Source organism: Paenibacillus sp. 1_12 (assembly GCF_900114475.1).
In the GTDB taxonomy this organism is placed as follows: Bacteria; Bacillota; Bacilli; order Paenibacillales; family NBRC-103111; genus Paenibacillus_S.
Window position 1 is genome coordinate 1 of sequence record NZ_FOTE01000032.1, and the last position, 44094, is coordinate 44094.

At 38.0% G+C, this 44094-nt stretch carries 40 protein-coding genes and 1 pseudogene; 4 read left to right on the forward strand and 37 right to left on the reverse strand.

Features of this window, described 5'->3' with window-relative positions; genetic code table 11:
* The 3 genes from BM210_RS31825 to BM210_RS31835 form a co-directional block, all read right to left on the reverse strand.
* Positions 1 to 236, reverse strand: a 236-nt coding sequence (locus BM210_RS31825; protein ID WP_091176712.1) for a hypothetical protein, incomplete at its 3' end; no start/stop codon positions are given.
* 110 nt (positions 237 to 346) lie between these two features.
* On the reverse strand, positions 347 to 613 hold the full coding sequence (locus BM210_RS31830; RefSeq protein ID WP_091176713.1) for a hypothetical protein: 267 nt from the start codon (positions 611 to 613) through the stop codon (positions 347 to 349).
* Positions 614 to 653: 40 nt separating this feature from the next.
* Positions 654 to 1025 carry a hypothetical protein gene (locus BM210_RS31835; protein WP_091176714.1) on the reverse strand — a complete coding sequence of 124 codons (372 nt, stop codon included), beginning with the start codon at positions 1023 to 1025 and terminating at the stop codon, positions 654 to 656.
* Between the two features lie 353 nt (positions 1026 to 1378).
* On the opposite strand from BM210_RS31835, the gene BM210_RS31840 reads away from it, so the two are divergent.
* Positions 1379 to 3544 (forward strand): hypothetical protein, encoded by a 2166-nt coding sequence (locus BM210_RS31840; RefSeq protein ID WP_091176715.1) that lies wholly within the window; start codon positions 1379 to 1381, stop codon positions 3542 to 3544.
* A gap of 86 nt (positions 3545 to 3630) precedes the next feature.
* Here the strand turns inward: BM210_RS31840 and BM210_RS34490 are convergent, their stop codons facing one another.
* The 19 genes and pseudogenes from BM210_RS34490 to BM210_RS31930 form a co-directional block, all read right to left on the reverse strand.
* Entirely contained in the window at positions 3631 to 4071 is a 441-nt protein-coding gene (locus tag BM210_RS34490) for a hypothetical protein (protein WP_256224184.1), read from the reverse strand.
* A 105-nt stretch (positions 4072 to 4176) separates the two neighbouring features.
* A pseudogene (locus tag BM210_RS36425) lies at positions 4177 to 4332 on the reverse strand (YkgJ family cysteine cluster protein); the annotation flags it as partial.
* Between the two features lies 1 nt (position 4333).
* Entirely contained in the window at positions 4334 to 5368 is a 1035-nt protein-coding gene (locus tag BM210_RS31850) for a hypothetical protein (RefSeq protein ID WP_091176716.1), read from the reverse strand.
* A gap of 21 nt (positions 5369 to 5389) precedes the next feature.
* Positions 5390 to 6994 (reverse strand): hypothetical protein, encoded by a 1605-nt coding sequence (locus BM210_RS31855; RefSeq protein ID WP_091176717.1) that lies wholly within the window; start codon positions 6992 to 6994, stop codon positions 5390 to 5392.
* Between the two features lie 532 nt (positions 6995 to 7526).
* Positions 7527 to 8021, reverse strand: a complete 495-nt coding sequence (locus tag BM210_RS31860; RefSeq protein ID WP_091176718.1) for a hypothetical protein — start codon at positions 8019 to 8021, stop codon at positions 7527 to 7529.
* Between the two features lie 17 nt (positions 8022 to 8038).
* Positions 8039 to 8359, reverse strand: coding sequence for a hypothetical protein (locus BM210_RS31865; RefSeq protein ID WP_091176719.1), 321 nt, complete (start codon positions 8357 to 8359; stop codon positions 8039 to 8041).
* Between the two features lie 24 nt (positions 8360 to 8383).
* Positions 8384 to 8716, reverse strand: a complete 333-nt coding sequence (locus BM210_RS31870) for a hypothetical protein (RefSeq protein ID WP_143101135.1) — start codon at positions 8714 to 8716, stop codon at positions 8384 to 8386.
* Between the two features lie 41 nt (positions 8717 to 8757).
* Positions 8758 to 9072, reverse strand: coding sequence for an EAL domain-containing protein (locus BM210_RS31875; RefSeq protein ID WP_091176721.1), 315 nt, complete (start codon positions 9070 to 9072; stop codon positions 8758 to 8760).
* A gap of 15 nt (positions 9073 to 9087) precedes the next feature.
* Positions 9088 to 9417 (reverse strand): hypothetical protein, encoded by a 330-nt coding sequence (locus tag BM210_RS31880; protein ID WP_091176722.1) that lies wholly within the window; start codon positions 9415 to 9417, stop codon positions 9088 to 9090.
* Positions 9404 to 9997: a recombinase family protein gene (locus tag BM210_RS31885; RefSeq protein WP_091176723.1), complete on the reverse strand. Its 594-nt coding sequence runs from the start codon at positions 9995 to 9997 to the stop codon at positions 9404 to 9406. Before BM210_RS31885 ends, BM210_RS31880 begins: the two co-directional genes overlap by 14 nt.
* A 1095-nt stretch (positions 9998 to 11092) precedes the next feature.
* Positions 11093 to 12508, reverse strand: a complete 1416-nt coding sequence (locus tag BM210_RS31890; protein ID WP_091176724.1) for an HIRAN domain-containing protein — start codon at positions 12506 to 12508, stop codon at positions 11093 to 11095.
* A 46-nt stretch (positions 12509 to 12554) separates the two neighbouring features.
* A complete protein-coding gene (locus BM210_RS31895) occupies positions 12555 to 13061 on the reverse strand; it encodes a helix-turn-helix domain-containing protein (protein ID WP_091176725.1) in 507 nt (168 codons plus the stop codon).
* A complete protein-coding gene (locus BM210_RS31900) occupies positions 13058 to 13558 on the reverse strand; it encodes a helix-turn-helix domain-containing protein (RefSeq protein WP_177238123.1) in 501 nt (166 codons plus the stop codon). The genes BM210_RS31895 and BM210_RS31900 overlap by 4 nt, the downstream gene beginning before the upstream one ends.
* Before the next feature lie 248 nt (positions 13559 to 13806).
* The gene (locus BM210_RS31905) at positions 13807 to 15411 is read right to left on the reverse strand and encodes a DUF2326 domain-containing protein (RefSeq protein WP_091176727.1); all 1605 of its coding nucleotides are present in this window, start codon (positions 15409 to 15411) and stop codon (positions 13807 to 13809) included.
* Positions 15395 to 15628: an ABC-three component system middle component 7 gene (locus BM210_RS36430; RefSeq protein ID WP_091176728.1), complete on the reverse strand. Its 234-nt coding sequence runs from the start codon at positions 15626 to 15628 to the stop codon at positions 15395 to 15397. Before BM210_RS36430 ends, BM210_RS31905 begins: the two co-directional genes overlap by 17 nt.
* On the reverse strand, positions 15625 to 16398 hold the full coding sequence (locus BM210_RS31915; protein ID WP_091176729.1) for an ABC-three component system protein: 774 nt from the start codon (positions 16396 to 16398) through the stop codon (positions 15625 to 15627). Before BM210_RS31915 ends, BM210_RS36430 begins: the two co-directional genes overlap by 4 nt.
* A 377-nt stretch (positions 16399 to 16775) precedes the next feature.
* Complete coding sequence (locus BM210_RS31920; protein WP_218185006.1) at positions 16776 to 17465, reverse strand: DUF1643 domain-containing protein; 690 nt, start codon at positions 17463 to 17465, stop codon at positions 16776 to 16778.
* A gap of 63 nt (positions 17466 to 17528) precedes the next feature.
* Positions 17529 to 18515 (reverse strand): hypothetical protein, encoded by a 987-nt coding sequence (locus BM210_RS31925; RefSeq protein WP_091176731.1) that lies wholly within the window; start codon positions 18513 to 18515, stop codon positions 17529 to 17531.
* A gap of 19 nt (positions 18516 to 18534) precedes the next feature.
* Entirely contained in the window at positions 18535 to 19419 is an 885-nt protein-coding gene (locus BM210_RS31930; protein ID WP_091176732.1) for a hypothetical protein, read from the reverse strand.
* A gap of 380 nt (positions 19420 to 19799) precedes the next feature.
* On the opposite strand from BM210_RS31930, the gene BM210_RS31935 reads away from it, so the two are divergent.
* Together BM210_RS31935 and BM210_RS31940 are read left to right on the forward strand one after the other, a co-directional pair.
* Positions 19800 to 20882, forward strand: a complete 1083-nt coding sequence (locus BM210_RS31935) for a serine/threonine-protein kinase (protein WP_177238127.1) — start codon at positions 19800 to 19802, stop codon at positions 20880 to 20882.
* 114 nt (positions 20883 to 20996) lie between these two features.
* Positions 20997 to 21533, forward strand: coding sequence for a hypothetical protein (locus BM210_RS31940; protein ID WP_091176734.1), 537 nt, complete (start codon positions 20997 to 20999; stop codon positions 21531 to 21533).
* A 94-nt stretch (positions 21534 to 21627) separates the two neighbouring features.
* Here BM210_RS31940 and BM210_RS31945 read toward each other — a convergent pair whose 3' ends face one another.
* The 15 genes from BM210_RS31945 to BM210_RS32020 form a co-directional block, all read right to left on the reverse strand.
* Complete coding sequence (locus BM210_RS31945; RefSeq protein ID WP_091176735.1) at positions 21628 to 22443, reverse strand: YkgJ family cysteine cluster protein; 816 nt, start codon at positions 22441 to 22443, stop codon at positions 21628 to 21630.
* Positions 22444 to 22749: 306 nt separating this feature from the next.
* Positions 22750 to 23790 (reverse strand): hypothetical protein, encoded by a 1041-nt coding sequence (locus BM210_RS31950; protein WP_091176736.1) that lies wholly within the window; start codon positions 23788 to 23790, stop codon positions 22750 to 22752.
* 50 nt (positions 23791 to 23840) lie between these two features.
* Entirely contained in the window at positions 23841 to 26396 is a 2556-nt protein-coding gene (locus tag BM210_RS31955) for an ATP-dependent helicase (protein WP_091176737.1), read from the reverse strand.
* 155 nt (positions 26397 to 26551) lie between these two features.
* Positions 26552 to 28021, reverse strand: a complete 1470-nt coding sequence (locus tag BM210_RS31960) for a protein kinase family protein (protein ID WP_091176738.1) — start codon at positions 28019 to 28021, stop codon at positions 26552 to 26554.
* 237 nt (positions 28022 to 28258) lie between these two features.
* Complete coding sequence (locus BM210_RS31965; protein WP_091176739.1) at positions 28259 to 29344, reverse strand: phospholipase D-like domain-containing protein; 1086 nt, start codon at positions 29342 to 29344, stop codon at positions 28259 to 28261.
* Positions 29345 to 29449: 105 nt separating this feature from the next.
* Positions 29450 to 30367: a hypothetical protein gene (locus BM210_RS31970; RefSeq protein WP_091176740.1), complete on the reverse strand. Its 918-nt coding sequence runs from the start codon at positions 30365 to 30367 to the stop codon at positions 29450 to 29452.
* Between the two features lie 274 nt (positions 30368 to 30641).
* Complete coding sequence (locus tag BM210_RS35180; protein ID WP_177238128.1) at positions 30642 to 34634, reverse strand: InlB B-repeat-containing protein; 3993 nt, start codon at positions 34632 to 34634, stop codon at positions 30642 to 30644.
* A gap of 440 nt (positions 34635 to 35074) precedes the next feature.
* Positions 35075 to 36469, reverse strand: coding sequence for a stalk domain-containing protein (locus BM210_RS31980; RefSeq protein ID WP_177238129.1), 1395 nt, complete (start codon positions 36467 to 36469; stop codon positions 35075 to 35077).
* Positions 36470 to 36639: 170 nt separating this feature from the next.
* Positions 36640 to 37431, reverse strand: a complete 792-nt coding sequence (locus BM210_RS31985; protein ID WP_091176742.1) for a gamma-glutamylcyclotransferase family protein — start codon at positions 37429 to 37431, stop codon at positions 36640 to 36642.
* Positions 37432 to 37574: 143 nt separating this feature from the next.
* Entirely contained in the window at positions 37575 to 38552 is a 978-nt protein-coding gene (locus tag BM210_RS31990; protein WP_256224186.1) for an amidoligase family protein, read from the reverse strand.
* 945 nt (positions 38553 to 39497) lie between these two features.
* Positions 39498 to 40346, reverse strand: coding sequence for a hypothetical protein (locus BM210_RS32000; RefSeq protein WP_091176744.1), 849 nt, complete (start codon positions 40344 to 40346; stop codon positions 39498 to 39500).
* Positions 40347 to 40385: 39 nt separating this feature from the next.
* Complete coding sequence (locus BM210_RS32005; RefSeq protein ID WP_091176745.1) at positions 40386 to 40688, reverse strand: hypothetical protein; 303 nt, start codon at positions 40686 to 40688, stop codon at positions 40386 to 40388.
* A 406-nt stretch (positions 40689 to 41094) separates the two neighbouring features.
* Entirely contained in the window at positions 41095 to 41631 is a 537-nt protein-coding gene (locus tag BM210_RS32010; RefSeq protein ID WP_091176746.1) for a hypothetical protein, read from the reverse strand.
* A gap of 1046 nt (positions 41632 to 42677) precedes the next feature.
* The gene (locus BM210_RS32015) at positions 42678 to 43370 is read right to left on the reverse strand and encodes a hypothetical protein (protein WP_091176747.1); all 693 of its coding nucleotides are present in this window, start codon (positions 43368 to 43370) and stop codon (positions 42678 to 42680) included.
* 4 nt (positions 43371 to 43374) lie between these two features.
* Complete coding sequence (locus tag BM210_RS32020; RefSeq protein WP_091176748.1) at positions 43375 to 43695, reverse strand: hypothetical protein; 321 nt, start codon at positions 43693 to 43695, stop codon at positions 43375 to 43377.
* A 131-nt stretch (positions 43696 to 43826) separates the two neighbouring features.
* Here BM210_RS32020 and BM210_RS32025 point away from each other — a divergent pair.
* A partial coding sequence (locus BM210_RS32025; RefSeq protein ID WP_143101136.1) for a transposase occupies positions 43827 to 44094 on the forward strand: 268 nt, incomplete at its 3' end.

Below are 44094 nucleotides of genomic sequence, written 5' to 3' on the forward strand. Positions count from 1 at the left end.
TTTTCATTCTCATGTTCCAACTGCTTGAAATCTTCAGCTGTAGGGATAAAAGCAGCCTGTCTTTTGCTGGCTCCATCCAGTTGATCTACATCTTTACGGTTCAACTCTCTTGCCCACCGCAACACCATCTTGGGATCCAATTCGTGCTGTCGGGCTATAGCTGTAAAGTTCCCGATTTCTTTCCCTTTTCGAACGATATCCATCTTGAAATTAAGATCATATTGTACTCGTTTCATAACGTTCCCCTCCGTCTATTCATATTGTATTTGATTAAGGGGTGTACTGTCCAAAGCTTCTAGGGGGCTAAAAAGAAACCATGAGTGACCGATCTTCAATACTTACAAGATCAATCAGTTACCGCAATACTTTCCGGCTCATGCAAGATACGATGGAGCGTTTCGAGCTGCTTTTCATCTAAATCATCTACTTGCTTCCCCTCCATACCCATTGCCCACCATAAAGTGCCGTTAATTGCACAACTCCCGCAGGTTCTCGGAGATACGATTTTGAACTGACCCATTTTAGGAGGGTAATCCCATCCTTGATCATGACCCTGCTCTGGAGTTAGAACCTCTTCTTTACCACATACCTCGCAAATATGACGCAATAGCATATTTATACCCCTCTCAATATTGGAATGTGTTACTGACACTTCAAGTCCAGTCTTGATACTGACTCTTTATTACCTCTTTCACCGATTGCAACAATTCTCTATCTTCTTTTGAATTTCTAAACACAGACCGGATCAACATGGTCAATACAGCTTCATTTGAAAGTTCCTCTTCGTAATTCTTAGTTTCAACTTTCTCAGAACTTCCTCGAAATAGTGATTTGTGACGTACTAAATCAGATAAAGCACCATTCGCCAAATAACTGCTGTAAACCTTTAGTGCTCGATTTGGAGTATTAAGAATTGCTGCGCTCTCCAGGGTAATTTGTATCTCGCTTACACCTGAGCTATTATCGACGTTACATTCTGTTGGTTGATATATTGGGTATAAGTCCAGCGTTAAAGTTGTCTCCATTGTGTTTTAATCTCCTAAAGTAAGAAATCTTCTATGATCGAGTGGTCGAGTAGGAGGGATAAGAAGATAGATTAAGTTGCTCGTTATGTCAGGCTGAGATGGTCTATTTGAAATCGTTTTTCTGTTTTGTGTTTAATTAACGTTTTTTATCGTACTTCTTACTTTACTTAAATATTTATTCTCGTAAAATAACTGTCAAAATAGATTTCCACTGCCGCGGGCAAACTTTTCACTGTTGTCATAGAATTGACACACTTCTACATGATTCTGGAAATATGATATAATAGACTTAATTTTCAGATTTTGAAATGTAGAAAGCACTAATTGTTAATCTATTATCGAGGGGGGTTAATATGTCGGATAAGCATGCAGATAAATTACTTCATGTACAGAATGGAGTAATCCGTCATCTATTATATTCAAAGGTAGCAGAGAAAGAGTTGATTAATCGTTATCGTGTTGTTGTCAAGCGGGAAATCAAAAGAGAATTAAATGTTGCTATGGAGCGACTAGATAAACAGAAGTTAGTGGAGATTGTTAATATCTCGCCAGAAATCACTGAAGCTGACATCGAAGCTTGCTATGAAGATAATAGATATAGCCGTCGACCTAATTTTAGGCTATTCATGCTACGACCATATGACCCCAAAATGAACTCATCTCAGTTTATTACCGAAAATAAGAGCGATGCTGCCGTTACCAAAATGAACGAACTACTCCAGCAGATCACTTACCCCAATGACAGCATATCGGGGCTATTAGCCATTGACCAGACCGTTGTTAATCCTGAGACATTAGAAATCGCCTTAAAATACCAAGAGAGATATAACTATATCAATCCCGATACCGAACAGTCCGATTTTATTTACGAATTGAAGTTCGGCTTCTTATGGATCAACTTTGACCAACGGTTTGTTAGTATAAGTATACCTACTGAATCATTAGTGGGAATTGTATCAAAAACTATAGAACGAGCCTTCGACTGCTTCGTACCATCTGTGAACATTACTAAGAAAATTGTTGATAGCGTATTCAGCAAAGAAGCCATGAAGCGCACGACACTCAGTAATCCAGACCCTTCCTCCGGCAAACCAGATAAAGTGACACTGGCAGATAGCCATTTAGGAGATAAAGTTGGACAGCTTACCGAGTATGAAGGGTATGATTCGCCAAGCTCAGTCTATCAGGAAGCAATAGATGAAGATGGTGACTTTTTTTCGACCCTTGGAGTGAATAATGATAAGGGGAAAATCTATCTTACGCGACAGCTAAAGGCTACTGAAATGAGACGTTGGGGCATCTGGCGCATCGGGCAAATTATGAACCATATTAACTCCATACAGGAGAATGGTGATATCGATGAGATGTTTAACTCCTTCGGTCTCGATGTAGATCCAGACTTAGTCTCCTTCACTACCTCAAATGATGAGAAGAAGGTCATCCTCGAGGTTATCAAAGGGATCATTACCTGCAAGACTAAGAAGATTGAAAGCTTTAAGCTTCTTGACTTAAATACCGATAAAATCGTTGGACTACTTAAGAAGCATGCATTGATACGATTCCATCCATACTGTGAAAGCTGTGATCACTATGCGGATATTACATGTAATCATTGTGGGAACACTGACCTTCTGGAGATCTCTGTTAGAAAAGGGCAAGCACCGAAAGTCATTTGTTCATTCTGTCATAATGATCTTCAACAGAACAATGTGCGCTGCCTAATGGATCACAAGGTTCGGATTGATTCTTGGTATGATGGAGTTCTTCTTCACCCCAAGTCGACTCTTATTGAGCTGATTGAGAAGATAACGGTCAAGTACTTTCCTAACGAGGGATTTGCTCAAGAGGAAGAGTCCTTCTTCCTGGTTAATAATGTGCTTCATTATTCAGCTAAAGTTGCAACGAAGGTCTTGTTTAAGGTCAGGGAACTGGAACAATTCAAGCCAGTCTGGGATCGGAGAATTACCCCGAATAGGCGTGAAGAACTTGAAGAAGTGCTCAAGCTTATTACAGAGAAATGTTCAAAACATAGTGTTGATGCATGTCAGGCTTGTCAGCATGAGAAAAGTGTCCGATGTATCATGAAGCCCTTCGTTACATTTACAGATCATACGTTGCATCCACATCATGGTCAGGAGTTTGGTGACATCAGCTTTTCGATGCAAATGCTTGGGATGGATGATGCTATATTTATAGGTATTGCTAAGAGCTATGAGAAAAGACCGATCAATCCGACTCATAAAAAAGCTCAAGAAATGCTTCGTCAGTTTGTATATACCTGTAGGGATTCAAGCGTAAATGTCTTGGGAATTGTCATAGCTGGTGAGTTGGAACAAGGCTTTGTAGCTACGCTCCAAGACCTTGCTCGGAAATATGGTAAAAAAGTTGTGATGTGGACTTATGAAGAACTGATCTTGGTCGTAGATTTCGCCATCAGAAAATATGGTCTTACGATTCTTGAGGTTGTTGAAGAGTTGAGAGCTGATATAAAAAGAAGGTCACGAAAATCAGCAAGTTGATACTTTAGCTAAATAGAAACCCGCCATAATTTGTATGGCGGGTTTCTGACTTATATTTTCGAGCTATTTCAACCATTTATAATAACTTACCATTCAAGTTTATCATCTTCCTGATACAGAGAGCTTGCATAATCTAAAAACTCCATTAGTTTCCGCTTACTTATCTTATCAATGCTGATTCTATACTGAGTCCCGTAGTTTGTATTCAATTCTAAGGCTGTAATATCGACACCAAGAAATCTATCTTCGTTAATGTATGTAGACTCTATGTCCTCATATTTCGCTATAAACTTTGAAGTGCTGTTACCAGCATCTTTTACGTAGACAGAATCAAGCGTCAGTACCATACCTGATTTTCCATTTGTCGAAATACTCGTATCAATAATAGCAATTATTTCATCTTTCTTAGATTTACCTTGGCAAATGATTTCAAGTGCGTTTCGCACCTGTTTTTCATCTCCATTCCAAGGTTTATAGCCAAAAAGTTCTTCGAATTTATCCTCAAATGCTAACTTTAAGTCACTCATCTTATGCAACTCCAATCTCTTTAATGTGTCACATGCTTTGTAGTTTAGAGAGTAAAATTCCTGGAGGGATATTTGATCTTTAAAGAATAGATCGTACGATTCATCTACTCTGCAGATGACGGGGCGATCTTCATATATACCACAAAGATTCGTGCTTGTATCAAAGTGCAAGCATACCCCATCACCACGATCCAGATGTTTATACTGCTCCGTAACACCCACTTTCTTACAACACAATCCGCATTGATCGCAATTAAACATCTCAACCTTGCATTAATGTTTCGAGATACTTATTTCCATTCTCAACCACGTAACCACTCGCTTCATCCAATTGACCCTCTTGTTTAAGAAGGGAAGAATCGAGAATGACCTTAATCGTTTTGGCTAGTTGGACACACTTGTAGATCTCTTGCTTCTCAAATTCAGAGTAATCTTCCCAGTTCACACCTTTAGACTTGATAATGAATCGCAATACACTTACTTGATGAACGAAGAATACGTCTAGCTTTTTCAAAAGTTCAGTAAGTTGATTTGCACGAGTATATATTGCTTTTAAGGCAATACCAATGTTCTTTGCCTGTGCTTTGAAAGCTTTCGCTTTATCATAATTTCCGTAGGCATCATTAAGAGCGCTTCTAGCTTGGCTTGCAAAAATTGCTCCACCTATAGCAAGTGCAGGTCCCGCAACGATACCTCCTAAAACCATCATTCCGCCAGTTACCCCTAGACCACCTGCAGCCAAAGCACCTCCGCCAAGCCACGCCAATGTCGCATTCGTAGCGGCTACACCTGATAGTGTTCCCAAGGCAGTACCTGTAGTTGCTGTAACCAATAACCCTCCAAGCCCACTCATAACGACACTGTACGTACCGTACGCAAGCAAAGCTCCAGAACCAATTGCAGCTAGTCCATTTATTGCAATTTTCTTAGCTTCAAATGATGCATTTTTCAATTGTTGGAAGCTCTCACTAGATGGATTGAAATTTCTCAGCTCATCGATACCTTCGCTATTCTTAAGATTAATATTCTTTATTTTCTCAAAGTTAACAACAAACTCATTTATTGACGTTGAAAGGATTCGAATTTTCTCCTGTCCTAGCTCAGTAATAGCCTCATTGGTGTTTTCTCTTGCCATTTCAACAAATTCTTCCGCTTCTTTCGCAATGTCCTGAGATGTTTGATTCAGAGCCTTAGCTTTACCCATATCTCGTTTCGCATCTAATCCCTTCTTGGCTCCAACTGCAGCTGTTATAGCTGCTATGCCTACAGCGATTGCTGGTATTAAAGGTAATGGCATTTTTATTCCTCCTCAATATAGTTAAAAATCTAGTATCGTAGCCTTGTCAGACATAAAATTATTGAACTCTGTAAAGTTCTTAAATTGTAGTGCTCCGCCCATTTCAACCGCAATTTTGTTCAGACCCTGCGTGAATAACTCAATATTTCCGATGTGCCTCGCGGATTCCAACATCGAGAGTGATTCGGAGAAGACTTTCCGCCTTTCAGCGTAGAATTTCTCAATCATTTCTAGTAGCTCGTTACCCTGCTTACCCATCGCTTCGATCGCGGCTGTTGCTATAGCACGTATTTTATTTCTTCGCTCAAGAGAAAACCGCTCTTCTCGAAGAGTCTGCATACATGCGTTATATATCGATGAGCTTGCTAAATAGCCGACCATACCCCCAATGACAGTTCCTACACCTGGGAATATTGCTGTACCTACGGCTGCTCCAAAGCTTGCTGCCATCATGCCCGTCCCTTTTTCACCTAACTCTTCAACAAGCTCAAGGCTATCTATTTCACCCCTTGCATATCGAATTAATGACTTTCCTACTTGTACTGTCGCAGTGGCGATCATCGCAGGCATGTTGGTTTTTGACAAATTTACAAAAACACTGTTTTGACTTGCTGCCATGAACCCTCTTATAGCTGTATCGCTTGCACCAATGACATAAGCCGTTGCCGCTCCAGCTGCAGTATCTTTAGCAACATCCTTTAGTGCTTCACCTGCCCGTTTCTCACCTCTAATGAGACTGGTGACGTTTTGTGCTGTTGAAATCGCCGCAGATATTAAAGCTGCACTCTTTGCATTCTCAAGCCCCGACCGATGTGCTGTCTCTAAAACATATTTTGCCGTTGCCAATTGGGGATGTTCACGAAGGAAGATAGCTTCTTTGGAAGTAATCCCGCTGTCCTTCAAATCACTCGATACTTGTCGATACTTTTCTGCCTTCAGTTCCAAGAGATCAGCTTTGTCGAATTGACCTTGGTTTCTAAATTTCTCAGCCTGCTCAGATAAGCTACTAGCTTTATCTTCGGCATACTTTTTAGCGATTTCAAACTGCTCATTCGGAACTAGGACGTCATTTCCCCTGTACCTTTCCCACTTATCGCCCGTCATTTTATCCACTAAGTTCTCTGAGCTATTCCTAATTTCCTCAGTAGTTCCAAATTTACCGCAAAACTTCATCTGAGCACCCCACGAAGGGTTGCCAGAGTCGTCAACAGACAATATATCGAATTGAGGGTCGTTGCCTCTTCCTATATCATTTGAACGATGAATGCGAGCGTCACTCTTATTGATGATATTTTCGGCATTTGTTTTATCGACATAATTGATCTCGGCAGAGAAGCCCGCTTGCTGTTTTATGTTCTGATACTCGAAATCAGGATGCACCTTGGATTCAGATACTTGTTTTAGTCCCTTCCTTACAATATCGCCATTAGCATCAACCGACCCTTTATAACCTTTTATAAACTCTGATGCCGCTCTTCCGTATCTCTCAACATTTTCAGTTGTTGCAGACCCTATGGTTGAGTCAATAAAACCACTATGACCTTTTTTCTCGTCTTTATTGCCCATTGGTAAGTCCCTTTCAAAAATCCCATTGTAGGTAATATGAACCAATTCGACAAAATACAATAAATCCCTTCCTACTTCAAGCTTATTTATTTCAGAGATCAGACTTGAGTTCTATTGCATTATTATACAAGTTGTTTTTGACATCATAATTGTCAGCGAATATATGTTCCTGAAATTAAATTATTATGTTCTGTGAATCAGTGGGATAAGTGGGTAGACTGGTCGAGTGGGTGGAGGGATGGGGAGTATGTTTCTGGTTGCTCGAGTTATCGGGTTAAGCTGACCTAATCGTTGATGTTCTTTCTCTGTTCAATCTTACTGGTTTTCTTACATTCGTTGTCTTGTTTATATATTATATCTTTACCATTGGGTGCTGAAATTCTTTTTACTTCCCTAACCATAAAACCCTTTTGAATCACAATAAATCTTATCAGTGGCATGGTTAACCAACGCCATTTTACATATATCCAAGACCAGAAAATTTACAAATGATGATACATCCGTATATAAAATAGTCACTCGGCAAAAAAATAGGTGCGATTTTCATTATCTTCTTCAAATGCCGAATAACTCTTACTTGGACGAGACATCTCTAACTAACAATTCTCCTCAGGTGAGCACCAAATTCAATTGGCGCTGCATGGTTCAGTTTTGATGTACCAGTCAGGTCGAATTCCTTCCTACGTCTTCGCAATAAGTGCCTAACTCTTATAGCGTCTTGCTTTATTGAAGCGGTAATCGGATATATTGGTTTCCCATGCTCATTGATTAATGTGTAAAGACTTAGGATTTCATCTAACTGATCGAAAATTGTCACCCAGTTAATTTCAAACCTCTCTCGACGGATGAATTCATAGACCTCATTGAAGTTCTTCTTCTTGCTCACACAATTATGAAGCAGAATATTTATGAATCTATTATCCTCCTGATATTTTTGCCTCTTCTGCTGTTTATCCAATAGATTGACATCTGGAAGAATCTCGCTGTAGTGTCCAACTATCGTTGTAACATGTAATCCCGTTTGTTTGCTAAATACTAAAGCAATCAGTAAATTATCCGGTCTATTTATTTTTGACGTCTCTCGCATTCGCAGACATCCCCTTCCTATAAATAATTCTTCTCAAACTCAAAAATCGGACAGGTATTACAAACAACTAGCTGCATTATTGTGTTAGGCTCAACAACCACTTCACAGCAAACACGCCCACATAATCGAGTAAGTCTTTTCAATTCCTTAAAACCCCTATCTGCTTTGAAGTTTGTTACATCCTTAGCAGTTTGGAGTAATTCAATATCTTTCTTCAAACTACTTAAATCATATTGCTTTGTGATACCATTCTGTACTCCAACATTTATTAACGACTCTACTTTCTCAAGAACCCCTAGACACTCATATCGAAAACCTTCTACATCAACTTTTACCATGATTGTTTCGCCCCTATTACAATTTTACTGACTTTCAATTGATATCCTCTGCTGCTGAACATTAATTGCAACGGACTTAAAATCAGTAAAGCTGCTAAACCTGATCTCCCCACAATGAAGAATCACATGATATCTTCCTGCATTGGTATCCTCATTCAACCTATTCCACTCTAATATTGAAACATCCCTATCAATGTAGGATTCGATGAGGACAATTTCAAAACGATCTACAAAGGCATGTATCTTCTGGAGCTTCGTGGCGATTGCTCGATCAGCATCATATCTTTCCATATTGATAACTGAAATATATACCGCCGCTGTTATCGTATCGGCGTTTTCACGAAACTGTTCGGGCAACCCCACTGCCTTACCCCCTCGCATTACATGACCATTCAATATTACTTAAGATTACGTACCTGTTCTGAGATCCAATAACCCTGGAACGCATCGGCAAGTGGCTTCAAACGCTCAAACTCTGCTTCTGAATAAATACCGTTAGCAATGATTTTGATATCCAAATCCCTGTAGAGCTGCATCAGTTTTACCACGTTGTTTAATATTTCATCATCAGCACAAGATTCAATCAATTCCGATGCCAACTTAATATACTTCGGTCGCAGTTTCATCAAGAATGGTAAAGATAAAAAGTCTTGTCCAAATCCAGCAATTGCAAAATTAACTCCTTTAGCCGACAACTGATCATAATGACCCATTACCCTGCCGTTGAATCAAAACTCTGGTTGATTGACTGTAAGAATCAACTCATAGGCTTTGGGAACCGATAATGTATTAGGGAATGGATCGTTAACTCCTTGAATTATTGAGAGTATCAACGGAGCAGTTCCCTTGTACGACTCAATCGCCCGCTTCTTAAAGTGAAGGTCAATATCAGCTTGAACCCTACGTAAATCCTGGGCATGAAATTGAAAGTCATCTTGATTTGGGTTGTCATCCTCTAGTTGAAATATAACCTCGTTAGCAATGACCTTTAGATTTTGATCGGCTATCGGAACCAACTCCACTTGAATACCCATCTTAGCTAAGTTAAACTTGTCCATTTTGAATTCTCCGTTTCCTAAGCTCTCGCTTAATTGTGCTTTCACTAATTGTCGTTATAGCGACAACGTCATTCATGGTATGCGTTTGGAGCATACTTATCGCATTTTCCAATTGTTTTGGTGTAAACTTTCTTGGGCGACCTTCTCTGAAGCCTTCTTTTTGCTTGGCGATTGCTTTCCCTTCGGCAGTCCGCTCAATGATCATATTTCGCTCGAACTCAGCAAAGGCAAAGAAAATAGTTCGAATCAAAATGCTTGTCGATGTATTATCCAAAATCCCCATATTAAGAATGTGAATCCGAACGCCACGTTCGATTAAGATTTTTACGATCTTTTCACCTTCCATAGTTGAACGGGCAAATCGATCTAACTTGGTCACTACCAACGTATCGCCAGCTTTTAATACCTGAAACAACTTAGAGAACTGAGGACGATCCATTTTTGAGCCTGTAAAATTGTCGATAAAAATAAAGGATTGATCAACCCCTTCTGAGAGTAATAAATTCACTTGATGCTCCAAACTATTACCATGTTTGGACTGCCCAACTGTACTTACTCGACCGTACCCGTATTTCGGCATGATATAAGCCACCACCTAGATTTTTATGAATTGAATTATGACACTATGTTTTGACACCGATTAAACCCGCATTCTACCGTCCCAAAACTGCAGGTAATTCAGTAGACCAAAACTCAAGAGTTATGAACCTACGGACGAGCTTTATTGAATATCTTTTACAAGAAAAGAAGGATTTCTGTTCTTTTAACAACCCTGAAGGGTAAATTTTCGGACATCTACCGCAGAATGAATAATTGCTTCTATATAACAGGAAGGAGAAAACCATTTGAAGGGCGTTACCCTTGAAGTACAGAAGGCTTGTAATCGATTAAACTGCGTTACCGAAACCACTAGTACGATATAATCGATTTGTGAGCCTCGCAGGACAGATATTTTACAAGCTAACGATTAAAGCAGAATAAATACTCGAATACAGGTTCTTAACTGGCATTTTCTTTGATCGGTCAAGCATGAACCATTAGTTGCTTTACATTCTTAGTGAAGTGGCTTGTCGCACTTTGGATACCATGCAGTGTCTTTGCCCCAGTAATATTGTCTATTGTTCTGTCCCCAACGAAAGCAATCATCATGGCATCGATATAGGATAGATACTTTCTGAAGCTACTTTCTGGAACATTAATCCTGGCTGCCGCTACTTTATAGTTACGATTACTTGAGAAATAGCTTTGGATACATTGTTGCTGCTGTGCTGACAACTGTTTTACGAAACCCTCGTTTATGAATAATGCAATCCGCCGAAGGGCATTATACTTCTCCGATAGAAGCGATTCAAAATAAGCTTGATTCGAACCGAATGATTTTTCTCTAGTCTCAACAGGAATTTCACTTAACCAAATCCTTTCTTATTGAGTAAAGTGAGAATCAGATCTTTAAGACCAGTTACCCCTGAATTACTGAGATGCGATTTACTACTCAGCGGCGGGTACCGAATCTATACTTCTATGTTTTTGATGCTGTAGCTACTCCTGAATATTAAAGTTACCTTGGATTATCCATTAAATATTTTTAGTGTTACAAAAAGAGAGACAGTACAAAACTCCACTTACGAGTTCTGTACTGTCTCTTTATCTTGTTCCTTAGCTAAATGTCATCTTCTTAATGAGACTTAAATATATTAGGTATGATGTCCTCATCAATATTTACCCTAACTACTTTTATCTTAATAACCTTGGGCTCAATACTTACTACTTCACATTGATATTTTATTCCCATATCCATTTTTTCTGCATAGACACTAGCCCACTCTTTCGATAAGAAGCCCAAATGTTCACCATCACTATCCAGAGCTTTAATTGCATTTTTATCGTATGGATTATCTGAATTACGTTCAATGATTACTTTATCCCCCACTAGTAATTTTTTAACAAAAGGAATCCGTTCCTTCTGGGTAATACCTACTATTGGGAGAATTTCCGATTTAATCGATATTTTCGAGGAATCCCAATTCAGTACTTTATCTTTATATACTTGGTTAATTGAGTAATAAATATCAGAATCGATATGTAAAAAAGTCCATTCAGAGTATTTCTCCTTCGCAGCAGTATACGCTTTGAGACTATAGGAATCCCAAAAACCTTTCACTTCGATAATTACCTTTTCAATTGGAAGGACAAAATCGGGCAAATAATTAGCTTTTTGTTCCTTATCTAGGTCAACCTCATATCTTTCCTTTTCGTATCTCCATTCAATACCTTTTTCGTTTAGAATTCTTGCAAGATTAGCTTCCCATGTAGAACGTAGAATTTCATCTAGATCCTTATAGAAAATAGGATCATGAAAATCATGATGACCAAAATTCTCTAAAAACTCTCGATCAATACCCCAATGAGTAGGATATAATTCTTTGCCGTTATTTATACCGATGTAACTGGTATATCTTAACTTCGAGTAAGGTTCTATAAGAATATAATTTACAATGTCATGAATAACTTTAAGCGGGGTAAGTGAGACAAAAAAGTTAAAGGCTGGTATATTCATGGTGCCTAAAGGCGATTCTGAATCAATTAATTCTAGGATATTATCTTTTGTACTATAAAAGTGATCCTTTTTATTGGTTTGAGTGTGTTGAGCAACTTCGAAATATTTATCCCTCATAATATGAACCATCAATTTATTGTTGATGTAGTCACGATCAATTTCATACGAAAACTCATAAAAAACCAGACCTGCATCTTTTCGTTTACTAGCATAAGTGATATCTCTATCTTCTAGTAGCTTATCGATTACAAACTCATCTTTCTCCATAAAAACCAAATAATACTTGATCATTAAAGAACTTTCTATATCCTTATCATAAAGATCATCAAATGTAATTATGTTCGGAAACATCTGATACAAATCATACAATTGTGTGTAGATCCATATATTAGCTTCCGTAAGTTTCTTTACTCTCTCCGCCAGATCACTACCTTTATTTTTACTCCAGTACTGATTTTTGAGTTGATGACCATGTCGTTGCCCTTCAATGGCTTCCATCGTAGAATAATCAACTATCTGTAACTTTGGATACATAACTGACTCCTTTATGTAATTATTAGTTTATTTATGAATGCAATCACTATAATAAGCTCTTTCCTGACCGATATTTTTGAACAGCCATAATCAACTCATCAATCGCAGAATGGCTAAGAAACGTTTGATTGACAAAGATAGAATCTACAGACCCCACAATCAGGTGAACACCTTCACGATTAACTTCATATCGATATTCCAAATTCACAATCGGTTTTGATGCTAACTCCTTCTCTTTTGTTTCTGCCTTCAAATGAGGATACCTTGTGTAGTGCTCTCGAAGTGCATCCTCATGTTCATAATCAATTACCTCATCACCAAGTATAAGGGCAACACGACCTGGAATGAACTCCCCTCGCATCCAAGCATCAAGAATAGTCTTGTGAAAAGAAACATCCCTGTAAGATTTAGTGTATGGAATTTTGTCTTCTTTCACCAATTTACGAAGTGAATATCTTGAGATGCCAAGATACTCCACCGCCTCTTTTGAGTTCATATGACCGATATACCATTTCTTAGCTTCTTCCTCACCCCTAATTACATATCCAATCATTTCAATTCCCTCTGTTGGGCTCTGATATATTCACGATCTACTTCATCTAGAGCAAGAATAAGAGCATGATATCGCCTTTGGGCATACATTCTGCGTTTCTCTAAATCTTCAGGTCTATCCTTGTAATAAACACTCTTAGTGGCACTCTCATCGAACACCTCGTCCAAATGCTTCTTTATATCAGCTTCTTGAATCTCCAGCACTGTCTGAATAAAACGGATGGTATCATTAGTTAGATGCATCTCAAACCGAGTTCCAACTAGCCCTTCGTCCGAATCTGTCCTATCAGAAGTCAGCGGAGTCAGCAATGGTCCTCTTGGCGTAATACTCGATGCACCCATCCATTCTCGAAGAACATCTTCATGGAAAATAACCCGACTACCAACTTTTATATGTGGAATCTGGCTCGTTCTTACCATTTCATAAATTTTCCCGTTTGATATGCCGAGAATCTCAGATACTTCTTTCACTGTCAGCGTTACCTTCTTCTTGCTCAAAAATATCAACCCCTCTGTGAGTAAGATTAGATTGACCTAAAATGTTCCAGATTAATATTCCTTTCGACATATCACCCTTAACTCCTGCAATAACAATGCTATATAACAAGTAAGAGACGTTTCCACAAATACAAATAGAAAGACAGCACAAAACTCGGATACGAGTTCTATACTGTCTGTTTCTCTTGGCATCTATATAAGGATAGAAAATTAAACAATATTCCTAACGCTGCTCTGCTCTACTAGTATTATTTGTTCTTCCGCCAATCTTTTATAAACAGTAGCTTTGTTCTAGACAACTCCAGAACCTTTTTACTTTGAATAATCTTTTTAGTTTCCTTACTATATTTCTCGATTTCATCAATAGAAATGAATATCTGCTTTCCAAAAACGTTATAGATATCAATTATGTTCTCTACTGAACTGTTTTCAATATTCTTAAATAGCATCGAATCATGAATCAAGATCGGAAGAGCTGTTAATTCAAGAATCGCCAAATCAAATGTAATTAAGTTTGTATAAGCTTCCCCAGTACCTGTGTTATCTTCAATGCCATATGAATAGTTATTTTCTGTTAACACAATCTTTGGAGAACGCCTACCGTCTTTATGCACAATTTGATTAAAACTCTCTATCCTGTTGTTGATAATATTGCAAATTTCAATAATTATTTCACTTTTTACTAGCGACAGTTTTTCCTTCGTGGATTTTAAATCGTCAGCCACCGATTGTTTTTTGATGTAAGCTGAATTTTCATTTCGTTTTTGGTACAAAACAGAGGACAACTCAATTAATGGTTGGATTAATTCCTTTGAGACTGACTTGTTGGCTACGATATTTGTTAACTTTTCTTCGGTTTCGGCAATCTTATGTTGGAGATACTCAAGCTCGATACCGGTTTCCTTCTCTGCCTTTATCAATTCATCATGAAGGATATTCGTGATTGATTCATGGAATCTTTCAATATCCTTAAGTTTCTCTAAATTCACACTCGGGAAAAAATCAGTCAACTTTTTAAACTGCTGACCATTTAATGACTCCCTGTTAGATAAATCCTTTCGGATTCTTTTCAACTTACTCTCTTGAGTTGACCTTTGTCGTTTATAATTGCGTAGTTCATCAGCTAGCTCATTATTTATTGCATTAACAATATCAGCAACAGTATGAGAGATTCCCAACGCCGTTTTCTCCATTTCAGTATTAATCTTTTCCAGCTCACGAAGATTTTTATTGTATGTTGTTTTATTTATCTTCGGTATATGATTAAATTTCTCAGCTTTTCTGATAGCACTTTGCGAATCATTTAAGACCTTTATTTCAGCCTCAAGCTTCATGATCCGATTATACTGGTTAAAGAGTTTAATTAAATTATTTATGACAACCTGATTCTTTTGGGTGCTGACTTCATGTAAAGGCTTTTTAACATCAAAATTCGATTTTTGCCAAACCCTTGAATACAAACTAACAATGGATCTGAATGAAATATCCTCTATACCAATCCCATATAACTCTTTTAACTTTTGTGTATATTTATCAACATCAAGATCTTCTATTGGGTTGTAGTCTTTATCACACAAAAAGACTGTTTGATAAGTCTTCGTTCCTCTTTTGAAGTAATATGGTTCTCCATTAAACTCGAAACAATAATTGAAGTCATGTTCACTGATATTGCTTACTACATCAGAGTTTTTATCTATATATGATCTTCCACCAAAAATGAAATCTAGTACCATCAAGAATGTTGACTTTCCAATCGAATTGGAAGCGACACTATCCCCAAGAACCACATTCAGACCACTATAAAATTTCACCGTTTTTTCATTGAAAATAGTGCAGCTAATCTCCTTTAGCATATATTAACAGTCCTTTCTCAAGATCATAATCGATCACATCAAGAACATATAAGACATCTAAAGAATAAAAAAACTCGCTTATTTCTTCAAAATGCTCAGATGTTTCGGTATATAGCTCCTCGATGTTTATTATTTTTGAATCAAGTTTATCCATCACAAATAACATCTTGCCAAGAATTGACTGGTTGAACCTAATAATTTTGTTCGGATAAATCATGAAAGCACCTCACAGTTTTGGACAAAAAATGAAGCAATAATCCTACAGGCAGGTCTAGAATGATTATTAGTCTTCTTGTTAAACCACTCAATAATTCCGTCAAAAATATCTTCTTGACTGATACCCGATACCTTCAATTCAGTATAGAAAGTCTTTACCTGGCTTGAGAGCAAATCAAACGAACCTGTACGTGATTTATTTAAGTCAACAAATCTTTGCTTAATTGTTATATAATAATCAACCACATCATTCTCAATGTCTCTTCTTGTTAATGCTGTCAATGTAGTATCAGCTTTTTCCGATACTCTTAAAGCATCATATTTGAGTTTGTTTTCTTCTAGGTCACTCGGCACTTCGGAGACCAGCATTTCCAATACTACATTTATTTCTTCCTCGATTTTGTATGCATTGAATTGACCATACACTTTATTCTTATGGATTAATCGCTTCTTTAAAGCCAATAATTTCTTGTATTCTGCAACTGTCCTTGGCTTATCAAATTTAGTATGACATGTTGGACAGAGCAAAATTAAATTATCTATATGGTTTAAATCAGTGCTCAACACCTCTTCATCTTTTAGTAGTACCAGTTCAGATGGCGTAGGATTGAGTGGATATATATGAGCAATTTCAAACACTTTTTCCTTCTTTGTTTTATCATACATTAGTGGTTTAGCGCATAATGGACAAATGCCATCTACTTGATCATACAAAATCATTTCATTATTACTGCCAATTTTTATTCTTGGGTTTGCCTTCTTCTTAGCCAAGTTGCTAACCACCTCAAATCATCATTTACATATGATAAATTGCTTGTTTTTCCAACAAATTCCGCTATTATAGGAATTCGCCTTCAATCTCAATATCCCTTCAATCTACTCGCTCTCAACAATTTAGAGCAAAATACTCCTAACTTTATCTAATTCTACATCTCACTATGTTCACAATTCTGCAGAGAAATTGCCAATTGAATACTTCTGTGTAATTGGTGCTGTGGGATAGTGAAATGCCCTCGGTCTCAGGACAATTATTTTGCAAGTTACAAAAAGAAAGACAGTACATAACTCGGGTTGTGAGTTCTATACTGCCGTTTTATTAAATTCTATCTAAGTAACTTCGAGAATCAACAAATATGTTCAGCAATTTTCTATAATTCATCCCGAAAACCTCTTGGTACAATTCTGTAAAATAATTTCACATCAACTCGAACCAGTCTGAGAAGTTTACACCTTGATGGATGAGGTGGGTTTAAATGCTTGGTTATATGATATCTAGCTTTAGAGTTTCTAACCCTAAATACAAATATCTCCTTATCGAAAGATATTACTGCTTCGAGAACCTTTGACACCTGCTTATAATACAGTGTAAGGGGAAAGTTTTCTGGCATTCCCCATGCTAACACGACATAGTCCGAAGTTCTTATTGTCTCGAGATTTTTTTGTATATTGGATTCAAGTAATAAATGTAAGTACTCATCGTAATGCTCTGCAATTATTGTACTTAGATCATCAAGTAGTCCTTTTGATCTGGGATTATAAATGGGCAATAAATTCAAAATGTTTAAATGCTTAATGTCTTCGATTCTTCTGTTTCTTTCATTCAAAGGACGTTGAAATGGCTTAAGAAAAAATGCGATGACTCTGTTAACTGTTCCATCAGACTTAATAGAGTCTGCCTCTGATGGATTCATCATAATAACAGCTACCGTTTTATCACCATCTTTATTTATTTCTATTTGCAATATTTCACGTTTTACAATCAATTTCTCATTCGTTTCAACAATAGTTTCTTTATCACAAAGGGGAACTCCAACGATTTGACCGCGTTTATATCTCACCTTTTCCACTCCCACGAATATAAACTGCTCATTTTCTCCTTTGCATCAACTGTTATGAATAATTCATGTGATATTTGCCAAGAGATTATTCAGTCCAATAAAGGAAACCTTCCCTTCACTAAGTTCATATGTAATTAATTCGATCTGCAGCTCTCTCAGCTTATTCTTTATTTTGCTAACCTGACCCTCTGGTAATACCATAATATAAACCGGCTTTATTGATTCGATTCTCTTGTGAAAGTATAACTGACCTATAGCACAATATAAACTTGTTGTAGATAAGTCGGTCTTAAACTCAAATATCGCTCGTTCCCTATTTAATGAATCCAACAAAACTAAATCTCGATTAACATCATTTTTTACTGCAAATCCTTTACTTTTCAAATACTCAACACAAGAATTTACTACGATGCCGTGATTACAGTTCGCTTCAATGATGTCAGAAACAGTGTATCCTCTACGCTTACCTCCGAACTCCTTGGAAAAGCCGTCATCATCTGGATCGGTGTCCTGAACTGGTTGCCCACCGAGATTTTTTATCCTGCTGTATTCTTTAATAAATTGAGCAATTTGTGCAGCAAAATCTACTGAGAATAAACTACCAACTAACGCACCAGTAGATATCTTATCATTATCAATAAACTCATACCATTCCCCGCGATAATTGTTTCGAAACAACGATTGATCAACCCCTGGTTTGCCTCCGCCCATTCTGCCGCGATGTATAATGAAAACCTTATCGTCATTTTCAACAAAGGCAGAATTGATCGACCTGTTCACCCCTTCTAAGGGGAAATTGATCTCGCCAGTAATGGATACGCCTTTTCCTTCTTTTGGCTTAGTCATCCCAAAGGCATTCCAGTATTTATTATCAAGTTCACGAGGGTAATACCATATTCCTAAATCCTCTAGCCACATTACCTCTGCATCAAGACTCCCTCCTGGATAACCTACATTACAATTTATTTTATGATTACTTGCTTCAAGAATTCTCTCTTCCATGATTCTTTGGTACTTTGTGATAAGCACCTCATCCGCTATAAGTCTCACTTTGATCTCCTCCGTTGAACTAGCAATCAGTCCGTAGTTTTTCTAAATACGTTACAACAAGCTGAGATATCCCCATCATCAACTCAGCCTCGTATTGATCAAGTGGTATTGTGGCTAGATTTCCGTCATCCTTTTGCTTCGAGTTCCTATGATGTCCAATCTTGTTAAGGTAGGTAGATGTCCCTGCTAATAACCCTGTAATACCAGCCTTCTTCTGAGGTGTGATATCTAGAAGTAGCTCATCCCATACTTTTTCGCTGTATGGTCCACTTCGGTCTTTTCCATAATCCATGTACGATTCGATAGTGGAAAGGCACTGACGTAAGGCGTCGTATGTCTTACCTCTTTGCATATGCTCCCTGGCATCTTCGAGAAGTTCATATGCCTGTATCCAGCTCTTATCGTTCAACAATGAAGGTGGTAAAGACATCCCAAACTTGGTTGAATACCCGAAATGCCTGGTGAATGAGATCCAGTCTGATTCAGAGAAGCGAACGTGTTCTTTTCCAATGAGGGGCATCATCTTGTTGCCGTTCTCTGATATTTGTACAATTGCTTTTATTTCGATTTCAAAACCTACATCTCCAGACCTAACCCCTTCTAGAGCTGATATGTCGTTCGAGTCGAAGATCCAGTCCCACTTGTTTTGACCAGAATTTTTATTAAATACCCAAAGTGATGATTGGACTTGTCCGACCGTCTTCTTGATCGCAGTGTAACTCGACTTTGCACTGACTTGAATATCAAATATGTTCAGAAGGCTGTGATGCTGATCGGTTAGCGAGATGTTAACGAAATGAATGGTGTCTTCGAAAATGCGTAAGTCAAAATCCAACGTAATTTGAGAATTGTTGTTTAGATGGCTGCTATATATTGATGATTCAAACAAATTGATCGTGTACATTGGATACCCCTCTTTTCTCTTCCAATTGAAGGAAATAGTTAACCCCATTATAAACCGTTTCTATATAATGGTCACTCTCCATAATACTTACCGAGAGTATTAATAATTTCTCCAATCAATCTACTTCCGCGAGTTACCGAAATAAAACAATACAAAATCGGGCTACGAGTACTATACTGTCATCTTTATTCGAATGTCACTAAAAATCAGTATGACTAACTTAAGTTGCTTAAAAGGCTCAGCTCTCTTTGCATTAATTATTTCCCGCATAAATCCATATTTTTCACTCCATTTATCAATAAAGGAGATAGATGCCCAAATGTCGAATTTTAACATTGAATTCGTTAAACATCTTCGGAGTATTGTTAAGAGGTGAATACATGTCTGATAATGAAGAAAACCTTTTTGAGCTTGTCGAACACTTGAAAGATGGGTTAGTTGGACGTTGTACCAATGACCCAACTGATTTTACTGATGATGATTATAAAAGAATTAGAAAAATACTCTTAGGTGATGAGACAATAAGCAACATGTTGCCAGAGTTTGTAAAAAAGTATAGAACTCTAGGTGAGTTCTGGGGTTTTATTAAAAATAAAGATTCATCCTATGCAGGTAGACGCCAGTATTTGGGTGAAATGTTTAATCCTATACTAGACTATTTAGACTACAACGACTCATCAATTATTACGGACTATGAGGAATTTGATGTTATTGGTGCGGGGGGATTCGGGGAAGTTAAAAGGTATAAGCATAAATTACTACAAATGGATTTTGCATTTAAGTTTTACTCTCCAATATTTGCTGAAGACGGCGACCGAAACTTAGAGAGATTTTTTAGAGAAGCAAAAATTTTGTTCAAACTAACACATCCAAATATCATCAAGATATATGATGTCGGGGTAATGGGTGGTAAACCTTTCATTCGAATGGAACTGTTCGAAGGTAAAAATCTAAATGAGGTACTAAAAGATCATGGTAGGTTCCCTATAGATAAATCAGTGACTCTTATATTCGAGGTTGCTAAAGCACTAAAACATGCTCATTCAATAGGCATTGTTCACAGGGATATCCGTCCAAGCAACATCATGATATCAAAACCCAAACAAGTAAGGGTTATAGATTTTGGTCTTGGTATATTCCTCGAAAATGAATTACTCTCAAGGTTGACTAGAACAGGACATAACATAGCGGGTGGACATTACACTGCACCTGAATTAATCTCAAACCCCAAACTTATTGATCCCCAAACAGACATTTACTCTGTTGGAGCAGTTTGGTATAACCTTATTACTGGTCAAGCCCCAGCGGGAAGTAATATAAAGCAACTCCTTCTCTCTGTAGACAATATTTCAGAAGACATTACTCATATTTTATTGAAATGTCTTGCAGATAGTAATTCACGATATAAGTCTATAGACGAGCTGCTAGAAGAGCTTACAAAAATCAAAGACTCCTTTTTGTAATCTAATAGTTAAAGTGAGATTTTAATTATTAATGTACTGTTTAAGAGAAACCCTGATATAAAGAAAAATGCATACCCCAATTGGCGAAGAACGGATTATTCGAGTTGGGAGTTTATGACTTACTCTGAAATGTATAAAACCAGCGGTGACATACTTTTAGGGTCAGTCGACAATACCTTCCGTTATGATGCTGATGAGATTATCATCCCAAGCATCTTTTTGTATAGGCATTCAGTTGAGTTGATCTTAAAGGCAATTATGCTAACTCACTATTTAATGGAACAGCATATGACCAGAGAAAAAATACAGAAGAAATTGCATGGTCATGATTTGGAAGTATTATGGGGTAGAGCAGAAAATATTATCAGACTTTACCTCCATGATTCAATAAAAAGGAATCGCGAACCTTTGGATCTTATGATAGGAGCCGTTATAGAGTTAAACTCTCTTGATCCCTCATCTATGATGTTTAGGTATCCTTTCGATAATGAATATAAAGATGCCCAACTAATAGGTGACATACAACAAAATTATGGAATTGATTATGAGGGGCTTAAAAGCAGCTTTGATGAGGTTTATAATTATTTCAAGGCCTGCTTTGATTCTATCTATAATAAATATGAAAACCTTGAAACAACTCCGATCCTGTAAATTTGAACATCTATTTTGGTGTAATAAAAAAAGAACGGCAGTTAAGGCTCGGAATACGAGTATAACTGCCGTTCTGCACCCCAACTTACGAGAGTCATCTCAATGAAGAAGCCTTCTTTAGTTGCAGCTGGTTACTCTCTTGCATAGGGATATCCAAGTTATGCCTGTTTGCTACCGTTTGTTTTGCAGGATTAAATCGCTGCATCGCCGCTAGAGATTGAATACCATAGAAGATTGGCAATTTTCGTAGATAAAGTGAACCCTTTTCGGTCGAGACATTTACTATATCCTCATACTGTTTTTGAAAGTCAGTCACATCGGGAGTGACCTCTTTATTTTGCAATCGGCTCGGGATATGTTCGCATATAGCACTTTCCAAAGCCTTCATTTCTTTATCCAGCTCATAATGAGAAGTGCCATGTGTTCTGCAGATCAAAGGACGTTTGTTATAAATTGAGCATTTTCCATCTACTTCATTAATGAGTGGACATGGAAAACTCGTTCTGCTCTTCCCACCTTTGAACGATTTAAAATTAGCTAAGTTTCCTTCATAATCAAGTTGAGTACGAATTGCACTATCTAAATCTGGATGCTCCGTCTGGAAAGCCCTAACATTATCATTCACTCGTCTGTATAATCGACTGATATCCTCTTCAGTCCAGGTATTATAAATTTCATCCATGATGATTTCTAATTCTACTTCCGAAACAGCAAAGAAATCACTACAACAATTATTGCATCCAGTGTAGCACTGTGGTTTAACTTCTTTGCTTTCAAAGTAGGTTTCTACTGTTTGCTCTATCTTATTAAATAACCTAAATAGATGCGCCGCGCGGCTGTCGGACGTCGCTCTATGACAATTTTTCGAAGCTTTGCCGCTCCCGCAGAAACATCGTTCTTTCTTAGTCATATTTACCCCCTCATAAATTCCATAGCATTTTTTGAGCTTTCATCCCGGCTGTTATACTTTCCGGTCAGAACGATACTTCTGAACTAAAATGTTATCTTAGGTTTGCTGTTAACCCTTTCGATAAGTCCTTAATCAATTTCAATCACGTGGGTTAACATAGCATCCTTCAATTGTTGGTCAATTTCTTTATCAGCCAATTCTCTTTCTTTACTCATCAAGACTTTTTATTGCCTTAGCTTATTCAATTCACTAGGCACTTTGGTAGCTTTGGTTAAATCTTCATTTCATTTACCCTCATCTTAGATCCTAAAACCCGTCTTCAATCATTTCTTTCATTTCATATATACGGCTATTGATTGATTCAATAATCTCAAGCAACTCAGAATTCTGCTCACTAAATAGTTCCTGGAGGTCATCGTAGGTAAGGATTTTATTATCTATTGCTTTAATTAAGTTCTCCAATACATACAAGTTTTGTGTCAGATTATCCTCGAAGATTATATCATTATGTAGTCTGGCTCCATACACTTCCTCAATCCTAGAGATAATAACTTTATTCTTGCGTTGACTTCTCAGCATTATCTTCATTAATTTCACTTTACTCTTTGTATAATTTCTAATCCTTTTTGAATATGCAAGTACAATCTTATTAATAAATCGCTTAAAAGAAATCAACTGAACTTCAGTTAATTCAAGTCTATTCTCAACCCAGCTATCGATTTCGTATAAAAACGTGTCCAGCTCAGTTATAAATACATTGAGATTTTTTTTACTTAAACCATAACAATCAATGTATTTGTTTAGTTTCAAGTTGAAAACTTCAACCAAAGACCCTTGTTCTAAAAGTATACTTTCCTCAAGTTTTAGATATTTTGCGGTGTAGCGAAAACCGTCTTGTTGTATGTATGGTCTTTGTTTTTGATCGGAAATTCTACCAGTAAACCCCTGATGCGTTATAATAACTGACCTTATACCCCGGTCGGATAAATCATTCATTTTCTCAACAGACAATACCTCGTTAAGTCTTTTCAAGTTTTTATACTGCTCTTTCCGACGATAATAAAGGTTTTGAACTTTCGAAGACATTGATGTTAAATACAAACCTACCATGAAAAGGAAAAGAGCATAAACTACACTTAAAATAAATGATGAATCCTGAAACTCAATTAAAAAATGCTCAAAGAAACTTCCTTTTGACGGTTTTATGTTAATCTTCTCTTGATCAGTCGTATTGTACTTTTTTAACAATAAATAGTACACAACGCATCCGATTGTAATAAAAACAACTGACATGGAAGCAAGCCATTTGTGCAACCTTTCGTGAAAACCAAAAACTTTATATTTCATGGTTATGCCGTCCCCTATTTTCTTCCTTCAATAATATCTATAAAATCAAACTACTGGTTACTAATTACAATAGGTAGGTTAAGCTCTCCTAGAAACTTTGACCGTCCGCAAGGCTTATCCTGAATCGTCTTGGGAAATGTGACATACAATTTCTTTTGGGCTCTAGTCACCGCAACATACATTAAGCGCCTCTCTTCTTCCTCGGTAGTGGGTGGCTCCGCTTTCTCTCTACAAGACTGAACATCCACATCCTTAAGTTCTACGGCATGGCTTGATGGTAACCCTCCATCATTACAGCCAATGACAAACACATTCTCAAAGGCTAACCCCTTGCTCCCATGAATTGTCAAGAAATACAAGGCATTATACTTTTCGTCATGGTACTTCTTGAGGTTATCCTTCATCTCATCTTTTCGTTTCTGCATTCTCTCATAGAAGCCAAGTAATTCAATCCATGTATTGTATTTTTCAAGCTCTTTAAAAATCCAGTCATTTTCCTCATCAGTCACGTTATCCTTAACTCTTGGAAAATTTAAAAAGTGCTCTGCGACTGCCTTCATGTTGACTGGTTTATCCTGCTTTAGGTCAACTAAAAGCGACAAATACTGCTTTAAGGGAACAGTATCCTTCTCCTTATTTCTTGTCTTAGCAATCACCAATGCTAAAGCATCATTAATCACATCGGAGAATGTTGCTACATCCAAATTCTCATACCAATGCTCAATTGCATTCTTATTGACGAAGTAATGCCCCAGCGCATTAGTCAAAATTGACCTCCACAACTGAAGCTTGTTACCCCGCGATGCCACTAACTCCTGCCACATTTTAAATACATTGTAAAAGTCATGAATAGAGAAGATTCCCATCACATCATCCATTTTTTCTATAACATACGGAACCCCTCTAACATCTAATGCTTGGAACATACTCTGAAGCTGCCTTCTCGATCTATACAACACAGTCGATTTTGTGTAGTTAATGGGCTCGACCTTGCCCTCCAGTTCAAATGGCTCGACCTTGCCAATCTCCTGGGATCTCGTTAGAATCCAATGAGCTTCTTCTTTGGTATCTGAACAAGCTACTATCACCGCATCGCCATCATCCTTATGAAAAGGCTCCATCGATTTTTTAATCCGGTCATGCTCATTGTAAGAGATTACCCAATTTCCGGCTTTAACGATATTGGGCTTCGATCTGTAGTTTCTCATCAACCTTATTTCATGAGTGTTATAGGTCTTTGGAAAATCCTTTATGTAGCTAGGCTCTGAACCTCTAAACATATAAATTGACTGATCATCATCGCCTACTATGATTAATTTCGAAGTACTTGTTGTGGGACAAATAAGCTTGACTGTCTCCATTTGTAGCGGATTGATATCTTGGAATTCATCAATGAAGATATAATCATACCTCTTTTGAACGAAGTCTCTTGCTTCTGGATATTGAAGCAGTGCATCGTACAAGTTAATTAGAAAGTCATCATAAACAACGATTTCCTTATCTTTTCTTGTCTGATTCAATTCATCAAGCATTAAATTGAACCGGACACTAACAGGAATGTCCTCCTTATCATCAATAACGCTGTCGAAATGCTTCTCGATGTATTCGGTCATTTGGTCTTTCGAGAACCCCATGTTAGTCCAGAAGCTCACACGTTCAAATATCGTTTTCTCATTGTACTTGTCAAACTCAAATAGAGTGTATTTGTTAATCAGTTTACGCAGCTCTTTTTTATACTCAAATTCACCCTCATCAGCATTTCCGCCTTGAATCCCTATTGATGCGTAAGCAGAGTTCTGCCTCTTCAACTGACTAAACAAACTCATAAAAGTCCCATGAAAGGTACTCACATTGACCTTAGATTTTTCTACTCCGAGGAAAAGATTAACCCGTCCTTCCATTTCCTCTTTAGCCTTCCGAGTAAATGTCATCATACAAATCCGATTGGGATTAACTTTTTTCATTTGGATAAGGTACGCGACCTTTGCGCAGATAGTTTCTGTTTTTCCACTGCCTGCTCCAGCAATGATCTGTAGGTGTTTTTCCATATCATATCGAATTGCTTCTACTTGATTATCGTTGAAGGGGTTCCCCTTGATTTTCTCAATCGCTTCAAAGAAGTTGCAGTCCCAATCCGTAGCTTTCACAGAGTTGCCTGACTGAGGGGACTCTAGCATCAGACCAAACCTGTTCTCATAAAATAAAAGTTCATGCTCCAAAGCTTTCAGCTTACTTTTAACTTCTTTTGTTTCCTCTTGAAGAATTGCAACCTCATTTTTCGTATCAGTATAATTAGAGAATAACACTGAATACTCTTCGTTCAGCTTCTCAAGTTCCTGCGTTTTATTATGATACGCTTGACTTAGCTTTTTGTATTTTCCTTCAAGTTGGCTATATGTCTTCTTCAAACTATTGATTAGATTATGCGCCGCGGCGCGTTCTTCAAAAGCCTTGTTAAGTTCAGATCGGATTTTATTACGTTCAAGATCCAACTGTTTCAGTTGCATTGAAAGGTGATCTATTTGACCCAATAATTTATCTTTTCCGGTTATTCTATCTATCAAACTGTTCAATTTATTAGTTCCTCCGTCATATGTGCTAACCATATTATACCACCTGCCTGACTAAGCGGGAATCAAATACCCCTAACCTATACATCTATGGCGCTTTCACCACCTTCAATAAAAGGAAAAGAACAGCGACATAGACTCGAGTTAAGAGCCTATCTACTGTTCTTCTCTGAAAATTATTCGATTTTATTTTAATCCGGTAACCTCTCTAGTAGGTTTTGGGCACTGTATCTTACGCCAGCACATCCTTCAAGGATGTTTCTTGCAATCTTTCTTATCTCCAAGTCTTCCAAGTTCATACATAGGTTAAAGGAAATTTGAGCGAAGATATCGTAATTTGTCCACCCGCCATACCCCGTCGCTTCTGAATAATTATATAAAATGGACTGTAGAATCTTGGCTTGATAACCAATTTCAAATCTCAATACAAGTTTCCAGAACGTTGACAACCTATGCTCAACTATAAACTTGCTGATTCTATCGCTCTCTGTTATACCAATTATAAAATCATGTACCTGTGCATCATAGTGATTATTCAAGATCTTATTAATCGTATTCTGTTTGTTTTCTGCCTGATTTTGATCCTTTAGAATATTTTCTACTTCGTTAAGAATATGTTGGGCTGAGTCATATCGCAGGTCCTTATTTCGGGAAATACAGCGCTCAACAACTGTCTTAAAAATATGATTAGAATCAGAAGCATTATTAGTGAACACATAATCAATTATCTTACCTATGGAATAGACATCGCTTTTTTGATCTAACTTCGTAAAATCAGACATTGCAAGTGGATCAACAAACAGATGATTGTTCTTTTCAGTAATTGATGACTTCATGCTCCGTTCGATAGAAAGATCCTTACTTAAACCAAAGTCAGCAATGACAAAGTCATTTCCTATCTTTAGAATATTACCTAAGTGCAGGTCTCTGTGAATAATCGTCTCTTCATGTGCAAATGCCATGCCCACCAAGATGTCCATTATAATTTTCAGTCTCTCATCAAAAGAAAGCTCCATCTCATCTTCCAGATGCTTGTAAAGATTTTTTTCGCATTGTTCCATATGATACGAGTAAGTTTCAGGATCAAAATCAGAAACATTTAATATTGCCGGACATCCATGTAGCTTCTGCATATTCTCAAATTCGTACTGCATACGCTTTTTTAGCTTCTCGTCGTTCTGATATACAGTTTTTAATTCCTTTCTTAGAATCCCTTCCTTTACACGAACAATGTTACAGTACGAACCAGAATCAAGGATGTCATCTGGCATTACTGTAATATATCCAATGTCACGATTAATAACTTTTACGTTGTCCCTTTTTAGTACTTTAGTGACCATCTCAATCATATGGCTGCTTTGTTCCTTATTCTCTGTAGAGTGCTTAAGGATATTCAGAATGTTCTCTAGAACTTGCAGACATTTAGCAGTTGGAAGATTACCGAACTGCTCTGTAAGATATTTGTCATCAACAAAGCCAAAACTACCATTGTGGTCGAAAAAATCAGCAATGTCTAAATAATCAACACATAAAACAGAGTTATCAAAATGCCAGTCTAGAATTAGACCATAATAGTTCCAATTTGTTTCTGTTGTCTTTCCTTCCCATAGGTGCTTATCAAAGTAATTCAATATTTTTATGTAATTTTGTTCGGATAACATAACTCCTGCCCCCAATCATTATCTTATTTCTTGTCCTATGTTAAAGAGTTATTGTAGGTAATAAGACATCATCAAAGTATCTATTCCATAAATGCACTACCATTACAGATCATTCATTCGTCTCCATAATTATAAACCAAACATGTGTTCCTTAACAAAGGATATCTGTGTCCAATACCCCATATAATCAAAACATCCACCCGAGTTTAGGTGGATGTCATATAACTTCTATTTACCTTAAGTGTTATCAATAATTGCCTGTTGATCTTCAAGTCGCTGTATCTCATTTACAGCCACTTGGAATGACATTTTCACTTGATCCAGATACTTATACAGCTCATTGACTGGCTCCTCTGCTGCTACCGCTAAATCGTAGTGTTTTTCTGCAGCGCTATCGACGGCATCTTGAGAAGCTTCATTCATGTCTTCGTTATGAACCATCTGTTCAGATAAAATATCTGATGCATACTCAACTGCATCAAATTCTGCAAGTTCATCGATAGGAGTATCATAATCACAAAGAGCACGGATTGAGTTAATCGAATCTATATCGATCAGATCTGCTACATGTTCCAAACCTGCAACCTCACGGAACTCGTTATCCAATTCACCTTCGATTTCATCAAGTACCTCAACCAAGCCTTCTAAGTCACTCTTCCTCAAAAAAGGATCGTGAATGTTGTAAACTTCCTGATTTTCAAGTGGGTGACCCACAAAGGTAAATAGTCCATCACGAATAACAGAAGCTGCTCCTTCCATCCTTGACAGGAGGAAGGAAAGAAGGATCTTTTTATCATCTAACATGCTGCCGAAGTAGGGGATGCCTTCATCAATTAATATGGGAACAAGGTTTTCACTGATAACTCTAACCAAATCCTTTCCACGGACGAGGAAGCCTGTTTCCCTACTTTGCTTGCTCTCTTCGGAATAGTTAGCTGAACCTATGTAAGCAATATTCTCTGTCATAATTACTTTGGAATGGTTGCTGAAGTTAAATGATGTGGCTAAGTTTTCAATGTTTGAAGGATCAAGACGCTGCGTGTAGCGATTAATACTTTGTGATGCACGTTCTCGTGGAGCGTCTCCATAATACCTCTCATATCGGTCAGGGATATTCGTAATTATACGAACTTCGGCATGATCAGTCGCATCTTCAAGTGCACGAACAAGGTCCTTACGACGTGCTGATATGTTGTATGTTGTTACGAATATAGACTCAGCATTAGGGAAGTCATCCAGCACCTCCTGAAAGTTGTATTCCCCCTTTGAAGTGACGATATCAATTTGACCTGGGATTAATGGAATTATGGTTGTTCTATCCACCTATTTTCATCTCCTTCTTATGTTTGATTAATCAAAGAGTAACCCCTTGGTGTAGTATGTCAAGTCTTTTATCATACTAAGGTACTAATAATCTATATTGATTTACTACATCCCTGTTTTACCCCTGATCTTTTGCAATATATCATCATAGAAAACTACTGCTGTTCCTTTTAGCGCCTCGTATTGTTGAATCGCCATTTCATACGCAGATAAGCCTGAATCGGAGTAATTTGCCATTACAACATACAAGACTGCCGTTGTGACTCCACTGACCAGTAAGAATTTAAGGACATTTCCAAGATAATTGAATAATTCCTTGATGCCATGATAATAGATCGCTTTGAATAGACCCTTCACTGGCGATACGATAAAAGTTTGAACTGTCCAATTCACTGCTTTACCGGTTCTGTCGGCTGCAGTAACCCTATCTCCCTCAATAATCTTTTCTTTTACAAGTGTGGAGTGATCTTTGTAGCTCGCTTCCAATTTCTCGAAATCCCCTGACAATGGAGCTATACTTACTTCTTCGAAATCTAACGTTTCCACATACAGTGATGCTTTAACATTTTCCATGTCTACATTGATCTTTCGATTATCTATTGCTGTTCTGGTTTCAGCAAACAGCTTGGCACTCTTCTCAGTTACATTCTCTATGTGGGAAAAGTCTGGTTTTGAATCGGTATCCTCAACGGCAAAAATGTGCAATCTTGGTTCTACTTCTCCTAGCTCGGGTACTATTGAATTGAAGGAAGCTGTAATCTCTGGTTCGTCAACTTTATCGGTAGATGAAGCTTCGTGTTGAACCTCTTCTGTGACCGTATTGGGAAGCTTTAATGGAGTAGCACTCTCAGCTAAGTTGAAATTGTGCGTGGGATCAATGTCTATTCCGATGCCAACGTTAATCATCTCTCCGTCTCCCGAGAAGAATGAGAATTGCAGATCATCGTCTGTGGGATTCTTCTGACTTGGCGAATCAATCCTTGTCTTGTTCACGATACTATATTCGTTCATTGTAGCCTTCATTTATGATCACCTTCCTCTTGTTGTTATTACATTTTTCCAGTAATAACTCTTGAAAATGAATATCCTCAAGAACGATTACTAAATTTGTTCCTCCAACTTAATTACAACAATAAACTGAAGCCCGAATTCTCTGCTTTAATTATTCAACGAACATAAGAATATCAGTCGGAGGATTTACACTCTTAAAAATGTAACCGACTCACGTCTTGAGCAATATTACCCCTGAACAGAAAAAACACCTTGTGATTAACAAGGTGCTTCTGTTGTTGCATTACTATTCTACTGGGGTAAATATGATGTATTTCAGATCGTCATCTAGCTTGACAGGGTGTTGGCTTCCACCAAACTTTACGAATAAGTCGACATTCCTAAAGCTGTTAGGGTTTTTGAATACGATCTTGTAGGTCCCGATTGCTAGACCTGATACATCAATCACCGTTTCTGGCTTAGCCCTCACTCTCAGTTTCTTGATGATCTTATCCCCTTCATCGTAGATCAGGACATTCTTTCTTCTTAGGTAAGCCAACAAAACAATTATTAAAGGAATTGTGGCTACCACTGGGATTATCGGTATATCTTGAGATGGGACATGCGGGTCGAGCGGTTCTTGAGGTGCTTGTGGTTCAAGCGGTTCAATAATAAAGTCTAGCCGCTGCGTGTTCGATGTTTCGCTGAGTTCAACTGCCTTTCTTATTTCTTCTGCCACTCGCACCGATTCAATTATTGTTGAATCTTCGTCTCTAAAGTCCCGATAAGCAACGACTTCCACTTTAATGATTTCTGCTAAGGTATACGGATTTTTCAGGATGACCGTATGTTTTCCTAGTTCTGCATTATCAAATCGATACTCACCCTTTTCATTCGTAAAGGTGACTCGAGGTATTGAATGTAGTTCGACTCGAATCCCTTCGAGAGGATCACCTTTACTGTCCTTTACCATACCGTATACAGTGCCTACAGATACTTCTTTCTCAGCATCCTTCTTGTACCTGAAGCTCACTGTCAATAGTTTACCGCTCTCAGTAATGTTTACGCTTTGGATCTCAGCACCGATTAAAGCATAACCCCTCATAACAGGGGCTGCGACTTTATGGATACCAATATTTAAGTCCGAGACTGACTCCTTCCTTAATACTTCACCTGTAGCATCATCCAAGGCGATAATTTCAAGTCTATCCAGTTTCCGTTCCTTATGAACTTCTGACTCTGTTATTGGCACCTTGGTAATATGAGTCGGTTCAGGTTCTGGATTTGTTGTCGATACTGGCGTTGGATCTGGTTTCGGCACTGGTGTCGTTAATATCGTTGGATCTGGCGTTGGCTTTGGTGTTGGTTCTGGTGTTGGCTCTGGTGTTGGCTCTGGTGTTGGCTTTGGTGTGGGTACTGGTACTGGTACTGGTACTGGTACTGGTATTGGTTCTGGTGTTGGTTCTGGTGTTGGCTCTGGCGTTGGCTTTGGTGTTGGTTCTGGTGTTGGCTTTGGTGTGGGTACTGGTATTGGTTCTGGCGTTGGCTCTGGTGTTGGCTCTGGTGTTGGCTCTGGTGTTGGTTCTGGTGTTGGTTCTGGTGTTGGCTCTGGTGTTGGCTCTGGTGTTGGCTCTGGTGTTGGTTCTGGCGTTGGCTCAACGACTACTTCTTTATAATAGAATGTCATTGTTTTGAATGGCTCCATTACTGTTAAAATAACGTTCTTGACCGCTTCTCCAACGAGCTTATATACCCTAATCACCGAATCTGGAATATAAGAATGTTCGCCTAACGTTAAGTCGGTCAGTGTTACCTTATCCTTGATTTGATTTCCAGTATCCTGATCAATAAACTCTACCGTTATTCCGCCCTTTACTTCGGGTGGCTGTGTAGTGGGTACGAAATAAGCCACTGCTGTCATATTCTTATTCATAAAGATTGAAATGTTCGATGTCATGATTTCTGTCCCATTAACGACCCATTTCTCGAATTTATATCCTGCGGAAGGACTAGCGGTCAGTTCGACTGTCTTTAACTCAGAAAAATTCGTTGAACTACCTGCGACGTAGGGAGTGACTGTCCCTTCACCGACTTTATCTACCGACAACGTATACTGAGTAGGAGCTTTGGATCTGAAATGTGCCACAGCTACTTTATTGCTTTCCATTGCGAAGGTGACTCCGTAACCAAAGGGATCAATATGATCCACACCATCAATGACCCATTTCTCAAATTCATACCCTTCTACCGAATTCTTCGTTGAGACTGAAACCCATTCTCCTGCAGGATACACATGTGTGCCATTGCCTGGGTAAGTAGTACCTTTACCTTCAATTTGTATCGTTAATGTATAATTCGATGGTGTTGACGGTTTATAGTAAAAGATAATGGCATTGCTTTCGTCTCCATGATAATTAAAGGAAAGCGGATATATACCATGAAATAACCCCTCACTATATACGCTAACCTCCGCCACTCCATTACCAATAATTTTGAATTCACCAGTTTCTTCGCTCGCCCTCAATACGCTCTCATTATTTATGTTACTTGTTAAATCGACGGGTAAGCCAACTTTTGAGATAACAACGCCACTTCTCGAATCGATTAACAGTCGTTCCATACCAATTTCAGATGAAAATAAGTTTTCTTTGTTATAAATGTACTTACCTGGATCACCTACGACCGTATAACCTTCGATGGTCTTTGATCTGTATGCTGTCGAACTGTTTACATTTAAATTATTGTCGGCTGTCGAGTATTCATCTACTTCAAGAACTTCCTCTGTCCCCTGAACCCGATGCTCGACTCTTAACGTATCCACTCCCTTATCAAAACGATAATTATACTGTGGTGTCTTCGATTCTGAGGAACCCCTGGTTAAATCAGATACTTTTAACCAATCTTCATAAAACTGTGTCCCTTCCGAATTACCACTTATTTGTAGGTAGTTATAATCGAATAAAAATAGGGGACGGTTTATTTGATCAAGTAAACCGGTTAAGTGCGATAACGTGAAAATATTATTGTTGGTCAGTAAATTGTAGCTAAAGTCTAACTTGTTCGAATTCAATGAATAAAAAGTGTCAATGGATTCCAGTCCTTCAATGTTGGTAAGCTGGTTATGACTGAAATCAAGAGTAACTAAGTATGTCGCCCCTCCCCTGGGATAAATCAGTTTTCTCAGATTACTTAAACCGTCCAAGTTCGTTAGATTATTTCTAGATATATCCAAGTAACTCAAACTTGTAATACCATTTAGACCATCAATATTGTCCAGCCTATTGTCGCTGAGGTCGAGATAATTAACCCCTTTCAAGAAACTCAAAGCATTTACTTCTGTTAACTGGTTCCCCTCAAAATAGAATACGCTATTGATTGCGAAAACTGGATCAGATAAGATACTGTCCCTAAATAGTTGCAGACCCTCAAGACTTGTTATACCTTTGAATCCTGAATCACCGAAAGAGAAATATGCATAGTTTCGGAAAAATCGTTGCATTCTCATTTCAACGTCACGTTTGTTTATCGAATCATTTGTCGTTCCCGTCCACACAGGGCTTGTCCACAATCCCCATACTTCACTCATCCAATGAGCGAAGTATTCTGCCAACTCATTACTTGTGAAAAGTTCATGTACGACAACATCTTCACCCCGATGAAATCGAGATAGTGCATCTTGCGCTCCACCATCAGGCTCAATATACCAAGGCTCCTCAATATCTAAAAACTTTATATTCCGTTTCAATGCAAAAGCCTCAGCAGTAGAATTTTTATATCCAACAACTGTAGTTTGATAAGGTATTGCTAATTCCCAATCAAACATACTTTTAGAACCTATAGTCGTATCAGGATTTTCAAAAACAATACTCCTTAAACCATAACTGTAGCTAAAAGCACCTAAATCTACACGCTTAACAGTTTCAGGTACGACTACGCTTGTAATGTCCTGATTATCTTGAAATGCCGCTCCTAATATCATCGTCACAGGACGACCTTCAATTGTTTCAGGAACTACAACGTCTCCACCCGGTCCTATATAATCTCGAATATAAGCCCACTGTTCTTCGAGCCATTCGGGACTAACTTCATAGGCGAAATCACTCGGATCAGTATACACAGACTTTGTAACACCGCTTTCTCCGTATACTGCATCAGTGACACTGCTCTCTTTTCCATAGACTGTATCGGTTACTGCTGTTTGTTCGCCTGCAAATACAGTAAGCGGAAATGACCCAACAACTAGAACGATTACTAACAAGATTGCGATGAGACTGGATCTATCCTTCCTTTTAATAACCACGAACTTCATCTCCTTTTTTGTTGTCAGTTATTTATCTCTTGCTTGTTATAAATTTGCTGTATCCTACTATCTTGAATATCATATTATCTCTTGGAATTTGCTCTATTTATCTGTTGAATAACAATTGTCTAATCAATTGCTTGGTACCTGAGGAGAACTTACACAAATTCGATGATAATAAAAAAAGTGCAGTGACCCCTTATTATCAGGATCACTGCACTTGGCAAATGATTATTTACTTGCGCTGCTAATTCGTAAGTAGGAAATTATCACCGAGTTACGATACTGGCTTAAAATCTCGGTCATATTAATTGCTAACAATATAAATCATAAGGTTAAAATATTTTACTGCTATTTTTCATTCGAGGTTTAAATAAAAAAGTAGAGATCAGATGCATAAGCATCTGATCTCTTTACGGTATTGATTATATAATTCCGGACTACTCAGTCGTAATCTTGGCAACATAGTTGGCTTGATCCCACTTGACATCTGCCCCAATAGCCTCACTTGCAAAGCGAAGTGGTACATAAGTCGAACCATCAATCGTGAAAGGTGCTGAAGATAAAGTCACTTTCGTACCATCAATGTAGGCTATCTTACTACCAATTGTCAACTTAACCTTTGTCGTACCACGTGTGATTGTCACAGACTGTTCCTTGCCATTCCACAGAAGCTGCGAGTTTAACTCCTCAAATACCCCACGCAGAGGAATGAAGGTACTTCCGTCTACAATCTTGGCTTTAGGGTTTAATGTTACAAATTTACCGTTGATTTCAACACCTACATTATCCTTGTTGTACTTTCCAGTAGTTACTGGTGGTTTAGTAGGATTAGTAGGGTTGGTTGGATCAACAGGCTTGGTTGGTGGTGTCGTTGTAGGTGGTGTAGTTGTACCACCTGACTTTGTAGTGAATGACCAAGTTTTGTTTATCTTTTTACCCTCATCTGGTCCATTTTTAACCACATAGTTCAACGAAACAGTGTACGTCTCGTTTGGTTTTAATTCAGTTTTTGGGAACAAAAACCACTGCAGTTTAAATTGGGAATAGTAAGGAATAACTTCTCCCTTGCTATCTTTGATCGTTGCATCTACTTTCTTAGTGTCAATTACGTAAGGAACACTTGCAGAAATAATATAGCCCGATTTTGAAACACCAAACTGAGTCAACGGATTTGGATCTTCAAAACCATAGAAACCTAGTGGTACATCTTTTTGTCCATCGTAAGGATAAACAGAAGTGTCAGAAGTGTTATTCATAGCAGAATAAACAAGAACAACATGGTTCCCCGATACCCCCACTCCAAGTTCAGACAAGTTTTCATTCACTAATGGAGTTCTGTGGTATGCGGTATCTAGCAAACTGTTAATCGAATCGACAACGCTACTAGTATGATAGCTAATACCTTCAGAAAGTTCCTGCGCTAGAAAAACATCCGCACCTACTGCTTCAGCTCTAGCTTGAGGTGTTGTTCCTGTGAAGTACTTATTCCCTTTAACCTCATCATGACCACTTGAAGACCCATTAGATGCACTATACTTTGCATGGTTTTCAGCTGACTTCACTAAGTACGGATTGAGTTTTACCTCTTGAAGTCCTGCCTTTTTACGAATCGCATTTAAATGATTCAAAGCTTCAGTAGCTTCCTTAGAATAGGTGAAATCTCCCGCAGAAGCAATTTGAACTTCACTTGACTTGTAATTGACTTGTTGCTGTTGAGCAAAAGATGGACTGTTTGCTACTGCCGATGCTAGGGCTGATTGACCACCTAAGATAGTAGAAAGAGCTATCACTACTATCGCTACTTTTGGCTTGAATTTTTGATTCCGTTTCATAGTAACCCTCCTGTAGATTCCTCTAAATAGTTCCAATTTCATTTAACTTTCGACATTTTCACTGGTATTCCTGCATTATCCAATTACAACATTCGACTATATCAATAAGGTCAAACGATAAATTTAGAGGACTTCCCTCGATTAAAGTGAAGTCCTCAGCTTTATCCAGCTTAATATTCACTAGGGAACATAAATGTGTAGTACTGACTTTCACCATCATCCCCATATACTGCCCACACATCTTTCGAGAATAAGGGCTTGTCCACTGTAAGTAAATGATCCTCGTCATTTCCGTTTGTGATTATGGTTTTACCGTCAACATTCTTAAATGAAATAAGATCTTCATGATCGCCAAAAAAATTATTGATAAGCGCAAGGGTCAAATTCCAATCATTGCAACCAATACTCTGGAGTCCATTTGTCATCAGTATCTTTAGTTGTAATTTCTCACCCATATCAGTTCGGCATTTATAATCCTCTGGTATATCCCATTTTGCGCCACACTTGATTGCCGCTGTAGATAATGGACGAACTTCAAACCCGTTACGCAAATAACCTTCAAGCACAGTATCGTAATAGTCTAAAAGTGGAGGTTTTGTCGGTCTGATTTCTGAATTCATAATATAAACCATCACTTCAACCCCATTGATAATAGCATCAGTACAAGGCAAGTCAACCTTAGCCTTATATACATTAAAATTGACCTTGACCACTTCTTTTCGATAGTATCCTATAGCTAATCCTTCATAGCGATCAAGTTCTTGCTCATCTTTATCCGAAATGCTCCATACAACTACTGGAACTGCATGGTTTAGCGATTGTGTAATATTGGCATGAATTCTAAACTCCAATTCATAATCTTCGATGATACCATAACCCACAATATAGCTTTCAGGACATCTTCTCTTCATCTGCTCGATATTCATGTTAGAACCATATGCTGCATATAGTTTGCGTTTCATTTCGATCACCCTTTTCACTATTTGATTGATAAGTTTACCGTACATTTCTACTGGTTGTGTAGTGTCTTTTAATTGGCTGTGTTCAAGGGTACAAGCAACCTAAATCTAGGTTCAATACCCCGACAGACCAGTCATTTCTATAATTACCTTACGCTAACTTCGGACAATTCTTGATTACTAATCTCATTACTTACTTGTGGGTCTCTCCATGCAGGATTACCATTGAGATATTTAAGCAAGTGTTTTCTCATCGATTTGAATTCATCCGATACTGCTCCTAACCTCAAGAGCCAAACTCTGAAAGTGTACTTATCGTTGCCATTCTCCGATAATGTGACCCGACTGGTAGCCTTCTTCTGATTTAATGCCTGTGAAGCGATAAGTAAGCTCAGTTGAATGTAGGCTTTTACTTTACCTGCATGTAACGTGCTATTAAATAGACGAAATTCAACCGTTTTTAATCTTTCTGATAATAATTGATGTAAGTTCAGTACTCGATACCTTGAGTCGTTATATCTATCGTTACGTCTAGAAGTAATGGCATTATAGCCTGAATACCATACATCAGCGAATTCCTCTATCGTCTTCGACTTCTTTTTGTTCAGCTTCTGAATAAATTCATTTGATAGATCAAGACAATGTTTACGCCGATTATTGTTCACTACCAGTGCCTTAGTTAATAAGGCTTGCTTCGAATACACAATATTGCATAGAACCCGCAAACTATTGGTGGTAAATGCTTCGGCTCCAATATGGACGTGTATTCCACAACTATTATTAGTAATCGCTCCCGCAATTCTAAGATCACGTATAAGTTCTTGTAAGAGCTGTATATCCGTATATGTGAGTATGGGCGAAACAAGTTCACATTGAAAATCGTCACTTTCAATAACCAAATCATGGTTATCTTTCCTCTCAGGTCGGATCGATGCATCCTTTACAGTTTTCCAAACCCTTCCTAATCGGTCTTGACTTTCATAAGTATCGTGACCCCATCCCCCGATTTGTCTGGGTCGTCCAGTATCAAAGAAATCCGATACAACATTGGCTGCTGTGGCTCTTCTCATTCCTGTAAATTCGATTTCGATACCGAAGGTGAGCTCCCTAAAGTCGACATGCACTCCCCAAGCCTCCTAACTAACCACATAATCATCTGGTTAGTTATGTAATTAATCTTAGGTTCCAAATGCATGAAAATGACTGTTTCCATTCGGTTTCCAAAAAATGTTGCGGGAACTTTTAATAGCTTAATAGAATTGTCGATGTGGTTTAGTGGTTCAAGTGGTACTTGTGGTTTTTAGTAAGAGTGATATCGAAGATTAACTATTTCGGAAAAGTAAATGACCGCCTTCAATGAAAGGCGGTCCATTTGATCTAATAGCTTATTTCAAAATACGGTGCCCCTATACCCCAATTAAGCAAACATCTGCGGGAACTTTTGATGAATCGCTTCATGACAATGGTAACATACTACGAAATTCTTTTCACCCGTACCAATGAATTTAACTTGAACTTGATAAGTCACATCAGGCTTAATTTCAGTTGGTAGGAAACTCCCATTGCATATTCCACATGAACCGTGAAATTTCAAGTAACACTCCATACAAAGTGATCCAATATCAATGGTCGGGTGATTAAATAGCAACTGCGCTCCTCGGGAACAGAACGTACAACATTTCATTAGCTTCAACCTCCAAATTTACCTCGGAACGCAAAAAACCGCAAACAAAGCCAAAGGCTAAGTTTGCGGTGCTTCCACAAGGTTTGTTATTCTCTTACAACGAATATACTTCAAAGGAAGTAAGAGAGCAAGAATTTTATGTAAATTATCGGATAGAAAGTATGATTGAGTGATACGAGAGGATTTAATTAGAAGAAATTATTGTAAATCAAATGAGGTTACACGAGGATATGAATCGATGATCAACTACCTGTAAAATCTCTGGATTCACCAACCATAAAATACTCAGTATGTAATCCATCACTCCGAATTTTAACGATAACTTCAAACGATAAATGGAAATAAAAAATCCTCTCCGATGAAAGAGAGGATTGGTGCATACTGCTTAAACTACTCCGCTACCAAGATTAAGAATCCATGCAATCAGTCCACCAAGTTCTCCAACTACCAAGTAAAGTAAACAGATAGAAAGAATGATATACGTCAATGATCTTCGTTTTAGATACATTAAATATGCATTTTTGTATCCGCCTGTCGAGTCAAGCGAACTTTCCGTTTCCTTTACTACAGATACTGCATCATTAGATACAAATTTAGGTTTTCCGTTTTTCTCAGAGCGACTATCCATGCCTTCCCTCGCAATAGGCAATCCAATATAAACCAAATCCATTATGGATGAACCAATAAGGAGTATACTGATAATAATAGCTCCTATACCGAAAAGGATTCTTACAACAGGCAATATTGGGCTTAGCCATTTCATTGCTGTATAGATATCTGCCGAAGTACTGTCCATTACTAACGGAATCAACAACAGAGAAACATCACTATTTGTTGCTGAAAGTGAATTCATTATGTTCTGCTGGGTTTGTTCAGATACTGGTGACCGCTGCAACTCTTCTACGAAAATACCGAGAGCATTTTTACGGGATTTATCTGTAGCTGCTTTAAAGTTCGAATTATTGAACTTAATTGTGTTGCTTGAATCCTCATATGATAAAAGTCTAGTGTCATTATTTTCATTACCTGTATTCGCTTTAAACTCCATTCTTAAGTAATCGCCATCAGTCCCCATCTTCCCCCAAACTTCCTTCATGTGTTTCTTATCACCAGATGGAATTGCAATCGACTTAATATCGTATGATCCATCTTCTGCTGCGAATGCGCCGACTGCACCCATACATAAAGAAAACACCATAATGAACAAGAATAGAAATGATACTTTTCTCTTCATTACTCACCCCTCCATTCTTCCATCACCCGATGGATAAAATTAATCTTTTTTCAAAGCCATTTGTATTTTTTCTTCTGGTTTGTAGCTTAGGGAACGGAAATATGCAATTGACCCCGCCACAATGAAGGACGAGAAGAGAAGCATATTAACTAAGGATTCCGACAACTCATAATTGAATTGAACCCCGTTAAGGGCAAGAAGCAACGAAGTCGTTACCGCCAGAACGAAGAATGCGCTCCAAACAACTAATGTTCCTACAAACCAAACACCTGTCTTGAATAGATCCCAAGTTCTCTGGCTGTACATCACACTTACCATTGCTTTGCTCATTAATTTTTTCATGTTGTATACCTCCGAAAATAGATTTACTTTCATTGAAGTAGCCCCTTACCAAATGTAAATTGGCTTAGAAAACAACTCGTAAAGTATTGTGTAATTTGGTCCCTTTGAAAAATAATTTTTAAATATATAGTCACTGTCGGAATACTAACTGATCATTTACGCACATCCTTCAAGACAAAAAAATATCCCCTCTGATAACAGAGAGGATGGGGTACACTGTTGACTAACTTGCAAGAGCCACGCGCAAATGCATCTTGTAACCTAAAACCTTTGATTCTGTAAAAGCCATGCCGTGTTTACTATCTAAACCAATCTCCTTCGTTCCAAATCGGTCAGTTTTGATCAGGCATTGACTACCCTCGCTATTGTAACTGCATTCGATTGGAAACCGGTGTCGTCAGAGCAATTAGTGATCAATTACATCTTTCCTTTCTATCAGATAATACTTAACTACTAAACCGCTTATATTATCTGGTAGTGGTTTATCTAACTTAACTGAATTTATACTCTGGTTAGGCTTAAGCATTGTTGATGTGTATACGACCTCCCCCATATGCAGAAGTTCAAAATAAAAATCATTCTTATTACTCTCCAGATTCCCAATTACAACATGAAGTTTCTTTCTGCCTTCTATAAAAGTTGCTGTTGACCCCACTTTAACTGAAAATTGACTGACCTCAGGATTTTCTCTACGCGCTTTCTTTTGTAGTAAATCGAATTCATTCCACGACATAGTTGTTGTACCAACTTCTATAGTGCTGCTGCCACTTTGCCAACGCACATCGCCAATCTCATAACTAAGTGGCACCTCTACGATCATCAAACTGCTTGACCACAAACCGAGCCAAATCGCAAAACTTATAGCGGAGGTAAGGAACATTATATTCGTCCATTTTGTTCTCCGTTCTCTGTTTCCTGAGTCAGAAATATTTACAGTACTCATCCTCAATCATTCCTTTCATTTCTGTATAATGTGGTTTCCTTCATCACTTTCTGAGTTTAGAAATTGTTCTTATGACAATTCCAGAAAAGATCCCACATGCAGGGAGGAATACATGTGGGCAAGAGAAAGGATAATGCGGTTCAGCATAACGAGAAGGAAGGAGACTCGCTATTCCGAATCCATGTAATATTGATCTTCTCTGTCAGTAGATCAAGAAATTCATTTATTCTCGAAATTAAATTTCGAAATATCTATTAGATGTGAAACATGAAGTAATTACACGCTGCTGTGCACTCGAGATGCAAGATAAGCAAGGAAATAAAAGCTTCGGATGAATATAAGAAAAGTGCATCTTTACCCCTTTCTAAAGGAGATAGATGCACTTGAAGATACAGCAAGTATTATGTGTTACTACATATGCTCGATGTCCGCAGCTAGGTTACCAAGTAGGTTTAAAAAAGCAAAATAGGACAGTTACCCCCTATGATCAACTTCATTATGAGCTCTTTGGTTTGGAATCAAGAATAACATTTTTATCGCCAACTGTTTAACGACCATAAAATATACGTAACGGCACTTGTAACTCTAAAAAATAAACCTGTTTCAGTAACAGTGACTACTCGACTTCCTCAATCAATCTAACACGTAGGACTAAGTTCGCTCTCTTTCCGGCAAAACCTTGATAAGTCGATATGGTTATGATTCTGACATGGGTTGGGTAGGTGGTATTACAACGTCAAGAACTCGATCCATTCTTCACTACAATCGGGGTATTTAAAAGCTACTGTACAATTTGCTTTCATATGAGTAATAACTGTTTTACTACTCAAATGGGTGCCCCATATGTCTAATGACTTTTCTCGGCGAATGGTTCACCTTGTAGACTGCCACCGCAATAAAGGCAAAATTGCATGTTATCTTTTATTGGTCTGAATATTGTTTACCCCTGCTCATAGTTCATTATTTCTGCAGCACTGATCAAAAGGATTTGAGCGAAACCCCGAAATAATAACACAATACCGCAAACTAAAATATATCTTCCTTCATTAAATGACAAATCTTGTTGTATGCTTTTCATGCTCTATATCGTTTATCCTCAGGTTACTGCTAATAGCTCGGATAAACGGACTTGGATCTCTAAACAACGAAATATCCACACGACAATTATTCGGTTTAGAGGATGGCGGGGAAATGGGTATCTTCGACTGTACGAAGGCAATCTCCCAACTATCCTGTTTAATTACGGCTATAAGCATTCGTTTAAACGGATTTCCACTCTGCAAATTATATTGAGCGATACGGGTTATTGATCTTAGCTTGTCATGCACGCTACTGTCAAAAGTTAATTTAATTGCATAGATCCCGATACCACCAAGGAAGTGTGATCCCTTAAAGAACTTGAATTCACGTGACCAATCGCACGTTCCTGGTGAACGATGCGAAGTGTCGAAATATAAGCAGTTTACAGGGGTAGCAGTACTTATCGTGGTGTTACTTGAAAAGGCATGTTTTGAATCAGCAGACTTCCGTTCAATAATTCCGGCAAAGTTTTCATCGACGTAAGGACGAAAAGCGGTCGTTGAAACAGAATAAGCAAGCCTTACCCAATTTCCATCTTCATACGGTGTTTCTGACAACTCGATCATTTCATCGGTTATCAATGCTTCAAGATCGACTTTGAGGAATTGAACCTTGGCATCATCAGGCAATTTGTAAGGGGTGGAAGCTTTTAATATCATGAGCTTACCCCTCCCCATATGCGAAATAATCATGGTCTGAACCTGCATTGTGAAATACATTTTCGCTCTGAATCATTTTGATTACTTTATCGACCTGATCCTCCATTTGTAACTCATTACCATCTTCTGTCGATTGGAACTCACCATTAAAAAATCTGATAAGCGCATTACGTTCAGCTCCTATTTTCTCATAGCTAGAATTACCTCTCTCAAAATACTCATGGAGTGTCTTATTATTCTCGGTGTCTGTATTCAATCTCTTAAAATCACGAGATATTAGATATAGAACATGCGCCAGTTTTTGCTGATTATAACTCTGTAACAATCCTTGTACTCCATGTCGTGTGAGGATTCCTAGAATATAAATCTCTGCTTTGCATTCTGATGCTAGACTAGAAATTGGACACTGAGAAACGAGAATGCGACAATAAACTCAACAAAGTCGAGGTGTCCGAGATGAGAAAGAAATATGATAAAGAATTCAAAAGAGAAACGGTGAAAATGATTCAGGAACAAGGGAAGCCGGTGGCTCAGGTAGCAAGGGAGCTGGAGTTGTCCGACAATACTTTATACCGCTGGATGAGCGAATTCAAGAAGGATTCGGGTAATGCTTTTCGTGGCAGTGGCAACTTAAAAGTCGAAGACAAGAACCAGGCGGACCTGCAAAAGCGGATCCGGCAGCTTGAAATGGAGAACGACATCTTAAAAAAAGCCATGCACATCT

Coding starts and splice junctions, on each gene's coding strand:
- BM210_RS31830 (WP_091176713.1), bottom strand. CDS start 613: ATGCTATTGCGTCATATTTGCGAGGTATGTGGTAAAGAAGAGGTTCTA.
- BM210_RS31835 (WP_091176714.1), bottom strand. CDS start 1,025: ATGGAGACAACTTTAACGCTGGACTTATACCCAATATATCAACCAACA.
- BM210_RS31840 (WP_091176715.1), top strand. CDS start 1,379: ATGTCGGATAAGCATGCAGATAAATTACTTCATGTACAGAATGGAGTA.
- BM210_RS34490 (WP_256224184.1), bottom strand. CDS start 4,071: ATGAGTGACTTAAAGTTAGCATTTGAGGATAAATTCGAAGAACTTTTT.
- BM210_RS31850 (WP_091176716.1), bottom strand. CDS start 5,368: ATGCCATTACCTTTAATACCAGCAATCGCTGTAGGCATAGCAGCTATA.
- BM210_RS31860 (WP_091176718.1), bottom strand. CDS start 8,021: ATGCGAGAGACGTCAAAAATAAATAGACCGGATAATTTACTGATTGCT.
- BM210_RS31865 (WP_091176719.1), bottom strand. CDS start 8,359: ATGGTAAAAGTTGATGTAGAAGGTTTTCGATATGAGTGTCTAGGGGTT.
- BM210_RS31875 (WP_091176721.1), bottom strand. CDS start 9,072: ATGGGTCATTATGATCAGTTGTCGGCTAAAGGAGTTAATTTTGCAATT.
- BM210_RS31880 (WP_091176722.1), bottom strand. CDS start 9,417: ATGGACAAGTTTAACTTAGCTAAGATGGGTATTCAAGTGGAGTTGGTT.
- BM210_RS31885 (WP_091176723.1), bottom strand. CDS start 9,997: ATGCCGAAATACGGGTACGGTCGAGTAAGTACAGTTGGGCAGTCCAAA.
- BM210_RS31890 (WP_091176724.1), bottom strand. CDS start 12,508: ATGTATCCAAAGTTACAGATAGTTGATTATTCTACGATGGAAGCCATT.
- BM210_RS31895 (WP_091176725.1), bottom strand. CDS start 13,061: ATGATTGGATATGTAATTAGGGGTGAGGAAGAAGCTAAGAAATGGTAT.
- BM210_RS31905 (WP_091176727.1), bottom strand. CDS start 15,411: ATGCTAAAGGAGATTAGCTGCACTATTTTCAATGAAAAAACGGTGAAA.
- BM210_RS36430 (WP_091176728.1), bottom strand. CDS start 15,628: ATGATTTATCCGAACAAAATTATTAGGTTCAACCAGTCAATTCTTGGC.
- BM210_RS31930 (WP_091176732.1), bottom strand. CDS start 19,419: ATGTACACGATCAATTTGTTTGAATCATCAATATATAGCAGCCATCTA.
- BM210_RS31935 (WP_177238127.1), top strand. CDS start 19,800: ATGTCTGATAATGAAGAAAACCTTTTTGAGCTTGTCGAACACTTGAAA.
- BM210_RS31940 (WP_091176734.1), top strand. CDS start 20,997: ATGACTTACTCTGAAATGTATAAAACCAGCGGTGACATACTTTTAGGG.
- BM210_RS31945 (WP_091176735.1), bottom strand. CDS start 22,443: ATGACTAAGAAAGAACGATGTTTCTGCGGGAGCGGCAAAGCTTCGAAA.
- BM210_RS31950 (WP_091176736.1), bottom strand. CDS start 23,790: ATGAAATATAAAGTTTTTGGTTTTCACGAAAGGTTGCACAAATGGCTT.
- BM210_RS31955 (WP_091176737.1), bottom strand. CDS start 26,396: ATGGTTAGCACATATGACGGAGGAACTAATAAATTGAACAGTTTGATA.
- BM210_RS31960 (WP_091176738.1), bottom strand. CDS start 28,021: ATGTTATCCGAACAAAATTACATAAAAATATTGAATTACTTTGATAAG.
- BM210_RS31970 (WP_091176740.1), bottom strand. CDS start 30,367: ATGAAGGCTACAATGAACGAATATAGTATCGTGAACAAGACAAGGATT.
- BM210_RS31980 (WP_177238129.1), bottom strand. CDS start 36,469: ATGAAACGGAATCAAAAATTCAAGCCAAAAGTAGCGATAGTAGTGATA.
- BM210_RS31985 (WP_091176742.1), bottom strand. CDS start 37,431: ATGAAACGCAAACTATATGCAGCATATGGTTCTAACATGAATATCGAG.
- BM210_RS32000 (WP_091176744.1), bottom strand. CDS start 40,346: ATGAAGAGAAAAGTATCATTTCTATTCTTGTTCATTATGGTGTTTTCT.
- BM210_RS32005 (WP_091176745.1), bottom strand. CDS start 40,688: ATGAAAAAATTAATGAGCAAAGCAATGGTAAGTGTGATGTACAGCCAG.
- BM210_RS32010 (WP_091176746.1), bottom strand. CDS start 41,631: ATGAGTACTGTAAATATTTCTGACTCAGGAAACAGAGAACGGAGAACA.
- BM210_RS32015 (WP_091176747.1), bottom strand. CDS start 43,370: ATGATATTAAAAGCTTCCACCCCTTACAAATTGCCTGATGATGCCAAG.